Origin of the sequence: Sorangium sp. So ce426 (assembly GCF_051475585.1) — a bacterium.
GTDB lineage: Bacteria > Myxococcota_A > Polyangia > Polyangiales > Polyangiaceae > Sorangium > Sorangium cellulosum_B.
This window is the reverse complement of the sequence record NZ_CP150341.1, coordinates 8,841,947-8,899,617: the sequence shown is the minus strand read 5'-3', so window position 1 is coordinate 8,899,617 and position 57,671 is coordinate 8,841,947. Positions and strand designations below refer to the sequence as shown.

General features: G+C 70.4%; 43 protein-coding genes and 1 tRNA gene (1 of these 44 cut by a window edge). 17 read left to right on the top strand and 27 right to left on the bottom strand.

Features of this window, described 5'->3' with window-relative positions:
- The 5 genes from WMF44_RS33115 to WMF44_RS33095 all read right to left on the bottom strand — a co-directional run.
- Window positions 1-1,212, bottom strand: partial view of a DUF885 domain-containing protein gene (locus WMF44_RS33115; RefSeq protein WP_437294044.1) — the 5' portion only. Its footprint begins 648 nt before the window's first position; only the first 1,212 of its 1,860 coding nucleotides appear in the window; its start codon is at window positions 1,210-1,212; its stop codon lies beyond the left edge, outside the window.
- Window positions 1,213-1,270: 58 nt separating this feature from the next.
- Window positions 1,271-2,464, bottom strand: a complete 1,194-nt coding sequence (locus tag WMF44_RS33110) for a hypothetical protein (protein WP_437294043.1) — start codon at window positions 2,462-2,464, stop codon at window positions 1,271-1,273.
- Window positions 2,465-2,531: 67 nt separating this feature from the next.
- Entirely contained in the window at window positions 2,532-3,182 is a 651-nt protein-coding gene (locus tag WMF44_RS33105) for a DNA-3-methyladenine glycosylase (protein WP_437294042.1), read from the bottom strand.
- A gap of 14 nt (window positions 3,183-3,196) precedes the next feature.
- Entirely contained in the window at window positions 3,197-3,670 is a 474-nt protein-coding gene (locus tag WMF44_RS33100) for a peroxiredoxin (RefSeq protein ID WP_437294041.1), read from the bottom strand.
- Window positions 3,671-3,733: 63 nt separating this feature from the next.
- Window positions 3,734-5,218 (bottom strand): sigma-54-dependent transcriptional regulator, encoded by a 1,485-nt coding sequence (locus tag WMF44_RS33095; protein ID WP_437294040.1) that lies wholly within the window; start codon window positions 5,216-5,218, stop codon window positions 3,734-3,736.
- Window positions 5,219-5,547: 329 nt separating this feature from the next.
- Here WMF44_RS33095 and frr point away from each other — a divergent pair, with 329 nt between their 5' ends.
- Both frr and WMF44_RS33085 read left to right on the top strand, forming a co-directional pair.
- Window positions 5,548-6,105: a ribosome recycling factor gene (gene frr / locus WMF44_RS33090; protein WP_012238793.1), complete on the top strand. Its 558-nt coding sequence runs from the start codon at window positions 5,548-5,550 to the stop codon at window positions 6,103-6,105.
- A 638-nt stretch (window positions 6,106-6,743) separates the two neighbouring features.
- The gene (locus WMF44_RS33085; protein ID WP_437294039.1) at window positions 6,744-7,607 is read left to right on the top strand and encodes a Stp1/IreP family PP2C-type Ser/Thr phosphatase; all 864 of its coding nucleotides are present in this window, start codon (window positions 6,744-6,746) and stop codon (window positions 7,605-7,607) included.
- A gap of 73 nt (window positions 7,608-7,680) precedes the next feature.
- Here WMF44_RS33085 and WMF44_RS33080 read toward each other — a convergent pair whose 3' ends face one another.
- The 4 genes from WMF44_RS33080 to WMF44_RS33065 form a co-directional block, all read right to left on the bottom strand.
- On the bottom strand, window positions 7,681-8,241 hold the full coding sequence (locus WMF44_RS33080) for a hypothetical protein (protein WP_437294038.1): 561 nt from the start codon (window positions 8,239-8,241) through the stop codon (window positions 7,681-7,683).
- A 90-nt stretch (window positions 8,242-8,331) separates the two neighbouring features.
- The gene (locus tag WMF44_RS33075; protein WP_437294037.1) at window positions 8,332-9,522 is read right to left on the bottom strand and encodes a cystathionine gamma-synthase; all 1,191 of its coding nucleotides are present in this window, start codon (window positions 9,520-9,522) and stop codon (window positions 8,332-8,334) included.
- 62 nt (window positions 9,523-9,584) lie between these two features.
- Window positions 9,585-10,469 carry a protein kinase domain-containing protein gene (locus WMF44_RS33070; RefSeq protein WP_437294036.1) on the bottom strand — a complete coding sequence of 295 codons (885 nt, stop codon included), beginning with the start codon at window positions 10,467-10,469 and terminating at the stop codon, window positions 9,585-9,587.
- Window positions 10,470-10,488: 19 nt separating this feature from the next.
- The gene (locus WMF44_RS33065) at window positions 10,489-11,400 is read right to left on the bottom strand and encodes a hypothetical protein (protein ID WP_437294035.1); all 912 of its coding nucleotides are present in this window, start codon (window positions 11,398-11,400) and stop codon (window positions 10,489-10,491) included.
- 165 nt (window positions 11,401-11,565) lie between these two features.
- On the opposite strand from WMF44_RS33065, the gene WMF44_RS33060 reads away from it, so the two are divergent.
- A complete protein-coding gene (locus WMF44_RS33060; RefSeq protein WP_437294034.1) occupies window positions 11,566-12,231 on the top strand; it encodes a hypothetical protein in 666 nt (221 codons plus the stop codon).
- A 17-nt stretch (window positions 12,232-12,248) separates the two neighbouring features.
- Here WMF44_RS33060 and WMF44_RS33055 read toward each other — a convergent pair whose 3' ends face one another.
- Window positions 12,249-12,683, bottom strand: a complete 435-nt coding sequence (locus WMF44_RS33055) for a YqaA family protein (RefSeq protein ID WP_437294033.1) — start codon at window positions 12,681-12,683, stop codon at window positions 12,249-12,251.
- 155 nt (window positions 12,684-12,838) lie between these two features.
- Window positions 12,839-13,342 (bottom strand): response regulator, encoded by a 504-nt coding sequence (locus WMF44_RS33050; RefSeq protein ID WP_437294032.1) that lies wholly within the window; start codon window positions 13,340-13,342, stop codon window positions 12,839-12,841.
- A gap of 377 nt (window positions 13,343-13,719) precedes the next feature.
- Here WMF44_RS33050 and WMF44_RS33045 point away from each other — a divergent pair, with 377 nt between their 5' ends.
- On the top strand, window positions 13,720-14,001 hold the full coding sequence (locus WMF44_RS33045) for a hypothetical protein (protein ID WP_437294031.1): 282 nt from the start codon (window positions 13,720-13,722) through the stop codon (window positions 13,999-14,001).
- 87 nt (window positions 14,002-14,088) lie between these two features.
- Here the strand turns inward: WMF44_RS33045 and WMF44_RS33040 are convergent, their stop codons facing one another.
- Entirely contained in the window at window positions 14,089-15,474 is a 1,386-nt protein-coding gene (locus WMF44_RS33040) for a hypothetical protein (RefSeq protein ID WP_437294030.1), read from the bottom strand.
- Between the two features lie 323 nt (window positions 15,475-15,797).
- On the opposite strand from WMF44_RS33040, the gene WMF44_RS33035 reads away from it, so the two are divergent.
- Window positions 15,798-16,079 (top strand): hypothetical protein, encoded by a 282-nt coding sequence (locus WMF44_RS33035; RefSeq protein WP_437294029.1) that lies wholly within the window; start codon window positions 15,798-15,800, stop codon window positions 16,077-16,079.
- Window positions 16,080-16,177: 98 nt separating this feature from the next.
- Here WMF44_RS33035 and WMF44_RS33030 read toward each other — a convergent pair.
- Together WMF44_RS33030 and WMF44_RS33025 are read right to left on the bottom strand one after the other, a co-directional pair.
- A tRNA-His gene (locus WMF44_RS33030) sits at window positions 16,178-16,253 on the bottom strand.
- 230 nt (window positions 16,254-16,483) lie between these two features.
- A complete protein-coding gene (locus WMF44_RS33025) occupies window positions 16,484-17,584 on the bottom strand; it encodes a histone deacetylase family protein (RefSeq protein ID WP_437294028.1) in 1,101 nt (366 codons plus the stop codon).
- Window positions 17,585-17,707: 123 nt separating this feature from the next.
- Here WMF44_RS33025 and WMF44_RS33020 point away from each other — a divergent pair, with 123 nt between their 5' ends.
- Window positions 17,708-19,114 (top strand): MXAN_5187 C-terminal domain-containing protein, encoded by a 1,407-nt coding sequence (locus WMF44_RS33020; RefSeq protein WP_437294027.1) that lies wholly within the window; start codon window positions 17,708-17,710, stop codon window positions 19,112-19,114.
- Window positions 19,115-19,192: 78 nt separating this feature from the next.
- Here the strand turns inward: WMF44_RS33020 and WMF44_RS33015 are convergent, their stop codons facing one another.
- Complete coding sequence (locus WMF44_RS33015) at window positions 19,193-20,293, bottom strand: hypothetical protein (protein ID WP_437294026.1); 1,101 nt, start codon at window positions 20,291-20,293, stop codon at window positions 19,193-19,195.
- 129 nt (window positions 20,294-20,422) lie between these two features.
- Here WMF44_RS33015 and WMF44_RS33010 point away from each other — a divergent pair, with 129 nt between their 5' ends.
- The 4 genes from WMF44_RS33010 to WMF44_RS32995 all read left to right on the top strand — a co-directional run bounded on the left by WMF44_RS33010 (window position 20,423) and on the right by WMF44_RS32995 (window position 26,246).
- Window positions 20,423-21,406, top strand: coding sequence for a hypothetical protein (locus tag WMF44_RS33010; RefSeq protein ID WP_437294025.1), 984 nt, complete (start codon window positions 20,423-20,425; stop codon window positions 21,404-21,406).
- A gap of 121 nt (window positions 21,407-21,527) precedes the next feature.
- A complete protein-coding gene (locus WMF44_RS33005) occupies window positions 21,528-23,858 on the top strand; it encodes a transglycosylase SLT domain-containing protein (protein ID WP_437294024.1) in 2,331 nt (776 codons plus the stop codon).
- A gap of 122 nt (window positions 23,859-23,980) precedes the next feature.
- Window positions 23,981-25,303 (top strand): hypothetical protein, encoded by a 1,323-nt coding sequence (locus WMF44_RS33000; protein ID WP_437294023.1) that lies wholly within the window; start codon window positions 23,981-23,983, stop codon window positions 25,301-25,303.
- Between the two features lie 238 nt (window positions 25,304-25,541).
- The gene (locus tag WMF44_RS32995) at window positions 25,542-26,246 is read left to right on the top strand and encodes a DUF4230 domain-containing protein (RefSeq protein ID WP_437294022.1); all 705 of its coding nucleotides are present in this window, start codon (window positions 25,542-25,544) and stop codon (window positions 26,244-26,246) included.
- A gap of 1,220 nt (window positions 26,247-27,466) precedes the next feature.
- Here WMF44_RS32995 and WMF44_RS32990 read toward each other — a convergent pair.
- From WMF44_RS32990 to WMF44_RS32960, 7 genes are all read right to left on the bottom strand, one after another.
- A complete protein-coding gene (locus WMF44_RS32990) occupies window positions 27,467-31,216 on the bottom strand; it encodes an effector-associated domain EAD1-containing protein (RefSeq protein WP_437294021.1) in 3,750 nt (1,249 codons plus the stop codon).
- A gap of 65 nt (window positions 31,217-31,281) precedes the next feature.
- On the bottom strand, window positions 31,282-34,563 hold the full coding sequence (locus WMF44_RS32985; RefSeq protein WP_437294020.1) for a helicase HerA domain-containing protein: 3,282 nt from the start codon (window positions 34,561-34,563) through the stop codon (window positions 31,282-31,284).
- 49 nt (window positions 34,564-34,612) lie between these two features.
- Complete coding sequence (locus tag WMF44_RS32980; RefSeq protein ID WP_437294019.1) at window positions 34,613-35,671, bottom strand: hypothetical protein; 1,059 nt, start codon at window positions 35,669-35,671, stop codon at window positions 34,613-34,615.
- 222 nt (window positions 35,672-35,893) lie between these two features.
- Entirely contained in the window at window positions 35,894-36,916 is a 1,023-nt protein-coding gene (locus tag WMF44_RS32975) for a trypsin-like peptidase domain-containing protein (RefSeq protein ID WP_437294018.1), read from the bottom strand.
- Between the two features lie 42 nt (window positions 36,917-36,958).
- Complete coding sequence (locus WMF44_RS32970; RefSeq protein WP_437294017.1) at window positions 36,959-37,645, bottom strand: hypothetical protein; 687 nt, start codon at window positions 37,643-37,645, stop codon at window positions 36,959-36,961.
- A gap of 77 nt (window positions 37,646-37,722) precedes the next feature.
- A complete protein-coding gene (locus WMF44_RS32965) occupies window positions 37,723-40,983 on the bottom strand; it encodes a protein kinase domain-containing protein (protein WP_437294016.1) in 3,261 nt (1,086 codons plus the stop codon).
- Complete coding sequence (locus WMF44_RS32960; protein ID WP_437294015.1) at window positions 40,983-42,578, bottom strand: sigma-54 interaction domain-containing protein; 1,596 nt, start codon at window positions 42,576-42,578, stop codon at window positions 40,983-40,985. The genes WMF44_RS32965 and WMF44_RS32960 overlap by 1 nt, the downstream gene beginning before the upstream one ends.
- Before the next feature lie 641 nt (window positions 42,579-43,219).
- Between WMF44_RS32960 and WMF44_RS32955 the strand changes: the two genes are divergently transcribed.
- On the top strand, window positions 43,220-46,006 hold the full coding sequence (locus WMF44_RS32955) for an ATP-dependent helicase (protein WP_437294014.1): 2,787 nt from the start codon (window positions 43,220-43,222) through the stop codon (window positions 46,004-46,006).
- A gap of 141 nt (window positions 46,007-46,147) precedes the next feature.
- Window positions 46,148-46,420, top strand: a complete 273-nt coding sequence (locus WMF44_RS32950) for a DUF3892 domain-containing protein (protein WP_437301642.1) — start codon at window positions 46,148-46,150, stop codon at window positions 46,418-46,420.
- A 406-nt stretch (window positions 46,421-46,826) separates the two neighbouring features.
- Here the strand turns inward: WMF44_RS32950 and WMF44_RS32945 are convergent, their stop codons facing one another.
- The gene (locus tag WMF44_RS32945; protein ID WP_437294013.1) at window positions 46,827-47,072 is read right to left on the bottom strand and encodes a hypothetical protein; all 246 of its coding nucleotides are present in this window, start codon (window positions 47,070-47,072) and stop codon (window positions 46,827-46,829) included.
- A gap of 573 nt (window positions 47,073-47,645) precedes the next feature.
- Window positions 47,646-47,861 carry a hypothetical protein gene (locus tag WMF44_RS32940; protein ID WP_437294012.1) on the bottom strand — a complete coding sequence of 72 codons (216 nt, stop codon included), beginning with the start codon at window positions 47,859-47,861 and terminating at the stop codon, window positions 47,646-47,648.
- Between the two features lie 289 nt (window positions 47,862-48,150).
- On the opposite strand from WMF44_RS32940, the gene WMF44_RS32935 reads away from it, so the two are divergent.
- Entirely contained in the window at window positions 48,151-48,354 is a 204-nt protein-coding gene (locus WMF44_RS32935) for a hypothetical protein (RefSeq protein ID WP_437294011.1), read from the top strand.
- A gap of 557 nt (window positions 48,355-48,911) precedes the next feature.
- Entirely contained in the window at window positions 48,912-49,871 is a 960-nt protein-coding gene (locus WMF44_RS32930; protein ID WP_437294010.1) for an ATPase, read from the top strand.
- Between the two features lie 9 nt (window positions 49,872-49,880).
- Here the strand turns inward: WMF44_RS32930 and WMF44_RS32925 are convergent, their stop codons facing one another.
- Window positions 49,881-50,456 carry a sigma-70 family RNA polymerase sigma factor gene (locus WMF44_RS32925; RefSeq protein WP_437294009.1) on the bottom strand — a complete coding sequence of 192 codons (576 nt, stop codon included), beginning with the start codon at window positions 50,454-50,456 and terminating at the stop codon, window positions 49,881-49,883.
- A 120-nt stretch (window positions 50,457-50,576) separates the two neighbouring features.
- Window positions 50,577-51,644: an RNA polymerase sigma factor gene (locus WMF44_RS32920; RefSeq protein ID WP_437294008.1), complete on the bottom strand. Its 1,068-nt coding sequence runs from the start codon at window positions 51,642-51,644 to the stop codon at window positions 50,577-50,579.
- Between the two features lie 219 nt (window positions 51,645-51,863).
- Here WMF44_RS32920 and WMF44_RS32915 point away from each other — a divergent pair, with 219 nt between their 5' ends.
- Genes WMF44_RS32915 through WMF44_RS32905 form a run of 3 tightly spaced genes read left to right on the top strand, consistent with a single transcriptional unit; the run spans window position 51,864 to window position 56,228 of the window.
- Window positions 51,864-52,967 (top strand): hypothetical protein, encoded by a 1,104-nt coding sequence (locus tag WMF44_RS32915; RefSeq protein ID WP_437294007.1) that lies wholly within the window; start codon window positions 51,864-51,866, stop codon window positions 52,965-52,967.
- A gap of 20 nt (window positions 52,968-52,987) precedes the next feature.
- Window positions 52,988-54,634, top strand: coding sequence for a hypothetical protein (locus WMF44_RS32910; RefSeq protein WP_437301641.1), 1,647 nt, complete (start codon window positions 52,988-52,990; stop codon window positions 54,632-54,634).
- A gap of 37 nt (window positions 54,635-54,671) precedes the next feature.
- Window positions 54,672-56,228 (top strand): hypothetical protein, encoded by a 1,557-nt coding sequence (locus WMF44_RS32905; RefSeq protein WP_437294006.1) that lies wholly within the window; start codon window positions 54,672-54,674, stop codon window positions 56,226-56,228.
- A 524-nt stretch (window positions 56,229-56,752) separates the two neighbouring features.
- On the opposite strand, the gene WMF44_RS32900 is transcribed toward WMF44_RS32905, so the two are convergent.
- Window positions 56,753-56,899 carry a hypothetical protein gene (locus WMF44_RS32900; protein WP_437294005.1) on the bottom strand — a complete coding sequence of 49 codons (147 nt, stop codon included), beginning with the start codon at window positions 56,897-56,899 and terminating at the stop codon, window positions 56,753-56,755.
- Window positions 56,900-57,671 lie beyond the last annotated feature (772 nt).

The following is a 57,671-nucleotide window of genomic DNA, read 5'->3' as shown; positions in this document are numbered from 1 at the left end:
GTACTCGGGCATCTCGATCACCCGGCAGGGCTCGTCCGGGATGCGCACGAGGTCGCGCGCGCGGACGAAGTCGGTCGCCTCCGCGAGGAGCTTCTCGGACGCCTTCACGATGGTCGCGTTCGTCGGGTGATCGGCCGCGAGCGCGTCGAGCACCTTCCTGATCACGGCCATCTTCTCGTCCTGCGCCTCGACCCTCGGGAAGGGCTGCTTCCCGAAGAGCGCCGGCCAGAGCTCCCTCGAGGTCTCGAGCATCTCGGCGTGCGTCGCCGCAAGCAGGGCGCGGGCGCTCGCGACCACGCCGTCGATATCGATGGTCGCGTCGTCCAGCGTGAACCGGAGCTTCTTCTCGAAGCGCGCGCGGCCCAGCCGGAAGTCGCCGTTGCTCCTCGGGAGCAGGTCCTTCTCGAGGAACGCCTGGAAGCCCTCGAGCGCCGCCGCCGCCGCCCTCGCGGCCGCGTCGAGCTCGGCCTGCTGCGCCGGGGCCGACGCGAACAGCGCCGGGAGCTCGGACTTGCAGAGCGCGATGAGCCCCTTGTTCTGCGCGATCGCCGTCTCGGTGTGGATGCGCGGCGGCGCCGCCGTGAGGCGCTGCTCCGCGGCGCGCACGAGCGCGGGGATGCCCGAGAGGCGACCCCCGAGGCTCCGCAGGCGCTCCTCGAGCGGCGCGAAGCTCCTCGTGATCAGGGGATCGAGCCCGTCGCCGACGAGGCCCGTGTACACCATCGGGTTCCACGTCGCCTCGCGGAGCTCGTCGATCGCGAACAGCCAGGAGCGCAGCTGGTTCTCGATCATCGCCGCGTCGACGCGGCTCTGGACGCCGAGGCGCGCCGCGGGCAGCGCCCCGAGCTCGGCCAGCGCCGCCTCGATCGCGCGCCGGCGCGCGGCCTCGCCCTGCGCGGTGACGTCCGGCCACACGGCGTCGTACCGGTGGTCCCCCGCCTCGGTGGCGCGGACCGGCTCGTCGCGCAGGTACTCCTCGAGCACGCGCGCCGACAAGGCCGCGAGCGCCTGCTCGGCGCCGGCCTCCGCGCCGGCCTCCGCGCTGGATCGCGCGTCGGCCGGGCTCACCACGGCCGCCTTCGTGAGGGGTTGCGCGGGCGCGGCGCGCTCGGCCGGCCCGCACGCGCAGAGCAGCGCGACGAGCAGGGAGAGGTGGCCGCGGAGCGATCTGCGGGAGAAAGAGAGCTCATGGGAGAGAACATGGTGTCGCACCTGCGCCTCCTAGCGCCAGCTCGCCGAGAAGGGAACGCGCCGAGCGGGGACATCGGCCTCAGTGCGCGCTGCCGAGCGAGGCCTTCGCGAGGCGGGAGATGCCGTCCACGTCGCCGTGCACCGCGTCGAGCAGCGGGCCGAGCGCAAGGCGGAGCGGCTTCGAGTTCGGGTGCCGGAGGATGCGCGCCATGCTCTCGGCCGCCAGCTCGCTCAGATCCTGCTCCGCGTAGCGATCGACGTGGGCGCTCGACAGCGCGAGGCCCGGGAAGGCGGTGCGGCAGAGCGCGTCGATCAGCTCCCCCGCGACGCCCGCCGCGATGTTCGCGGCGCCCAGCGCGGCCCGGGCCTTCTGCGCGCTGATCGCGCACGACTCCGTGCGCAACTGGCTGATCACGGGCGAGCCGAGCACCGTGTGCCATCGGGAGAGCTCGGCGGCTCGGCTCGCCTCGAACTCACCCGGCGGCGCCTCGGAGACGGGCAGCAGCGCGGCCAGCTGATCGGCGGCGCCAGGATCGATCGCGACGCGGCGCACGATGATCAGATCGTGCGCCCGCAGGCATCCGAGGAGCAGCCGCGTGGACGCGTCGCGCAGGAGCGGCGCGAGCGCGGCCGCGATCACGGTGGGGGGCGAGCCGATGAGCCCCGGGCTCGACGCCCGCGCGGCGCCCGCTCCGGCGGCGCGGGCGCGCTGCGCGCCGGAGCTCGGCGGCGAGCGCACGCTGATGGGCGGCGGGATGCTCGACGGCGTGCTGCGACCGACGGTCGGCGGCGCGCCGGGAGCCTGCGCCAGGGCGCGGCTGCCGGCCGGCGGCACGCCGGTGGTCCGGCTCAGGCCGCCCGGAGAGGGCTTGTTCGATGGCGCGCGCGCGCCCGCGATCCGCGTGGGATCCTGGACGGGCGGCGTCGGTTCGCCGCGCCGCGACTGCGTGGTGCGCTCGGTCACGACGTGCAGCGCCGCGAGCTCGATCGCGCGGAGCCCCGGGAGGCCGCGCGGCGCGCGGGCCGCGATGGCCGCGGCGAGCTCCGCCTCCTTGCCGAGGAGCGCCTCGCGCTCCGCTGTCTCGCGCAGCAGGTCGCCGGCGATCTGCGCGCACCGCTCCGCGGCCCTGTCCGCGGCGCTCCGCGTCTGCGGCTCCTTGAAATAGAGCGTTAACTTTCCCCGCAGGGTCTCCCGATGCGTGCCCGCCGTGACAACCTGCGACGCGCTCTCGACGTTGGCAGGTTCACGCCCCCCGAAAGGCCAGAATCCCATGAGCCCATTGTCGCGCGATCCTGGGCCCGGGCGCGAGCGCTTCGAGCGCTCGCGCCCTCACGCCCGCTCAATGGCGAGGCGGAACGGAGACATAGCGATTGCCGCGTTCGTAGAATCGCCACGGCTTCTTCGCCCACGCACCTGCATAGTCGACGTTGATGCGAGGCGACCTGCCGATGGGCCCAGCAGCGCCGGGCAGCAGCGAGAGCTGCGCTCCGCAGACATCCATCCCGTACGCGGAGCGGTCGAGCCCCAGCGCCTTGCACAGCTTCCCCGGCCCGTTGGTGAGCTCGATCCGCCCAGGCGCGACGCCTCGCCGGCGGCTCATGAGCGGGAGGCCGATCATCGGCTCGATGGCGCGGATGAGGACAGCGTGCGGCTCTCCCTCCGAGGCCACGACGATGTTGAACGCCCAGTGCATGCCGTAGAGCTGGAACACATACGCATAACCCGCCGGGCCAAACATGACCTCCGTCCGTACGGTCCGTCGCCCGCCTGCGCTGTGCGCGGCGAGGTCTTCCGGGCCGCGGTACGCCTCGGTCTCGACGATGCGTCCGGCGGCGGTGCCCTCGGGCGTCGTGTGGACGAGCACCTTGCCGATGCACGCCCGCGCGACGACGAGCGCGGGGCGAGCGTAGAAGTCACGCGGTAGCGGCGCCGCTCCTTCGAGGAGCGCGGCGCCTTCGCTGGGCGCGCGGGGCTCGGGGGCGGGACGCACGGCGGGCTCCGCGCTCACCCCGCCGGGGGGCGCGCCGCCCGGAAGCGCTTGTCGATGAACGAGAGCACGTCGTCGCGGTGCTTCCTGGCCTGGAGCTCGTGGTGGAAGACCGCCGCGATCTCCAGGGCGGGCGTGACGACGTAGGTGATCCGCCGGGCGAGGCCGATGAGCGGCCAGAGGACGCCGTAGGCGCGGCACACGCTGCGATCGCGGTCGGCGATCATCGGGTAAGGGACCTTCTGCGCCTCGGCGAACCGGCACTGCGTCCTGTGGTCGTCGGTGCTGACGCCGACGATGCTGGCGCCCGCGAGCGCGATCTCGGCGTGGTTGTCGCGGAAGAGCTGGGCCTCGACGGTGCAGCTGGGCGTGAAGGCCTTCGGGAAGAAGTACACGACCGTGCAGAGCCCCCCCTGCGCCGACAGCACGAAGCGCTCGCCGTCGATGGCCAGCGTGTCGATCTCCGGCGCGCGCTCGCCGACCTTCAGCATGCCGACGCAATCTGCCGCAAGTCGCCCCCGTCGTCGACCGTCGTCGACCGTCTTCAACCTTCGTCACCCGTCGATTCCGAGCCGCTTCAGCCTGTAATAGAGGGTCGTGCGCTGCATGCCGAACTGCCGCGCGACCTCCGCCTTGTTCCCTCCGCAGCGTTCGAGGGCGGCGAGGAGCTCCCGCCGCTCGATGTCGTCGAGCTGGGAGCTCAGGTCGAGCCTTGGCCGCGCGCACGCCGGCGCGGCGGGCTCTCTTCCGGCCGGGTCCGCCTCCGGCTCCGCCGGCGCGGCGGACCTCGGCGCGCGCGCGGGCGGTTCGGCCGGCTGCGCGCGCGCCGTGAACGCGAGGTGCTCGGGCAGGATCACGTCGCCGCGCGACAGGATGGCGGCGCGCTCGACCACGTTCTCCAGCTCCCGCGTGTTCCCTGGCCACGTGTACGCCGCGAGCTTCGCGATCGCCTCCTCCGACAGCGCGGTGGCCGCGCGGGCGTTGCGCCGCGCGACCTTGCGCAGGAAGTGCTCGGCGAGCGCGCGGATGTCCTCGCGCCGCTCCCGGAGCGGGGGCAGCCGGAGCGGGAACACCGAGAGCCGGGAGACGAGCTCGGGCAGCACGCCCGCGCGCGCCCAGGCCTCGTCGATGCCGGGCGTGAGCGACAGCACGACGCGCACGTCGACGCGCGTGGTCTCCGTCGACCCGAGCCGCTCGACCTCGCCGTCGGTGAGCACGCGGAGCAGCCTCGCCTGGAGCGAGGGCGTGAGCGGCGCCGGCTCGTCGAGGTAGATCGTCCCCCGGTGGGCGAGCTCGAGCCGGCCTGCGCGCTCGGCGAACGCGCCGTCGAAGGCGCCTCGCCGCCAGCCGAACAGCTCGCGCTCGAGCGTGTCGCCCCGGAACGCGGCGCAGGTCACCTTGACGAACGGCCGCTCTTCCCGCGGGGAGCCCACGTGGATCGCCCGGGCGACGACCTCCTTCTCCGCCCCTTCCTCGCCCTCGATCAGCACGTGCGTCGCCGCCTTCGCCACCTCGCCGATCCGGGCGGCGACCTCGCGCATGGCCTCGCTCTCGCCGGCGATCTCGCCGAAATCGATCGGATCCCGCTGCTCGCGCTCGAGGTAGCCCGCGTACTGCGCGAGCTGCTCGCGCAGCCGCCGGTTCTCCCGGAGGGTGGCGACCCCGGCGATCGCCTGCCGGAGGATGACGGCGAGCTCCTTCGAGTTCCAGGGCTTCTGGACGTACCGGTCGACCGCGCCCGAGTTCACCGCGTCGATGAGCACCGTCATGTCCGCGTAGGCGGTGAGCAGCACGCCCGCCGCGTCGGGCCGCCGCTCCTTCGCCTGCTTGAGGAACTCGATACCGCTCATCCCCGGCATTCGCTGGTCCGCCACGATCACCGCAGGATCGAGGCGATCGAGGAGCGAGAGGGCCTCGGCGCCGCCCAGCGCATAATGGATCTTGAACGACTTCCTGAAGGCGAACCGGAACGCGTCGAGGTTGTCCTGCTCGTCGTCGACGACGAGGACGTCGAAGCTGTTCCAGTCCAGATCGCGCATCGGGTCGCCCTGCCTCCCAGAGTTACTACAGCTCGGCACGATCGCGACAGTGGAGGTGGCGCGCTCGGCGGCCTTCGCCGCGCTCCCGCCGCGCGCGCCTTCCGCCTTCCGCGTTCCGCGCCTCCCGCGCTGGCCGGGGGGACGGCGCGGCGGCGCTCGGGCGCGTGCGTGTCCGCCTGCGCCCAGGCGGAGGCGAGCGCTCTTCCGACCGCGACGCCGGCGAGGTCGGGCGGATCGATTTCTCCGCCGGCCCGGAAATACGCGGTAAGCTCCGCCCCCGCCCGCGAAGAGGGCGGGCTGGGCGAGCCCCACACGGAGGAAGCCGGATCATGCTCGAGGACGTCATCAAGGAGCTGCGCGAAGGGATCGAGAAGGCCATCGAAGCTCTCCGGCGAGACCTGGCGAAGGTGCGCACCGGGCGCGCGAACGCGGCCATGCTCGACGGCATCCGCGTCGACTACTACGGCGTGCCGACGCCGATCGTGCAGATGGCCACGGTGTCCGTCCCGGAGCCGCGCCTCATCAGCGTCAAGCCCTGGGAGAAGAACCAGGTGAAAGCGATCGAGAAGGCGATCCGGGAGAGCGATCTCGGCCTGAATCCCCAGGTGGACGCGGACCTCATCCGACTCCCGATCCCGCCGCTGACGGAGGAGCGGCGCAGGGAGATGGTGAAGCTGACGAAGAAGAACGGAGAGGACTGTAAAGTTGCCATCCGGAAGCACCGCCGGGACGCGAACGAGATGATCGACTCGCTCGAGAAGGACGGCGACGTCAGCGGCGACGAGGCCGATCGGGCCAAGAAGAAGGTCGACGACGTGGTGGCCGAGGGGACGAAGCTCGTCGACACGGTGATCGCCGGCAAGGAAAAGGACATCCTGGACGTGTGAGCGGGCCCTCGGCCGGGCGGGTGTCGGCGACCGGGCTTGGTCGACCGGAGCGCCGTGCGGCCGCCCCTCCCCGCGGCCCGCGATCGAACCGGGCCCTTTGAAGAGGGCGGCGCGGCGGCGTGCGCTGCGCGACATCGCCTGCCGCGCAGCGCCCCAGCCTGTCGTGACGCCGCGCGCGCCGAGCCCGGCCCGGCCTGGCGACGCTTCGCAGCCTCGTTGTCCTGCCCGCGCGCGACCCGCGGCTGCCGCGCGCGACCCCGGCTGCCGCCCGCGCCGGCGCCTGCGTCCGAGCACCTCGGGAGGCGTGCCCGGGACCAGCCCAGCTCACAATGAACCGTCCCGTGAAGCGAAGAAGTGAAAAAGAGGCTTGCGGTCCCCCCGGTCGGAGTCGGTAGGATCAGGAAGGTCGGCGGTTGGGCGTGCGCAGGCGCGACGTGAGAAGGCGTGAGAAGGCGTGAAAGGCGTGAGAAGACGCGCGAAGACTCTGAAGACGCTGAAGCTGAAGCTGAAGACCCCCATTAGGGCGCGAGAGGCCCTGCTTGACAGGTTTTCGCTAGCGTGAAATGGTTGGTGTTCGAAGCCGAAGGCCCGGAGCCGTCTCAAGGATTCCCGAGGTTATGCGAGCGATCGCTTCAGGAATGACGGACGTTGGTCTCCAACGCGACCACAACGAGGACAGCTACGCCGTCCTGTCGGAGTACGACCTGTTCATCGTCGCGGACGGCATGGGGGGCCACCGCGCGGGGGACGTAGCCAGCAAGCTGGCGACCGAGTCGATCGCGGATTTCTTCCGGTCCACGTCGCGGGAGGACGCCACCTGGCCATTCCACTTCGACACCAGCCTGTCGGAGGAGGAGAACCGGCTCCAGGCGGGCATCCGGGTCGCGAACCGCCAGATCTTCGAGCGCAGCATCCGGTCGCGCGACTGCGCCGGGATGGGCACGACGGTCGTGGGGGCGCTCTTCTCGAAGAAGAAGAACCGGATCTACGTCGGCCACGTCGGCGACAGCCGCGCGTACCGTGTCCGCAAGGGCTCGATCAGCCAGCTGACGCGCGATCACTCGCTGTTCAACGACTACATCATGGCGATGCCCGAGCTCACCGAGGAGCAGCGGGCCGAGCTTCCGCGCAACGTCATCACCCGCGCGCTCGGGATGCACGACAGCGTCTCCGTGGATCTGATCAGCGATGAGCCGCAGCCCGGCGACGTCTACCTGCTCTGCTCCGACGGCCTGAGCGGGATGCTCTCGGACGACCAGATCCTCCACATCGTGAGCTCGACCGAGGAGGTCCCGGAGATGTGCCGCCGCCTCATCGCCAAGGCGAACGAGAACGGCGGAGAGGACAACATCACGGCGCTCGTGATCCGGATCGACGAGCAGGACGACGTCGAGCTCCCGAACAGCGCGACGATCGGCCCGCCCGCCGACTCGCAGCAGGTCAGCATGGGCGATCGGTCGACGGTCCCGGCGGTGTCGGCCTCGCGCTCCGAGAAGAGCTGACGCGCGGGAAGAGCTGGCGCGCGGGGCGCCCCCCGCGCGCGCCCGCCTGTCAACAGCCAGCCGCCAGCGCCGCTCAGCCTCCGCAGCTGTCGAAGGCCAGGACGCCCAGCCTGAGCTGGCATGTCTCGCCTTCGTTCAGCATCGCCGGGCACTCGAAGCCGACCCAGATCTTGCCCGCGTCGACCCCCTGCTTGCCCTCGAACCAGAACTCACACGGGGCCGCCGTATCGGAGTAGAAGGTCTGGCCGCCCGTCCTCGCCGAGGAGAAGCTGATGCTGCCGGTGGCCGGCGCGTCGCGGGTCGCCGCGGGGGAGATGGCGTCGATCTTGACGTGGATCTCGGCCGCCTCGGCGGGGTTCTTGGCCACCGCCGAGACGGAGAAGGTGCCCGAGCCGGACACGGAGCAGTCGACCGAGGCGCTGTCCTCGCCGTCGGTGACCAGCCGGACCTTCTGGATATCGGTCACCTCGCCGAGGGTCGCAATATGCCCCGGCGCGGCGCAGTCGATGCCCGGGTCGGCGAAGTTCATCTTGTATGCGCCGCGCGGGGTCGGCGGCTCCGCGCCGCTGCAGCCGAGGCCGAGGAGGGGGAGGAGGCCGAGCACGGGCACGAAGCTGAGGCGAGCGAGACGCATGGAAAGCTCCGGTGGTAGGTGGCGGCCCCGAGGCCGCTCTTCGCTTCTATCGTACTCGGGGGTCCGCGATCAAACGGCGGCAGCGCGCGCTCACGTGCCCGCCGCGCGCGCCTGCGCGTCGTCCAGCGCCTGGGCGACGTCGTTCCAGAGGTCCTCGGTGGCCTCCAGGCCCACCGAGAGCCGGAGGAGGCCGTCGGCGATGCCGAGCGCCTCCCTTGCCGCCGCGGGCACGGAGGCGTGGGTCATGAGGGCGGGGTGCTCGGCGAGCGACTCGACGCCGCCGAGGCTCTCGGCGCAGGCGAAGATCGCGAGCCGCTCGAGGAACCTCGAGGCGACGGGGAGGCCGCCGCGCACGACGAACGAGATCATCGCCCCGGGCGCGCGCATCTGCCGCGCGGCGAGCGCGTGGCCGGCGTGCGTGGGGAGGCCGGGGTAGTGCACCGCCTGGACGGCGGGGTGCCCGGCGAGCCTCCCGGCGATGAGCGCGGCCGACGCGCACTGCTGGCGCACGCGCACGCCGAGCGTCTTGATCCCGCGGAGCACGAGGTAGCAGTCGAACGGGCTCGGGACGGCGCCGATCGCGTTCTGCAGGAACCCGACCCGCTCCGCGAGCGCGTCCTCGGACGTGACGAGCGCGCCGCTGACGACGTCCGAGTGCCCGTTCAGGTACTTCGTGCTCGAGTGCGCCACGACGTGAGCGCCGAGGTCGAGCGGCCGCTGGAGCACCGGCGTGGCGAAGGTGTTGTCGACGACGAGCAGCGCCCCGTGCGCGCGCGCGATCTCGGCGAGCCCCGCGATGTCGAAGATCTTGAGCATCGGGTTCGTCGGGGTCTCGATCCAGATCATCCGCGTGGCCGGGGTGAGGGCCTTGCGGACGACGTCGAGGTCGCTCATGTCGACCGAGGTCGAGGCGAGGCCCATCGGCCGCATGACCTTGTCGAAGAGCCGGAAGGTGCCGCCGTAGACGTCATCGCCCGAGAGCACGTGATCTCCCGGGCGGAGCGTGTGGAGCAGGGTGGCGGTCGCCGCGGAGCCGCTGCCGAAGGCGAAGCCGTGGCGCCCCCCCTCGAGCGCGGCGATGCACTCCTCGAGCGCCTTGCGGGTGGGGTTGCCGCTGCGGGAGTACTCGAACCCCTTGTGGTGGCCCGGCCGCTCCTGAGCGAAGGTGCTCGAGAGGACGATCGGCGTCATGACCGCGCCGCTCGTCGGATCCGGCGGCTGTCCGGCGTGGATCGCGAGCGTGTCGAGGCCGAGCTTGTCGTGACCTAGGTGGGGCTTCATGCGGGCGAGACTTATCTCATGGGCCGCTTGCGTCCACGGTTTTGGCGCGCAGGAGGGCCGGGTCAGCGCGCTGACCCGGCGCCGCCCTCGGCCCGCGCAGCGGCCGCGTCGAACGCGTCGAGCAGCGCCCGCGCCGTCCCGACGCGGCGCTCCGGATCGCGATCGAGCGCGCGAGCGAGCGCTCGGCGCTGCCCCGGCGAGAGCGCGTCCGTGACGGAGAGCGGGTCGAGGCAGAGGCCGGATTCGCTGATCTCGACGAGCGCCGCGGCCTGCTCGCGCGCGCGCGTCAGGCTCGCGCCGGTCGCGAAGGAGACGAGGGTCGCCGCCATGGAGTAGACGTCGCCGCGCTGGGTCGGCGGGGATTCGCCGCGGGCGATCTCGGGGGCGACGAAGGGAACCGTGCCCCGGTCGGCTGTCTCGAGGTCCGGATCCATGCCGCGGAACCGCGCGGCGCCGAGGTCGACGAGGCCGATGTCGCCGAGCGGGCCCAGCAGCACGTGATCAGGGCCGAGATCGCCGTGAACGAAGCGGACCGGGCCTCCGGCGTCCTCGATCTCCTGGAGCTCGGCGAGCGTCTCGATCGCGCTCCTGACGACGTGGGTGATGAGCGACGCGGGCGGCGGCCGGCCGAGGCCGCGCCATCCGTCGAGCACGTCGCGGAGGGAGGTGCCCTCGCGCCGGCTCTCGAGGAGGAATGGGCCGTGGCGATCGGCGCCGACGCGCGCGAGCGCGGGCAGGGCGGGGTGGCGAACGAAGGAGAGGACCTTTGCCTCGCGGACCATGGCGGCCCGCCCCGCGTGCTCGTGGAGGACGCCGGGGACGAGGCGCTTGCACACAAGCGTGGGGCCGGGCTGCGAGCCTCCGAGCCGCACCAGCGCGACGTCGAACGTGGCGCCGGCGCCGAGGTGCTCGATCAGCCGGGTGCCGTCGGGAGCGGGGTAGGGCATGCCGGCCGCCTGTGGCCTCTCACGCGTCCGCGCGCTGCGCGGCGCAGAGCTCGTCGCACGCGCGAAGCCACGCCTGCGCCTCCTCCGCGCCGGCGCCGCCGCGCAGGGCGAGCGGCCACCGCGCGTCGCGCCAGCGCGCCGCAAACTCGGCCCAGCGCGCCGGCGCCTCGCGGCGCCCGGCCAGGGCGGCGACCCTGTCATCGATGCTCTGGAACGGAAACACCGGCTTGCCGAGCCCGAACCGCGCCTGCACCCAGTGGACCACGCCGATGCGGAGCCCGTACCGGCAGCGGCGGCGCTCCTCGTCGACGCCCACCACCGGCGAGCTCCAGTCGAGGTGAATGTCGTCGAGCTCCGGCGGCCGCGGTTCGTGCTTGCCGACGCAGAGGTGGACCGCCTCGTGCTCCGGCCGGTGCACCTCGCGCCAGCTGTCCGCGTCGAGCGGCTCGCCGCCCCGGAAGAGCTCCGCCATGCTCGCCGCGAGCGAGCCGAGCAGCGCGCCCCGCTGGTGCTCGATCCCCCCGAGGATCGTGTCGCGCGCCACGCGGGGGCCGCCCGCTCCCGCGAAGTGGCGATCGAGGCGCTCGCGCATGGCCGCCGGCTCCACGTAGACCGCTTTGAATCCGGCGCTCCCGCCGCACCAGACGTTGCGCAGATACCTGATCTGCATCCACAGGCCGAGCGTCGGGTCGATGCCGCGGATACGCTCGAAGATGCGCACAACGACGTTGACGCACGTCGGGCCGAGCCGGGTGAGCGCCTCGCCGAGGTCGCGCGGCTCGGGGGCGCCCCAGAACGCGTTGTCCAGGTTGAGCTCCGCCCCGGGGCAGCGCGCGAGCCGGTCGGCGAGGCTCCTCTCCAGCGCCTCGCGCAGCGGGCCCGGGAGCCCATCCAGGTGCGGGCCGGCCCCGGCGTCGAGTGAACCGGTCATGCGGACATCCTATCACGCCTGCCCGCGCGGCTCCGAGCGCGGCCACGGCCGCCTGTGGGATGACGGCGCACCTGCACGGGAGGAGGGCGGCGGCCAACTTTTCTCCGCATCCTGCGGCACATCACTGCGTTCAGCGCGAACGTGATAGAAGTCGTGGGCACCGGCATGGATCCCAAGATCTTGGAGATGCTCTTCATCGCCGTCAGCAACGGCGTCGCCCTCTTCATCGGCGCTTACCTGGCGCGGAGATCGGCGGATCTCAGCGCGGAGCGGCGGGCCGAGCACGAGGAGAGAGCGGAGCTCCAGAGACAGCGGCGAGAAGCGCTCTTGGAGCGACTGGCGCTCCAGCGGCGCGCGCTCGACGACTACGCGCGGATGATCGTCCGGTGGTCGTCGGTGCCCCCGTCCGGAGCGCCGCGGACGAAGGAGGAGGACCTCGCGGCGGACCAGGAGTCCATCGCGATGTACGCGCAGATGGCCAACGCGTACGGGAGTCGCCAGTTCGCCGAGCAGGCCGCCGCGACGCTGCACGCCGTGCGCGCCGGCCGGGGCAACGTCCAGGTGTTCCCGTTCGCCGTGCAGATCGCCTCCGCCTGCTACCAGGAGATGATCCGGGCGATCTCCGAGCTCGAGAAGGAGATCGGCCTGCCGGCGCCGCGGTCGCCCGCGCGGCCGTTCCTCCCGGACGAGGAGCTCGCGAAGGAGGCGACTCGGCTGTTCTCCAGGAACGTCGTGGAGCAGCGCTCCGGGATCGATCTCGGCATGGTCGACCAGATCCTGGAGCGCGTCAGGGTGAACCCGTCGCCCGAGGAGACGGACAGCCCCAGGTAGCGCTCACGCCGCCGGCTTCACTGGCTCCATCCCGCCCGGATGAGCGCGTAGAAGAGGAGGAGCCGGGGCACCCGGAACAGCACCATGGTCAGGAAGTAGCGCAGCGGGATCCGGTACAGCCCGGACAGGTAGCAGAGCATCGAGAAGGGGATCGGCGAGATGCTCCCGATCGCGATCGCCCAGTAGCCGTAACGCTCGAAGAGCCGGTCTATCCTGGGTCGCGTCCGCTCGATGCGCGCCGCGAAGAGGCGGATCCGCGCGAGGCGGCCGGCGAGGCGGTAACCCGTGCAGCCGCCGACGAGCGAGGCGGTCGAGATGGCGATCAGGGGCGCGACCTGCGAGCCACCCGAGGTGATCGCGGTCAGCATGTAGAACTGCGGCGGGATCGGGAACGAGAACGCGTCGGCGAGGAAGGTGCCGACGAACATCCCGGCGAGGCCGAAGCGGTCCACGAACCCGCGGCCGAGCGCGTCGAGCTGCTCGCGGGCGAGGTGCGCCGCGAGCGCGATCCCCGCGAAGAGCGCGGACAGGCTGAGCGCCAGCTGGGCGAGCGTGCGCCACAGATCTCGCCGGTCGCCGCGCGGGCGCGGCTCGCCCTGCCGAGGCGTCAGACCGCCTCCAGCCGGCGGCGCTGCAGCCGCTCGATGATCCGCCTGCTGCGGAGGGTGCTTTGAAATATCCGCGTCGCCTTCTCGAGGGCGTCGAGGAGCTTTTGCTCCGCGCCGTGCTTGTCGACATAGGCGAAGGGCCGGTGCGCGTTGATGACCTCGAACGAGTCCTTCTCGTCGTGATGCGCCGAATAGAAGATCACGGGCACTTCCGGCTGCACCTTGCGGATCTGGTCGCAGACCCAGAATCCCTCCAGCCCTGACATCCGCACATCGACGATCACCGCGCACGTGTCCTCGGTGAAGGCGGCGACCCCGTCCACGGCCGAGGAGCACACGACGAGGCGATATCGCTTCGAGAGGAGGGCGCCGAGCGGCTGCCAGATGCTCCTGTCCCCGTCGACCAGGAGCACGAGAGGGAGCCGCGTGGACTCGGGCTTCTCGCGATCCGGCCGCTCGGCTGGATCGGCCTCGAGCAGGGTGTCGGATTCCTTGGAGGGCATTCGTCGTCGATCGTGGAGGGCGCGTCAGGGCGCGCGATGACGCAATGTACCACGCCCGGCGCATCGAGCCAGCGCGGGGGTGCGGCAGCGGGAACGGGGATGACGAGATGACGTCGGCGCGGGGCCGAGGTCTTCGCGTCATCTCCGTCATCTCGTCATCCCCGTTCCCGCTGCCGCCGCGCGGTGGGCGGCGGCCAGGGATTCGTCTATGCTCTGCGCGGAGGCGTGGCCTCGTGGTGAGGCGCGCTGGCCTTCTGCAAAGCGCTGCTACCGTGCCGGGTCGCGCGCTCGCCTTCTTCTCGTGCGCTGGCGCGGGGGTGCGGCAGCGGGTCGCTCGCCGGGGAGAGTCTCCGTTCCACAACCGAGGTGAGCTGCCCATGAAGAACGCAGAACTCCGATCGATCCCGCTCGTCATCGCCGCCGTCCTCGGCCTCTTCGCCGCGGTGGCCGCGGGGTGCAAAGACGAAGAGATCCTGAACGCATGCAGCGAGCTCTGCAAGCACCGCATCCTCTGCGCGGAGGAGAACGACGCTCCGCCGCCGAGCAAGACCAGCTGCGAGACCGCGTGCCTCGGCCTCGAGGGGAATGACCTCGTGGAGCGAACCGAGGAGTGCGTGAGCGAGGCGTCCTGTGATTACGTCGCGTGCGCGGACCCTTGAGCGCGGCGCCTCGCCTTCCCGCGCGCGGGAAGGGAAGGCGAGGGCGCCTCGCCTCCCGGACGGAGGGCGCGATGAGGCGCGGCGCGATCAGGGCGCCGCGTCGCACTCGGGCGCGTCGCGGAGCGGGCCCGAGGCGCGCGGTCCGTCGAAGCGCAGGAGCTCGAGATCGACGAGATCGAGGCGCTTGAGCGTCAGATCCAGCGGGCCGACCGACACGCCCGCCACCGCCTCTGCGTAGGCCCGCACGCCGCCGTCGACCCGCGCGTCGTACGCGCAGTAGGGCGGCGCGGTCTCCGCCGTGACGCGCGCGTACGCCTGGACTCCGACGTTCGGGCCGACGATGCCGTACAGGCGCGCCCGGAGCTCCGCGCCGGCGCTCACCTTGCCGGACGCCGTGATCGGGCCGGGCGCGCCGATGAAGGCCGAGCCCGAGGCCGAGCCGGAGGGCTCCCAGATCGTGCTCCACGTGCCGTTCCTGTAGTCGACCCCGGCCTCGATCTCGGCGGTTGCCTGCGCCACGGCCTCCACCTCGGCGGCCGTGAAGGACAGCCCCAGATCCGCCTTCGCCCTCGGCACGACGTCCGTCGTGACGACGACGGGGACGGGGCCCACCCAGAAGGTCAGCGCCGGCAGCGGCAGGCTCGGGACGCCCCCGGCGAGCTCCAGGAGATCGACCGAGCAGCTCCCCGTGACCGTTCCGGTGCCCTGGAGCCTGGCGCTCACGTCGAGCTGGCCCGACGCGACGAGGCGGAGCTGCTTCAGCTCCGGCACCGGGTTGAGCTTGCCCTTCGGGCCGATGTGGACCTCGAGGTCGAGCGCCGGCGAGAGCTCGGCCGTGACGTCGAGCGCCGCCGTCCCGTGCGCGGTGACCCCGCACGACGCCGGGAGCGAGCCCGAGGAGAGATCGAGGAGCTTCATGGAGGCGCCGGACGAGATCTTCAGGGCCTCCGCCGCGCTCGCGATCTGCTCGCCGTCCTCCACGCCGAGATCGCGGGCGCGCGCGACGTGATCGTCGATGGCGCGCGCGTACTCGCGCGCGTCGTAGTGGACGTGGAAATGGCCCTCGGTGATGAACTCCGTCAGAGGAGCGGGCGTCGTCGCGAGCGCCACCCGCGTCGCGTCGATCGTGCGTACGCTCACGACGCGGGCGAGGTAGCCGCCTCCCTGCGTGCCGCCGAGCACGTCGCCCGCGGCGAAGGGCGTCATGCTGCCGTCATGGGTGATGACGAGCTCGTGGTCCCCGAGCGCCGCGGCGACGAACCCCGGCTCCTTCTCGGGCACACGAGCGCGCTCGGAGAGCGTGAGCGGGCGGACGACATCGACGGCGCCGGGGACCGGCAACTCGGCAGGATCCGCGGCATCGCTCGAAGGATCCGCGGCGCACGCCGCGAGCTGAGGCGCGCTGATCGCGATGAACACGGCGGAGATGAGGCGCGCCGCCGACGCGCGGCTCCCGGGGAGAGTGGTCTTCATGCGCGCGGACGCTACGCGGGGATTGTGGCGAGTTGGTTACAAGAATGAGACTTGCTGTCTCCGGGAGAATGGGTAACGGCCCACCGCGGTGGATGGATATCCATGAATCGATGGCTCCGAGGCGCGAAGGGCGCTTGTCGAAGCGAGCGATTCGCGACGCCGCGCGAGCTCGTCCATGATGGGGTGTCCGAGCGCGCTCGTCCCTGCTCCTCACCGCCTTGCCTCGCCGCGCGCCCCCGGGCAGGCTTCGCCCTGGGCCAGCCCGCCGGGAAGCAGCGTCGCGCGACGTACGCCGACCTCGACGCCGTCCCGCGCCGAACAAGGTGGCGGAGCTCATCGGGGGCGTGCTCCACGTCATGCCCCGGCCGTCGCCGCGGCACGCGAACGCCGAGGGAGCCCTGCAAGGTGAGCTGTTCGGCCCATTCCACCGCGGTCGCGGCGGCCCGGGCGGGTGGTGGATCCTCCCCGAGCCCGAGCTGCACTTCCCCGACCCGGACGCGCCGGGCGAGATCGACGCGGCGGTCGTCCACCGCGACGCCGCGCGTGTCCGGGTCGCGCCCTTCGACGCCATCGAAATCGAGCTCGCCGTGCTCTGGGCAAGGTAGCCGGCAGCCCTCGCCAGCGGACCCAAGCCCCCCCGGCTTCGTCCACCCGTCCAGCCCTCGGGTCGCCGCTTTCGCCAACGATTTCGGGCTGTTCTACCTGGGGTGAGTAACGGGAATCGAACCCGCGACAACTGGAGCCACAATCCAGTGCTCTACCAACTGAGCTATACCCACCGTTCTTCGCGGCCCGTTGGGCTGCGAAGGCCTGGCAGAATACTCAGCTCCGCGCAGAGTGCAATCACGGAAACGCACAGCGTGTCGCTCTTCGATGATCCCCGCCCCGGCTTCCCGCCCTGACCCCCCTCTAAGGAGGCGCCGGCCTCCTCCAGGCAGAGGACCCGGCGGCCCCGTTCACGCCTCGGCCCCGGTTGGTTTCCCGGCGCGCGCGCCGCCGGTCGCCTCGCTCAGAGCGTCGTCCACCGGCGCAGCGCGGCCCGGCGCGCCCGGTCCAGGTCCGCGCGGTGGCGGGTCGAGATCGGCGCGCGCTGCGCGGGCGGCGCCGGCGGCACCGACCCTCCAGCCGGGTCGTCCGCTGCCTCGCAGCCGGACGCCGCGAGCAGCGCCGCCGTGAGCGAGCTCTCGAGCGCGGTCAGGTCGTAGCCGCCCTCCAGGAAGATGGCGAGCCGCCCCCCCGCCTTCGCGGTCGCCATCGCCGCGAGCCGGCGGCCCATCGCCGCGTACGCGGCGCGCGACAGCTTCATCGCCGCCATCGGATCGCGCTCGTGCGCGTCGAACCCCGCCGAGACAAGGATCAGCTCGGGCGCATACTCGTCGAGCACCGGAAGGAGGAGCTCGTCGAACGCGGCCTCGTAGACCGCGTCCGTCGCGCCGTCGGACAGCGGCACGTTCACCGTGTAGCCGGCGCCGTCGCCTCCGCCGAGCTCGCTGGCGGCGCCGGTGCCGGGGTAGAACGGCCACTGGTGCAGCGAGCAGAACAGCACCCGCGGATCGTCCCAGAAGATGTCCTGCGTGCCGTTGCCGTGGTGCACGTCGAAGTCGACCACCGCGACCCGCGAGAGCCCGCTGCTCAGCGCCGCCCGCGCCGCCACGGCGACGTTGTTCAGGAGACAGAAGCCCATGCCGGCGTCGCGCGTGGCGTGGTGGCCGGGCGGACGGAGCAGCGCGACCCCGAGCCGGCCAGGGCCGGCGAGCACCGCGTCGACGAGCGCCACCGCGGCGCCCGCGCCGCGCCGCGCCGCCTCGACCGAGCGCGGGACCACGTACGTGTCGGGGTCGAGCGCCGCATAGTGGCCGCTGAGCCGGCCGAGCGACTCCAGGTACCGCGGGGCGTGCACCCGGGCGAGCTCTTCGTCGGTGGCGTCGCGCGACGCCACGTGCTCGAGCGCGAGGCCGGCCGCGGCGCAGCGCTCGATGGCGCGGCGGGCGGCTTCGAGGCGCTCCGGGCGCTCCGGGTGCGCGCCTCGCGAGCGATGTTGCTCGAACAGCGCGTCGTCGACGACGTAGAGGCGCGGGGCTTCGGAGTGCGGCTGATTCAAGTGCACCATGAGCTGGGTGGAGAGTTGTAGCAGCGCCGCAGCGGATGGTAGCTTGCCCTGAGCCCCGGAAAGAAGGAGTGGAGACGCAGGATGCGCGGAAAGATCATCGCAGTCTTCGCCGTGATTGTCCTCATGGTCGGAGGGCTTTTTTACGCCCTCACGCGCGCCTCCCTCGCGGAGATCGGGCGCCCCGGCGAGGCGCCGCGCGCGCTCGCGGCCGCCATGGCGCAGCTCCAGGTGGACGGGCTCGTGCTGGAGCGGTGGCTCGACTCCCACGCGAGCGACCCGAAGCTGCGCGAGCCGTTCAACGCCGGCACCGCCCCGGCCCGCGCCGAGGCGGCCACCAGCGCCGCCAACGCCATCCGGGAGGCGGTCGTCGCCTCGCCCGAGCTGGCCAGGACCCCGCCCTCCCTCGTGGTCCTGGTGGACACCAAGGGCGTGGTGCTCGGACGGAACGCCTCCGCGCTCATGCGCGGAGACGACCTCGGCGCCGTCTACCCGTCGCTCAAGCTCGCCATCGAGCAGGGGGTGACCGGCTCGGACGTGTGGGTCAGCCGGGCGCGCAACGAGCAGCTGCTCGCGTCCTACGCGCCCATCCGCAGCGACGCCGGGCAGATCATCGGCGCCGTCGCGGTGGGCACCGCACTGAACGACGAGCGGCTGACCAACGCGAGCGAGCGCACGAGCGGGCGCGTCCTCGTCGTCGCGATGCAGTCGGGCGACGGGCTCGACGTGGTGGCGAAGTCGCGCGACGCCTCCCCGCAGCTGGTCGCGGCGCTCACGGCGTCGCCGGCGAAGGACGGCGCGTTGAAGGCGCTGCGCTCCGGTCAGACGGTCGACATCGGCGGGCTGTCCGGCGAGTACAGCGCCGTCGGGCACGCGCTCGACGGCTACGGCGACGGGCGGCGCGCGGTGCTGCTCAGCATCGCGCAGCTCCGGACGCCGGGGCTCGCGAGCGCGCTGCTCTGGCCGCTCCTCGGCGTCACCGCGCTCGGGCTCGTGCTCGTCGTGATCGCCGCGTATTTCCTGGACGCGTACATCTCGCAGCCGGTCTCCGAGATCGAGGACGGCCTGCTCGCGATCATGAACGGCCGGACCGACCTCCGGTTCCAGATCGAGCACGCCGAGCTCGGCGGGCTCGTGTTCCGCCTGAACTCGCTCCTGAACCAGCTGCTCGGGGTGCAGGAGGACGAGACCGACGCCGAGGGGCGCCCGTCGCGCGCGCCGACGTCGGCGTCCTTCCGGGACGCCCTCGAGGTCGACGAGCGGATGGCCGCGCTGTCCGCGGGCGAGATCCCGGCCGACGCCAAGGCGCTCCTCGAGGAGCCGGAGGACGCCTACTACGCGCGCATCTTCGCCGAGTACATCGCCGCGAAGAAGTCGCTCGGCGATCCGGTGGACCACATCACCCGCGACGCGTTCGTCGCCCGCCTCAAGGCGAGCGAGCAGGAGCTCGGGCGGAAGCACGGCAAGCCCATGCGCTACAAGATCGAGGTCCGCGGCAAGGAGGTCGTGCTCCTCGCCGTGCCGCTCGTCTGACGCGCGCGGCGCGAGAGCGCGCGAGCGGAGGGAGGCGCGGCGCCGCCCGCCGCTCGGCGGCACGCCGCGCCGCGTGTTTCAGTGCAGCACGGCGTCCGGGCCCTCGTGCAGCTCGACGCGCCCCGACGAGGGCTCGCGGCGGAGCGCGATCACGTCGGAGAGCTCGCAGCCCAGCGCGATCGCCGGCGAGGAGGTCGTGACGATCCACTGCACGTTGGGCAGCGCGGCGCGCAGGCGCGCGGCGAGCGATCGCTGGCGGTGCGCCGGCTGCTGCGCCTCGATGTCGTCGATCAGCACGACGCCCTCGGCGAGGCGCGGATCGCCGCCCGGGTGCGCGGACGCGAGCGCGCGGAGCGCGAGCGCGCCGAACGCGATGGTGTGCCGCGCGCTCCGCCCGAGATCGTCGAAGTCGACGCGCTGGCCGTCCGCGCGCTCGAAGATCGGCTCGAGCCGGAGCGGGTCGACGCCGGCGTACGTCACGCCGTGGCCGTCGAGCAGCGCCTCGAGCACCTCCTTGAGCGCGCGATCGAGCGCGCCGAGCCGCTCTGCCTGGGCGCCCGGCTGGCCGTCCGGCTGCGCGTCGGAGAGCGCCTCCGGCCGGCTCTTCCGGCCGTCGCGCGCGAGCGCCGCCGCGATCGGGACGAACGAGAGCACCTGCTTCGTCTCGCGGGTGAGGTCGGTGCGCGTCGCGTCGTCGAAGCTCGCGGCCGCGCGCACGTCGTAGCGGAGGATGCTGCGCTCGGGCGTCGTCAGCACGATCGCGCTGCGGGAGAACCAGCGCGCCCCCGAGAGCGCGACCAGGACGAAGCCCCCCTCGGCCGCGCGCCGCTCGAACAGCGACTGCTCCCTCCGCCGCAAGATCGCCGCGTCCTCGGGCTCGTCGAGGCGCGCGTTCGGGCTCGTGACCCGCAGCGGGTGCGCGCGCGCCGGGTCGTCCGTGCCGAGCATCCAGTCGGCGACGACGAGCGGCTGCGAGCCGTCGTCTCCGCGCGGCCTCGGCTGTGCGACCGCGTACCCGGGCCGGGTCGACGCGATCGCCGACAGGATCGAGGTCTTGCCCACGCCGTCGCCGCCGAAGAGGACCACGAGCCGGCGCGGCGCGCCGGCGGCGTCCTCGAGCGAGAGCGAGAGGTCCTCGAACGGGCCGAGATGGACGAGGCGGACGCGGGAGAGCAGCACGGCCCGCGAAGCTACCACCGCGCAGCGCGCGTGGAACGCCGCGATTGGCGTGGTGCGCGCGGGCGCTCCGGCGCACCCGGTGGCGCCTGGTGGCGCGGCGGCCTAGATTTGTCGTCCGGGGTCGTCACCGTGCTGCGCAAGCTGCCTCCGCCGGATTTCCGCTACGTGTGGCTCCACCCGGAGCCCGGCTCGACCAGCGCGCTCGCCGCGGCCGGGACCGCGGGGCTCGCGGGCGCCTCCGCGGCCGTCTGGAGCGCCGGGAGCCACGCGCTCTCGCTGGGGCTCATCGCGATGGGGAGCGCGCTCGGCTTGCTCGCGCTGGTCCGGGCCGATCACCGCCCCCCGATCCAGCGCGGCGCCCGCGAGGTGACGATGGCCATCGTGCCCTGGGGGATCGTCGTCGACCCGGACACGGAGCCGCGGGTGCTGCGGTGGCCCGCCGTCAAGCAGGTGAGCGTGGACGTGTCGCACACGATGCGCGGAGGGACGCCGGCCATCGTGTCGAGCCTCGTGACGGTGCACACCGAGCGCGAGGTGCTGGCGGGCCGCGCCGCGGGCGCGGTGGACCTGGAGCGGCTCCTCGCCAACCTCGAGGGGTATGCGCAGGAGGCGTCGCGGCCCGTCGCCGCCGACGTCGAGGGGCAGACGGCGCTCGGCGACGGCGTGACCAAGCCGATCGCCGCGGCGCTGCTGCAAGCGGCGGACGGCATCTGCGCGACGAGCCGCGGCGACGCGCAGCTCGCGCTGCCGGTGGGCGGCTACCGCACGGCGGCGGCGCGCGCGGCGGCGCCCGAGACGATCGCGGCGCTGCGCTCGGCGCTGTCGTGGAGCTACGACTGCCCCGCCGATCCGCGGCCGCTGGCGGCGATCCTCGCGGGCGCGTTCGGGGCGGTGGAGCTCGTACCCGAGCTCCTGCGGCTCGCGAGCTCGCCGCACCCGGTGGTCGCCGCGTTCGGCAAGGCCGCCGCGCTCCGTCTGGGTGCGCCGCCGAACCGCGCTGGGTCGCTCGACGAGGTCGCGGCCTTCCTGTTCGAGGAGGACGTGGAGATCGGGAAGCGGTGGATCGCGTCGGGCCCGACACTTTGTTTGCGACCTTGGGCCCAGGCTTGCTAGCTAAAGGGGTCGGCAGCGCGTGCGCTGCGGTTCGAGCGGCCTGCGCGCGGAGGCCGTCGTTCCGCGGGGCTCCGTCCTCAGGGCGCGCTGCCGGCGGGTCGTCCAACGCGCCGGGTCGGCTATGAAACGGGCTCCGTCGCCACCGAAGCCGTCTTCAGAGGGAGCGCGCCGCCGGCTGGCCGTCGCGTGGGTCCTCGGCCTCTCGCTCGCCGCGTGCGCGGAGCACCACGCGGCCGGGCCGCCCCCGTCGCAGAGCACCGCGCGCGCCGCGCCGGCCGCGGCGCCGCCCGCGGGTCTCGCCCTCGTGCCGCCCGCGGGTCTCGCCCTCGCGCTGCCCGCGCCGCCCATGGTGGACGGCGCCTGGGTCGAGTCGGTACGGCTCGAGCGCTGGGCCGAGGCGGCGGAGCGGCTCGACGCCCTGCCCATGGAGCAGCGCGCGCTGCCGCCGATGAAGTACGCGCGGGCGCGCGTCGCGTTCGAGCTCGGGGATCACGGCAAGGCGGTGGAGCTGCTGCATGGCCTGGAGCAGGGGCTGCCGCTCCTCTCCCGCGAGGTGGCGCGCTACCGGGCGGAGGCGGCGTTCGTGGTGGGGCCGTTCCTCGAGGCGGCGGCGTACTTCGAGCGCTCGGGCAGCGCGACCGGCCTCGCGCGCGCCGCGCTCGCCACCATGAAGGGCGGCGATCTCAAGCAGGCGCGCGCGCTCGCCGATCGGGCCGTGGCCGCGGCGCAGCGCGCGCGCAGGTCGCGCGACGAGGCCGCGGCGCGGATGGCGCGGGCGCGCGTCCAGCTCGGCGTGCGCGACGCCGCCGAGCGCCCGGGGGAGAAGGCGGCCGCGGCGGCGCTCGCGCAGGCCGACCTCCGGTGGATCGTGAAGAGCGCGCCGTCGTCGCCCGACGGGCGCGAGGCCGCGGCGCTCCTCGCCGCCTTGCCGGGGCAGCTCTCGAAGGAGGAGCGGCTCCAGAAGGTCGACGCCATGGTCGCCGGGGGCAGCGCGGCGGAGGCGATCGCCGAGCTCGACAAGATGTCGGGCGTGCCGGCGTCGGAGCTCCACCACCGCAGGGCCACGGCGCTCTACCGGGCGCGCGACTACGAGGCCGCGGCCGCGGCGTTCCTCAAGGTCGCCGCCGCGCCGTCGGCGCGCCAGGCCGAGCAGCTGCACCTCGCGGCGCGCTCGCTCTCGCGGCTCCGGCGCGAGGCGGAGGCGATCGAGCGGCACCTCGCCGTCGCGCGCAGGTTCCGGAAGACCCGCTGGGGGGAGCTCTCGAGCCTGCTCGCCGCGCGGCTCCTCATGCAGGTCGGGCGCTACGCGGAGGCCGTCGCGCAGTACGGCCGGTTCCTCGAGGCCTATCCGCGGAGCGATCGGCGCGGCGACGCGGCCTACGAGCGGGCGCTCGCGACGCTGTCGACGGGCGGCGCCGCGCGCGCGCGGCGGCCGCTGGAGCAGCTCGCGCGCGACGCGAGGCCGGCCGACGCGGCGCGGCTGCGCGAGCTCGCCGGGCTCGCGGCGCTGCGCGGCGGCGACCGTGACGGCGCGGTGCGGCTCTGGACGCAGGTGATGCGGGAGCAGCCGCTCTCGTGGGGCGCGCTGCTCTCGCGCTCGCGCCTCGCGGCGGTGGGCGCGCCCATGCCGCCGCTGCTCACCCCGGCGTCGCTCGGGGACGCCCGGGCGGTGGAGGTGAAGCTGCCGCCGGCCGCGGCGCTGCTCGCGTCGATGGGGCTCGACGGCGACGCGGAGAGCTACCTCGCCGAGAACGAGCGCGAGGTGACCGCGGCCTATGCGGGGCAGGAGAGCGAGGCGCTCTGCCGGATGTACGGCATGCTCTCGCCCGCGAAGCGCCGCTACCGCGTCGGCACGCAGGCGGTCTCCGCCGCGGCGCTCCAGCGCGCGCCCTCGCAGGCCGATCGCTGGACGTGGGAGTGCGTCTATCCGGAGCCGTACGCCGGCGAGGTGCGCGCGCTCGAGGCCCAGCACGGGCTGCCGAGGGGCCTCGTTCACGCGCTGATGCGCCAGGAGAGCGCGTTCGATCCTGTCGTGGTGAGCCCCGCGAGCGCGGTCGGGCTGATGCAGCTCATGCCGTCGACGGCCCAGAAGGCCGCGAGCGAGCTCTCGCTCGGCTTCGACCTCGGGCAGCTCAAGAGCGCGCCGCTCAACCTGCGCCTCGGCGGCTTCTACATCGGCAAGCTGCTCCGGACGTTCGAGGGCAGCCTGCCGCTCGCGACGGCGGCGTACAACGCCGGTCCGAAGGCCGTGTCGCACTGGCTCGGTGGGGGCATCGACCGGGACACCGACGTGTGGGTGGCGCGGATCCCCTACGAGGAGACGCGCACCTATGTGGGCCGCGTCCTCTCGAACCTGGCGCGGTATCAGTGGCTGGCCGGCGGGGATGCGGCCGTGGAGATGCTCCCGCTCACGCTCCCCGCGGACGCGCGCGCCCCGGCGGACGCGTACTGAGCGCGGTCGCCGGGGACGGCAGCGCAGGGGTTCCTCCTGCGCTGAAATTGCGCTGTGCGCTTGAACTCGCAGGCGGGTGCCATCACCGTGGTGGGGTGGCAGGGACCGCTGGAAGCGACGGCGTGTTCAAGCGGTGTGGGGTCCTCATCCAGCCCTACGCCGACGCGCGATCCATCGGCCGGCTGCTCTCGTCGGCGCTCGCGTGGCTGCTCGTCGTCTTCTCGGTCGCGTCGCTCGTGGAGCCGATCGCGGGCCCGATCGTGGCGGCCGTCATGGTGCCTTTCGCGCTGCTCGGGTCGTTGCTCGCGCTGCTCTGCCTGGCGTGCCTGCTCTACACGCCGATCGCCTGGCTCTGGGCGGCGGTGGGCTCGTCCGGCGCGGCGGTCGTCCGGGTGAGCAACGCGCTGTGGATCGAGCGCCCTGGCGATCGGCGCGCGTTCCCGCTCCTCTCGCTCACGCGCGCGCGGCTCTCGAGCTCCGGCGGCGAGGTCGCCTTGAAGACCGACGACGGCGATGTCATCCGGGTGCGCGTCGACGATCCGGGCGACGCGGAGCGGCTGCTCGGCGTGATCGCCGCCGGGCGGGCGCGGGGCACGTGGAGCGCGCGGCTCTACGACGACGCGCCGTCGCTGCCGCGGCGCCGCCTGTTCGTCGGGGTCGCGGCGCTCATGTCGCTGCTCTGCTGGTCGGTGCTCGATTTCGACGTGGCGCTCTCGCTCGGCGTCGTCACGGGCGCCTCGGCGTGGGTGCTGGCGGCGCTGCTCAGGGAGGGCTCTGCGCGCCGCGTGCTGGTGGCGGGCAGCGACGGGCTCTCGCTCCGGGACGACGCCGGCGAGCGCTTCATCTCCTTCGGCAGCATCGAGCGGGTCGAGGAGACGGCGCTCGGGGTGGAGCTCGCGCTCGCCGGGGGCGAGGAGCTCTCGCTCACCCTCGTGCCGCCGCAGCTGCTGCGCGATCCCAGCGAGACGGGGCTCAGCATGGTGCTCGCCGAGCGGCGCCGCGAGCACCTGCTCGCGCTGCTGCGGGAGCGGAGCGGGCGAGGCGCCCACGACGCGGGGCGCGCGGTGGCGCTGCTCGGGCGCCGCGGCCTGCCTGCGCCCGCCTGGCGGGCGGCGCTGCGCCGCCTCGTGGGCGAGGCCGGCGCCGACTACCGGACGGCGAAGCTCACGCGGGAGCAGGCGTTCACGGTGCTCGAGGACGGCGGCGCGCCGGCCGAGCTCCGCATCGGGGCCGCGCTCGCGCTCGCGGGCTCGCGCGACGGCCAGACCGAGGAGCGGCTGCGGATCGCGGCCGAGGGCTGCGCGAACCGGGACGTGCGGCTCGCCCTGGAGCATGCGGCCGAGGGCGACGTCGACGACTGGATGCTCGAGCAGGCGCTCTCGTCCTCGGAGGCGGAGCAGGCGGCGGCGCCGCCGCGGTCTGCGTCTGCGGCGCGCGCGGCGTGAGGTGGGTCGCGGCGGCATAGCCGCTGGCGCGCTGTGCGGGCGGGCGGAAGGGCGGGCGGGCAGGGGGCTGGCAGGCGGGCTGGCAGGCGGGCAGGGGGGCTGGTCGATTCTTCTCGCCCTCGGGCCTTCCAGTTCTGGGTACTCTCCGTGGAGGACGCGCGGCTCCTCGGGTCGGCGTCCAGCCGAGCCGCCGCGGGCGCCTGCTGCGCGCCCGTGGTCCTCCAAGGTAGACCCCCCGATGGAAGGCCCGCTCCAGGACCCCTACGCTTCGGCCGCAGTTCACGCGCCGCGCCCCCGCGCGCAGGCGGGCCGCGCCGCGCGGATCGCGCTGCTCGTCGTGGCGCTCTTCGCGTCGGTCGGGTTCGGCGCGCTCGTGGTGGCGCCGCGCCTCGGCGGTCCGGCGCCCGCGCCCTCGAGCGTCGTCGTCGCGCGGCCGTCTCCTGCGCTCCTCATCGCGATCCGCGACCTGTCGCGGCTCGAGACCACGGAGGTGCACGTCGAGAAGGTCGTGGATCTGGCCGACCGGCAGAACCGCCTGTTCGGTCTGGTGCAGGCCACCGACGCTCTTCTGCTCGTCGCGGTCGGCCACGTCACGATCGGCGTCGATCTCGCGCGGATCGGCGAGGGCGACATCGCGATGGATCCGGAGACCGGGGTCGCGCGGCTCACGCTGCCCGCGCCCGAGGTCTTCTCGACCCGGCTCGACGAGGACGAGACGTACGTCTACACGCGGTCGACCAGCCTGCTCGCGCGGCGCAACGAGCAGCTGGAGGGGCGGGCCCGGAAGGAGGCGACGGCGGCGATCGAGAAGGCCGCGCTCGAGGGGAACGTGATGGCGCGCGCGAAGGCGCAGGCCGAGCGGCAGATCACGGCGCTCGCGACGCAGCTCGGCGCGAAGCGGGTGGAGATCCGCTGGCGCGAGGTCGGCGGCGGCGGGGGCTGACGCGGGCGGGCGGACGGCTCGCGGCGTCACGCCGCGGGAGAGCCGTTTGCGCTTGTCGTGGTGGTGGTTGAGCGCGTGTCGCGGGCTTGGTCCGTGGCGCAGGCCTGGCGGAGGACGGGCCCCGCGGCGAAATGGCAGACGCGGTGGATTTAAAAGGCGCTCTGGGGCGGGGGAACGGGGGCGAAACGGCGAAATTGCCGGGGAAATCGGAGGGGGTGGCGACGGATCGACGCGGTTGGAGCGGGGTGTGACGATTCGGAGGGGGCGCGTGGCGATTCGATCGGGGGGGAGGGCGTTGGGGGGAAGGGGTGGGGGAGAGGGCGGTGTCGGTGAGGGCGACGCTGCTCGTGCAACTCGGGGAGGGGCTGGCGGCCGCTGTTGCGGCAGGCGATGTAGAGACGGCGCGCGTCGCGCACGAGGCGATCGGGCGGCTGCTCGGAGGGCCTACGCCACCGCAGGGCGAGCCGGGGGCCGATGTGCTCGACCTAGTCTCGGAGCGTGAGCGGAGGGGAAGGTGAGATCCGGCTCGGTCTTGAACGCGGGGGCGTCGCGAGCAGATGCCGTACCGCCTTACGAGGAGGGGTTCCTGATGAGGCGCCACGATTCCATACTCGATGTTCTTGTTCGCATGTGAGCGCTCGGAGCTCGCGGACTCAGCACGCATCGCGCCAACACGAGTAGCCTTTCGAGACGCCGAGCAGGCGTGGGCAGCCATCAGCGTCCTTGGCGACGGCGCCGTGGCTTTCGGGGGCGTGGACACCTGCAAGACCTGCTGCGCTGACCAACGAGGCGCACGCCCGAGCTGGCGATGCGCGAGGATGACCGGATGCTGCTCCTCGCCGCGTAATCCCTGCATGGGCGTCACGATATCGGCCTGCACCTCTCTGCCGCCGCGGCGGCATAGGTCGAAGCGCATGTCGCGCGAGCGCGGTGCTGTCGCTACCGTCAAGGCGAACCGTCGCGGCGCTGCGGATTTCCGGGCGGGGCCAGAGGGGGGCTCATGGGGGGAAGGTTGCGCCGCGCACGCCCGGAAGACATGCCGGCGGGCGCGGACCAGGACGGGCGAGCCGACGCGGCAGGAAGCCTTGGCCCGCCGCGCTCCGGACGGCGGCGGTGCGCCGCTCGTCAGCGCCGGCGCACGGTGCATCTGTCCCGTGATGGCTGCTCCGCCTCCGAGGCGTTGCTCAATAGCGCGACGATGTCCAATGCTCACAAAGTGCTCAGTCGAAGCCTAGCTTTTGCGCAGCCTCAGCGAGCCTCGAATTACTTGGGAAATTCCCCCGTGCGCACCGTACCACCCTGTCGAGGCACTCCAGGCGGTGCGCCTCGGTGAGTATGGATTCCCAGATATCCAAGGCAGCTCCTGTCAGCGCGACTCGCCGCACATCCAGGTCGGCCTCCGAGAGGAAGCGCCGGATCTCCTCCACTGTCGTGTAGAGGTCTGCAAGCACGTCCCGCAGGTTGGCGTGACGTGCCCTTGTCATGGACGCGTGCGCCGAGCTGGGTTTGGTGTCGATGAGCCGGGTCACCGTGGCTCGCTTGCCCTTGGGAGAGATGGTGCTGCGGCTCTGCACGCCGGTGGACACGGGCGCTGCGGCGCTGCGGCTGACAGGGGGCGTCTTCGGAGCCCGCTTCGCTGGTTCCTGACGCGCGCCTTCTTGGGGTGTCGCAGTGCCGGACGCCAGGATCCAAAGGTTTCCCTCCTCGTCTCCGGCGCAGATCCAGTCCTTCGTCATAGCTACGCACCGGAACAGGCGGACGCCGTGAAGGGTGCCAAGGAGCTTGCCTGTATTGAAGTCCCAGGTCTTGAGCGTCTCGTCCTTGGACGCCGAGATGACTCGCTTCCCATCCGGCGACAACGCACAGCCCAGGATCGGCCTGTCGTGCCGCTGCTGGCTGTGGCTCCGGCGACCACTGCCGAGGTCGTGCATCTCGAGCACACCGCTCTCCCCCGCGAGCACGACGCGCCGGCCATCCGGGGTCAGCGCGCCGCAGAGGAATCCGGCGCCGACCGGTAGCGGCCCCCATCGACACGTCGCGATATTCCAGAGCTTCGCCCCGCTTCCCCGTGACACCGAGAGGGCAAACGATCCGTCGGGCGTGGCCGCGAAACCCTCGACGGCATCACCGTGATGTCCGATGACGGCGCCATCCGCGCTGCGTGTCGGATCCCACAGGCACAGCGTGCCGTCGTGCGATGCAGAGAGGATCTGGCCGCGGAGCGTGAACGCGCAGCCGCTCACCCGATCCGTGTGAACCTTACGGATGGACACGAAGTCTCCCGTAGCGACGCGCCACACCACGAGCCGCCCGTCGCTCGCGCCGGCGGCCACGTGGAGGCGGTCCGCCGAGATGGCGCAGCACGCGGCGACCATGTCGCCGTCACGTTCGAGCGTGGCGCTGCACGCGCCGGTCGCCCGGTTCCATACCTTGATGGTCCGGTCCGCCGATGCCGAGACAGCGGCCACGCCGTCGGGCGTCAAGCCACAGGCGGTGACCGGCGCGGCGTGTCCCTCCTCGAGGGTCCTGATTGTCGGCACGCCGAGCTCCCACAGCTTCAGGGATCGATCGGATGACGCGGAGACGATGCGCCGGCCGTCCGGTGTCGCGACGCAGGCCGACACAGCATCCGAGTGCGCCCTCACGCAGAGGACGCGGCGCGATGTCACGAGGTCCAAGACCACGAGGTCGCCGTTCTTGAGGCCGCAGACGAGGTGAACGCCGTCATGTGTGACAGTGCATGCGTCGATGCGCCCCTCGCCGAGGGCGAAGCTATGGACGAGCTCTCCCGAGGAGAGCTCCCATCGCGTGAGCGATCCGTCTTCCGACGCTGCAACGATCTGACTTCCGTCCGCCGTGAGCGCGATGGAGGTGATCCAACGCTGCTCCTCCACGTCGCGCGAATCAGGTGGCTCGGCGCGACGAAGTACGAAGAGGCATTCGCCGGACGCGAGATCCCAGACGCGCACCGACTCGTCTCGCGACGCGGAGACGACACGCTTGTTGTCCAGTGTCACCAGGCATGCGGTCACGTAATCAGTGTGCCCCAGGAGCGTCACGGTGGGCTTGCGCGACCTGCTATCCAGGACGCGGATGCTGCCGTCGTCGGAGCCGATGACGATGTGTTGTCCGTTGGGGGACACCGCGCACGCCGTCGACCAGCGGCCCTCGTTGTCCAGCTCGAAAGCGCAGACGCGAGCGGCGAGATCCCATATCCTCACCTTCGCGTCGACCGACGTGGTGATGGCTGAACGCCCGTCGGGGGTCGCGGCGCACGCGGTGAGCTGGTCGGTGTGGCCAGCCAGCACCGCGACGCAGTCGCCCGACTCGACCGCCCAGAGCCGCAGCGTTCGATCGGCCGACGCGGAGAGGAGATGGCTTCCGTCCGGCGTCGCGACGCAGGCGACCACCGCCTTGTCGTGCCCCGGCAAGGTGCGCAGGAGTGTCGCCCCGAGGCGCACCGGGTGCAGCAGCCGGAGCGGGGGCGGGCCGGCGCGGAAACGGAGCACACGCTCGATCTGCTCGGCCGGCCAACCCGTGCAGCGCAGGCGGTTGTAGAGCAGCAAGGGCAACGACGCGGGGTCAACGGTCAGCCGGTTCGCCTCTGCCCTGATGGCCGCGAGGACGGCGGACAGCTCCACGGACACGTCGCCTTCCGAGGGGCAGATCGTGGCCGCGAGATCTTGCTCGATCGCGGCGACGCCGAGCGCACGGCATTTCGTCTTCAGGTAGTCGACGTCGGCGCAGAGCGTCTGCGCCTGGTGGATGTCGCCCGCTTCGAGCCAGTGCGCCACGGTGTGGCGGAGCGCGTAGCTGTGCCCTACCTTGTTGTTCTCGTCGCGTAGCCAGGTGGCGAGCCTCGCAGCGATCTGCCGGTGGTGCTCGCGCAGCTTCGGCGTGCCGAGCTGACTGGCTACGAACTCGCGAAAGGAATCGTGATACAGCCGGTATGCGGATTCCTCCTCGTGCCAGTGCGCGAGCTCCTTGAGCAGGAAGGGGCGGGTCGCGCGCAAGAATGCCTCGACATCGCTCGTCGCCGACCACCCGAGCAGCTCGCTGAAGAGGTACGCCGGGAGTGCCTCTCGAGCGACGCAGGCGACGCTGAGCCCCTCGATCACGAGCGCGCAGCGCGCAGGGGCGAGCTGGTGAAGTTCGGACCATATCTGCTCGAGGAAGCTGTCGAGCCCTTCGGGGATGTTCCTGGCCACGCGTCGCTCGGGCGGCTGGTTCTCCAGCCATTCCCTGAGCATGACCGCGTGCAGCAGGTTCCCTCCCGCGCGCTGCACAGCCGCGTCGATGAAGGCGCGATCGAGCGGAGGCGCGAACCGCGCGCCGTGGTGCTCCCAGAAGACACGGCATGCGTCCTTGTTCGAGGGAGACCACTTGGGGTCGTCGAGGTTCAGCCGGTGCAGTCCGCCGAGTCGCTCTGTCCAGTGCAACCCGTGATGGCTTGGCCGGGACGCGCACAGGAGCACGACCCCCGCCGGCAGCACGTTCGGAAAGAAGCGGTGCAGGTAGCCCTGTCCAAGCGCGTCGGTCGCGACCTCGTCGAGCCCGTCGATTACCAGGATAAGCCGTCGGTTCTCGGGGCAGAGCACGTCCTTCGAGACCCTCTTGAGCAGCTCGCCGAGGCGCCGCTCCAGGGGCACGTCCATCCCGTCCACCCCCGGGAAGATCTCCTCGATCTGGGCGCACAGGTTCTGCACCACCGCTTCGGGTCGGTCCCAGCCTTCGTTCCCGCGCCGGATGATGTGGTGCGGGGCTGTCGGCCCGGGGAGCGTCTTCTTGAGGATGTGGGCAAGGATAGCGCTCTTGCCGATACCCGGGCTCCCGAGCAGGAGCACGCACCCGCGGCGCAGTGCCTGCTCTCCGATGAGCCACGCGCGGAGCTCCGCGAGCACGGCTTCGCGCGCCAGGAGCTGTCCGTGCCGGGACAGCTCGTCCTCGAAGTCGATGATCGCGCCGCTCACCCCTTCACCTCTTCATCGCGTCGAAGGATCGCGTCCACGAGGCGCCACGCGCACGGCCCGTTGTCTCAGCGCGAAAGGGGCCCTCTGCGCCGCGCCGCGAGCGTCAAGATCTCGTTCTCTGGCACCTGCTCGGTGCGAAGGAGCGCCTGGTGGGCCTTGAAGCCTGTCGCTTGCCCGTTCTGGAGCAGGTAGAACTCGCCCACGCCTTGGGAGGCGATCCGATCCGCGACGTTCACACGAGCGTCGCTGAACAGCGGCTTCATCTTGTCGAGCGCGACGGGCTGGGTGACTCGACCGACGAACCAGCTCCGGATGTTGTCCCGGCCCTTGTAGTCGAGGTCCCCAGGGCTCTGCGTCGCGAGCAAGAGCCCGAGCCCGCCGGAGCGCGCGCGGCGGAGCAGGTTCTCCATGGGTGCCTTCGTCGCAGGCTGCGATTGCGCCGGGAGATACACGTCGGCCTCGTCGAAGAGCACCACCGCCTGGAGGCGCGTTGACGGCGTGCGGGTCACCCAGCGGGTGAGCGACAGGAGCAGCTGCGAGACCCAGAAGAGGATCTTCGCGTTGTCCCCCAGGAACTTGGTGTTGATGATGCTGAGGCGCGTCCGCCCCGGCTGGGCGTGAGCGCCGAGACCGAGGAGCAGCTCGGCGTCGAGCTTCTCGCTGGTCGAGGACAGGAGATCCGACGCGCTGAGCTTGAGCGTCTCGAGATCCTGCACCAGATCCTTGAAGAGCTTGGTGTCGAGTCTCCCCAACGCGTTGACGAGCAGCGGATCGGCGTCGGCGATGAACGTGATGAGTGCCTCCAGCGTGAGCTTGTCCGGATCGCCGTGCGCGGCCAGGAGCTGGAGGGCCTGGACGAGGATCGCCCGGAGCGATTTGTCCTTCCGCGCGTGCTTGTAGCCGAGCATGTCGCCGAGCGCCTGGGCGGCGTATCCGGCCGCCTGGTCGCGGTCGAAGTCCTTGAGCTCGGAGAGCCCCTTGGGCACGAGGGAAATGGCGAGCTGCCTGCCTTCCGGGTGGCCAGGCGTGAAGAGCGCGATGTCGAGCCGGGCGCGCAGCGCTCGCCGGCGCTCGTCCAGCGCGGGCTCCTCGTGCTGCTGCTCCCAGGGCGCCGCGCGCCCGTAGGCGCAGAGGTCCCCCTTGCGGTCGATCAGGATGGTGGGGATGCCGCGGAGCAAGAGCTGCTCGACCACGTTGAGCGCTAGCGTCGTCTTGCCGCTGCCCGTGCTGCCGAGGAAGGCCGCGTGAGCGCTCAGCACGTCCATGTCGAGCGCGAGCGGCTGCGACAGGAGCTCCCCCGTCGTGCCGACGACGATCGCCCCGGCGTCGCGCGGGGGCGCCTGCTCCTGCGGGCCGCGAGGCGCGGCGCCATTCTTCGTGGCCCGGGGCGCGTCGGGCTCTGGTACACGTGGCTCAGGCTCCGCCGCGCGAGACTTCTCGGGCGGATGTCGCGCGACGCCGGGCGTCGCCGTGGCGGAGCGAGCAGGAGGCGTCGCCTCCGTGGCGAAGCGGTGGAGGCGATCGAGATCGAGGACGTGAATGAGCGGCAAGAGCCGGGAGAGGTGATTCTCCTGCCGGAGCCAGTCCATGAAGTGCGGCCGCTGCTGGTTCGCCTCGCGAAAGGCACGGAACGCCACGATCTTGCGCCAGTCGCTGTCCTCGACGACCGCCTTGCGAGCGCCCTTCTCGAGGATCGCCGCGAGCGTCTTCGCCACGGCCGTCTTCGGATTGCTCGGGAACTCCCCGCTCCGGATCAGAACGAGAGGACGCTTCTCGGCCTGCTTCGCCACCGTCTCTATCTGGGCGCCGAGCCCGCCGCCCTGAGGCGCCTTGTTGCACAGCGCGACGAGGATCTCCTCGCCGAGGCGGAGCTTCCCATCCGAGGTCGGGACCATGATGCGAACCTCGATGTTCCCGTTCTTGACATGCGTCTCGAAGCGGTGACCGCTCTCGAGCTCGTCGGCGCAAGTCTGGATCGCCCAGGCGAAGAGCTCCGCGAGCTTGGCGTCCTCGGGCGGCTCCGCCTGCCGCTGGGCCAGGTGGTCGTTCCACTCCTGCTCGAGCCTCGTCTTCGCCGCCTCGACGGCGCGCTCGTCGGGGCTGGGCGTATCGAGACCGGTCGGAACTGGCGGCGGTTCCACGATCCGGCCGGCGTCGATGCAGCTCTCCCGGAAGCGCCAACACCAGTCGAGTACGTCGCGTGTACGCTTCCGGTCGAGCCGCTGCACGACGGCGCGTGGGACGGGGTAAAGCGCGTCGTCAGGGGAGGTGAACCCGGAGGACGGCGTGATGCCGGACGTCTCGTAGAGATAGCCGAGCCGCTGCTGGATGATCTTCTCGACCTCCTCGGCGCTGCGCTCGCTCACGAGCCGGACAGGAGGAGGAGCGTTCTCTATGCGGTCGAGCGTCGAGCGGGTGAGGCGGGGGCGGAGCTTGGCGTAATAGTCCTCGAGGCAGGAGATCACGACGATGGACGAGGGCACCTGATCGGCGACGGCGCAGAGCGCAGACATGACGCGCCGAAATGCTCCCTCTGCGTCGCTGAGCTGGTACATGTCCTCGAACTGATCAACACAGATGATCAGCGAACGCGAGTCGAGCGACCACATCAATCTACCGAGCTGCTCGACGAGCCTCGGGGCATCTTCCTCAGCGTTTCTCGATGCCATGCCGCCAAGGAACTTGCGGTCGCGGGTCGCGAGCTCCTCGCAGCGAAGGTACTTGACCACGCGCTTCTTAAGCGTGGGATCGTTGCGTTGCAAGTAGAGCAGGGCCCGCACAAGGTCCAGATCGAGGTCGGCGTAGCGCGGCTGCGCAATGAATCGATCTGCCGCGTGCTCCACGAGTTCGCTTACGGCGTCATTCTCAAGATCTGCTTTCTCGCACAGTGAATCAATGGTCGCCTGGTCTCCGCACCGGTTTGCGATTGCATCGGATAGTTTTAGTAGGCCTGAGTCCGTCCCTTTGGGCTCGTAATAAGGTTGATCAAGAGAATCGATTAAATTGCTGAGCAGGTAACGACTGTAATTGGACGTGGCCGTCGTCATCTGCATGTAACCGACGAAGCCGAATCCGTTAATGTGCGCATGGTTACGGAACGACCGGACGAGGTGTGTTTTTCCGCTGCCCGACTCGCCAAGTAGAAGCAAGATGCGCCCAGAGTCGAGTCCAGGTGGGGTCGTGGCCTGCGAGAGGAGGCGCTGGAATTGCTCGCGAGCCTTCGTGTGAACAGACTCTACATCGAATGGATTCTCTCGCCAGATCTGATGACGGTGCTCCACCGAGTGGAACACTTCCCTCTTGGCGCTCGATAGGAACACGGGAAGCCGAGGATCGCTCGCCATCATGATCTCAACCATCCTCTCCGTAGCTGTGCGCCGATGCCATTGGCCAGATTTAGCCCTCGATCCTCACGAAATGGAACGTGGAGCCGTCGTGTAGTGTTTCCGACATGTCAGCGTCATTCGCCGTCATTGCCTCAACCAGGTCTGCTCGGCTGAGTGACAGCAATCCACGAAGATGAGCGTTTGCAAGCCTCTCCTTGAATGCTTGGAGATTTTGCGAGACGGCACCCTCGTCAGCAAGCTTCCTAAAGACATGAGATATGAACACCTTGTTGTCGCCGAATCGGCCGGTCTTCGATTCGCGGGCCGCTGCGAGAACCCGTGCAGCGAAGGCGTCTTCGTTGTCCTCGACGGGTTCAGCGGTGGCAGCGGGGGGGCTCGGGACCTCTGTGCCGGCGGTGCTCATCTCCGAGGCGGCATCCGTCCCCTCGATCCAGCGGCGCAGCGTGGCCGTCCGGAGCTCGTTGATCTTCGCCCGACGCGCCCCGACCTTCTTGGCCGCGAGCTGTGCGAGCGCCGTGTCGGATTTCTGTGGCTTCTGCGGACCTGTTGTTCCCAGCGCTCGGCTCAAGACCAGCTCTCGAATTGCCTTCAAGGTGAGCGGTGCTCGGGTTTGGACGCCGAGCGCCTGCCATACCAGCGCGTCCGCGATCCGGGGCAGCGTCGGATCTCCATCGATATCGATCCGGTCATAACGAGTGAGGATCGCCGCGCTCACCTGCTCGATGCTGCTTTTGTCGCTCTTCCCCTGCTTCGCTGCTGGGGGTGGGAGACCGAGCGCACACGCAAACAGGTACTTGGCCTTGACCGTCTCCCAGGTGATCTTCTCGGGGAGCGACTTCACTCTCAGCACGGCGAGGCCCTCGCGCCGGCCCCCGTCGGTGAGCACGATCGAGGCCTTCTTGACGCGCCTGATGAGCGCCATTCCCTCGAGGGTGGTGAGCTCGCTCTCCAGCGCTCGGCGCCGCTCGGCGTCGCTCCACCGCTGCTCGAGCAGTGGCACTAGCGCCTTGTCAACCCCGGATCGGGTACCTCCATCGGACCGCGTGAGCAGCCAGACCAGGATCAGCGCTCCAAGCCGGGACGGGGATCCAGTAGAGGAGGTGCTCATCGCTGTTCCTTCGTCGTCTCACACAGGCGCGGAGCGAACACATGGACGTCTGTTCTGAAGCGACGATCGTGCGCAGTCATGGTCTCCTCTCCGATCTCGACTGACGGCCTTATATCACGAAGGGACGCCGCCTCTGGAAGAAAACTTCGCGACCCGCTGCCTCGTCACCCGCCCTCTGCTCGATGAGCACTGCCGCGTGCGCTGTGGACGGTCCGGCGCCCATCAGACCTCCGCCACCCCCTCTGCCCGAAGCGCCCGGATCACGGTGTTGATGTGGATCCCTTCATTTCGGTAATAAATCTGGTGAGTTTCCGCTCCGGGCTCGGACATCCAGCCGCCGCTGTGATGGACGGCCACCACGCGCCACTGCTTGTCGAACACCGGGGAACCCGACGAGCCGGGGAGCGTGTCGGTGAGGTACTGGACCCGGCCGCTCCCCACGAAGACGACCGCGTTGTGGAAGAACGAGACCTGCTTCGGCCCGCCGCCGGGGTGCTGGATGATGTTGACGCGATGGCCGGCCGCGATCTCGATCTCGGCGAGCTCGATGCAGCCCCACCTCTCAGCGGGATTGCCGTCGATGGCGACCGCGGTCCAGTCGTCCTCTTCGGAGGTCCTGAAGAACGTGTCTGGCGCGAAGCGGTAGCGGTCGACGCTAGCGTCGAGCCCGGCAGTCGTCTTCTGGAAGTTGAACTCCAGCACGGCGAGCTTGGCCTCGGACGCGTCATGGAGCACGTGGTGGTTCGTGATGAAGAGCCCGCCTTTGATCAAGAAGCCCGACCCGGTCGCCCGGGTCGGGAGCACCACGCGCGCCACGGCTCGGGCCTGTTGGGCGCCGATCTCAAGGAAGCTCACGTCGACCAGCGTGCTCTCGGAGCCCATGAGCTGCTCGAGCGACGCAGGGGTCGCGGGGCCTCGCCACAGGACATCGCTGCGGATGTCGGCTCCTCGGACGGCAGGGATGCTCCCCCGATCTTTGGCGAGGCGGAGGAGTTCGTTCTTCGGGTACTCGCGGAGCGCGAAGTCGACGATGTCGAGCACCTGATCCTGGTTCTTCGCGTAGTCGAGGATGTTGAACCAGTTGACGACCGCCGCGTCGCTGAACCGGATCCGTCCCCGATTCAGTCCCGCGGCGCCCACGACGCGATACGCATCCTCCCGCGTTGGATACAGATCCGCGAGCACGTCGCCTAGGTTCACGATGGAGGGACCATCCCAGGCTGCTTTTCCCTGTCTGCCGATCATCGAGCGCCCTCTAGCCAAAGCACCCCTGCCTGTCAATCCGTGTCACGCCCTCGGCAGCTTGCCGTTCTCGCTGGTCACGACCCAGTAGATGCACTGGTCGAAGCAGGAGTTCACGTGTGCCGCCCACTGAGCGTAGTTCCACCCGTCCCTGACTGGCTCGAGATCGAATCCGATCTGGATGTCGTACGAGCGCGCCACGCCCCAGTGCTCCGCCTGCTTCGTGACCAGGATAGCGCCCACCTCTTTTCCGTTCTGGAAGACGCGGTACGAGCCTCCGTCGAGGATCGTTCCGTCGCTCCGGCCGATGGCCGGGGGCGCGTCGGGCGAGGGCGGCGGGAGTGTCACTGCCCTGGCGATGACGTACCTGGCCACGTTCTTCTTCGCCATGTCGCGCAAGAATCCCTTGAGGGACGTGTGCACGACGCCGCTGTCCGGGCCGATGCGCTTCACCCGGATCGACCTTGACGCGTCGTAGGGCTCGTCCTTTAAGAAGACCCAGTGCTCCGTCGTGTGGATGTACATGGCCTCATGGAGCACCAGCTTGCCGCCCAACGGATTGATGAATTCATAGTCCACATAGATGTTTGCGAGGGGGTAGCCGCCGGCCATGTGATGGGTGATGTACTCACCGATGTCGATCTGCTCGTGGGGATCGAGCGACCTCCGCACCGGCGACGTGTAGGGGTACATCCTCATCGAGGGGGTTCCGAACGCTCTGTCGAATGACATGACTCCTCCAGGGGGTATGGTGAACAAATGAACACGCGACGTCTCGGATGCTCGACGGGCAGCAATGTACAGCGTGATCACGCACCGCCCGTCAGCGATGGATTGAAAGCAGCGAGAGCTTCATTGGTCGCGAGCACATCCATGCGGACGCGGCGGCGCTCGAGCGGTACGCCCTCGGCGAACATCTCGGCGGCAGCCTTCCAGGTCGGGCTGGCGCGTCCGACGCACGCGAGCAGCCCGAGCGCCTGGAGTGCAACGCGCGGCATGGAGCACGCCTGCGCCTCGGAGGCGAGCGCCTCGATCTCGCCCACGAGCGGGGTATCACCGCAGACGAGCGCCAGGCACCTGGCGAGGAGCGCGCCGACGCGCCACCCTGTGCTTTCCCAGAGGCGGTGTGCGCGGGACGCGAGCTTCGCCGCGAGCGCGTGCCGACCCGCACGCCAGGCGACCGCAGCCTCGGTGAGGCAGGAGATCGCCTCGACCTCTCGGATACCGATGCCGGCCAGTACGTCGCAGAGGTCGACGTCAGGGTCGAGCGCCTTCCCCGCGCGGTACTCGATCGCACGCAATGTCCAGGCAGCCCGTGCCTCAAAGTACGCATGGCGGCACTGGTCCGCGAGTGAGCGCGCCTCTTCGGCCCAGGCGGCGGCCTCGTCCAGGCGGAACGCCTCCATCAGCGCTGCAGCGCCGTTGAGCCTGGCGTTGATCCGATCCGTCATCCACGTCTTTGACGAGATGGCCATGGCCTGGAAGGCGGCGGCTTCGTCGAAGCGCTCTTGCCGGTACCGCAGCCGGCCATACCAGCCCGCGAGGCTGGCCTTGATCTCCGGGTCGCCAGATTTCGCAGCCCAGCACGCCACATCCGCTAAGACGGCCTCTTCCTGCTTCATCGAGCACCGCCGCGCCGCGACGATCCGGACGGCCTGACGGTGCCGCTCCAAGCGGAGCTCGTCGAACGGCTCGACGAGCTCTGCCATCTTAAACGCGCGCTCCCCGCCCGCGCCGCGCGCGAGCGAGGCCCGAACGAGATCCTGGAGGTGAAGCACCTCGCGCTCGGCCGGCCGCACGCGACACAGCTCGTACAGCACTCGGTCCATGGCGCCGGGCGTGCGCTCGGAGAGGGCGACCTCGACCCAGCACCTGAGCAGCTCGAGCTCGACGGCAAGGTCGCTCTCCCCGGCGCTCGCGAGGTGCCTGCGTACGCCGAGCAACGCGTCTCCGAGCACGGTCGTAGCCAGGTTGAGGCGCCCCTCGCGCGCGAAGCGTTCGGCGAGCATCCGCCCTTCGCGCGCGATCTCGACCCGATCGGAGACGCGTGAGCTGTCCGCTGCCATGAGGAGATGGAAGAGGCGACCGACGGAGCCGCGCTCCAGGGCGTGCGCCATGGCACGATGGGCGGCCCGGCGTTGCTCCCAGGTCCACACGCGATTGAAGCTCACCGCGGCGCGGGGTTGGATCCGGCCGTCGTCCAGCGCCCGCACGGCGCCGCGGGCTCTGAGCTCGGTGATGTGTGCCTCGAGCTGCCATCGCGGTAGGCCGCTCGCGACCACCAGTCGATCGACATCGACGTGCGGCCAGGCGAGCGTCACCCATGCGAGCGTCTCGTCGATGTGCTGCGGGAGGGCGCCGGTCGCGCTGCGCGGAGGATGGCATGGCGGCACCCCTCCCGAGTCTGCGGTCCGGCCTAGGCCCACTTCGAGCAGCCCGAGCGCGTCGCGATCGACCGCGAGCCGGGCTCCGTCCGAGCGGGCAATCCCGGTGTGCAGCCATGCATTCACCTCCTCGGCCACATGCTTTGCGAGCCCGCCAGTGCGCTCCCAGAGCGCGTGTGCGGCGTCGGTGGGCAAGTGGAAGATGCGATCTGGTCCCGAGAAGAGCGACTTCAATGCAGCCTCGTCCAGCGGGGTGAGGCTCACGACGTCAGGAGCAGCAGGCGTATGCGCGGGACCTGCGTGTGCGAACGCGCGGACGACGGCGCCGAACGGGCGGCAGCGTTCGAGCGCCGAGGACGACCAGTCATCGACCCGGGTCACCTCGTCAACCAGGACGACCGCGCCGGTCGCGAGGAGCGCTTTCAGCCCGGCATCCACCGACGATACGGCCTCGTCGAGCGTCTGCGAGCTGCGGACGGCGGGCGCCCCGATGAGCGGCTCCAGACACGCGAAAGGCCGCTGATCCGGCGTGACCCAGAGAACCCGGCGCCCCTCGCGTTCCAGCATTTCAGCTGCTTCGTGAAGGCACCGGGTGAGCCCAGCGCCCGCCGGCCCGTGGAGGTCAACCGAGCGCCCTGCCCGTACGGCGTCGGCGAGCGCACGTACCGGTGCGTCGCCTCCGAGCCGGGGCAAAACCCAGCCGGTGCGCGGGATGAGCCGCTGTCCGCGGAGCGCTGCGAGGACGTCACTGGCCGACGCCGGGCGGTCGGCGGGCGCGTGCGCGATCAGCCTGTCGACGACCTCTGCTACCGCCTCAGGAACCGCCGGTGCAACATCTTTCAAGGGGAGCGCGCGGCGGGGCCGCCGCGTGCGAGCGAGCTCGAAGACGCTGGCGGCCGAGTAGGGCGGGCGTCCCGCGAGCGCCTCGTAGACCATGATGCCGATCGCATGGATGTCGGTCCGCGCCGTGACCGGCTCTTTGAAGGCCTGCTCTGGAGAGAGATAGGGCAGGGTGCCCTCGATCGCGTCCGTACGGGTCGAGAGGCCGCTGGATGCAGGTGCGACCGACAGGCCGAAGTCGAGCACGGTCACGCGCCCGGACGCGCTCACGAGCACGTTGCCTGGTTTTAGATCCTGGTGGACAACGCCGGTCGCGTGAATGCGCCCCACGATCTCGAGCAGGGCCTCTGTCGCTCCGGCGATGGACGCCCAGTCGCACGGCAGCGGCGCGCCAGGAAACGGCGCACCTTCAACCTGCTCCATCACCAGGAACACCTGCCCTTGATCGGCGCCCTCATCGATCAGCTGCACGACACCTTGCAAGCGCAGGTGGCGCAGGACCAGGATCTCCCGTCGCGCAGGGGTCTGGTCGAGGTAGACGCCCTCGCCGAGCAGCTTCACGGCGACCCTCCTGCCGACGAGTAGATCGTCGGCGGACCAGACCTCGCCGTGGCCGCCGCCCCCGAGGCGCGTGTGCAGGCGATAGCGTTCCACAAGCACACGGCCGCGGATGTCCTCTGCGCTATTCGGCAGATGCGGCTTGTCGCGCCCGTCGCCCGGAGGCGGTGGCAGCCGCGGGAGCGAGAGCGACTCCTGCGGGAGCGTGACGCGGCACGCCGGGCAGACCGGATCGAACTCCGAGCACCACCTGCCGCACGCCGGGCACTGGATGGATGACGAGGTCATTACGAGTGCTTGATCCCATGCTTGGTGAGGAGCTTGTGGAGCTGGCCGCGGTGGATGCCCGACGTCCGCGCGGCCGCAGCAGCGTTGCCCTGGTGCCGCTCCATGAGGCCCTTCAGGAAGGCGATGTCTACCTTCTGCTGCGCCGCTGCGCGCGCGGCTTTGTGCTCGGCTCCGGTGAACTCGCGGAAGTCGGAGTCGGGTGCCTTGGTCGCGGCGGGCCTCATGTCTTCCGGGAGCACGTCGACGTCGAGCTCCGGGCCCGTGGCCATGACGCAGGCCGCCTTGACAGCATAGGCCAGCTCACGCACGTTGCCGGGGTACGCGTGCATCGCGAGCACGCGCTCCGCGCTAGCGGTCCAGCGTGGCCGCTCGCCGTCGCGCTTCCAGTGCGCGCCGAGGAAGTGGGCGACGAGCAGCGGGATGTCCCCGGTGCGAGCCCGCAACGGCGGTATCTCGAGCTGGATCATCTTGAGGCGATGGTAGAGATCCTGCCGGAAGTGCCCGTCGCGCACGAGCGCCGGCAGGTCCTTGTGCGTCGCCGCGATGACCCGCACGTCGATCTTATCGGTCCGGTCCGAGCCGACACGCTGGATCTCGCCATAATCGAGGAAGCGGAGCAACTTGACCTGCACCTCAGGCATGATGTCGGCGACCTCGTCGAGAAACAGCGTGCCGCCATTGGCACTCGCAAGCCGACCGAGGCGCTCGCGGGTCGCGCCGGTAAACGCGCCCGCCACGTGGCCGAACAGCTCAGACTCGAGTAGCTGGCCCGAGAGCGCCATCGTGTGCAGCGTGACGAGCGGCTTCGAGCGGCGCTCGCTGTTCACGTGGAGCGCCTGCGCGATGAGCTCCTTCCCTGTCCCCGTCTCGCCGTGGATGAGCACCGCCGCGTCCGAGCTGGCGACCTGGGCGACCTTGCGGAGCAGCGCGATCATGCCGGGGTGCTGTGTGATGATCCCCTTGAAATCGTAACGGGCGAACAGGTCGTGCTCGAGGCTCTGGCTCCGACGCCGCAGCGCGTCCCGCTCGATGGCGCGACGCAGGAAGAGTCCGGCCATTTCCGTGAACTCGCGGATGAGCCAGCGCGCATCTTCCGGGAACCCGGCGTCGCTCCGTCGTTCCAGGTACACGGCGCCCTCGCTGCCGTCGGCGTGCCGGAGCGGCGCGACGAGCACGGAGGTGCGCCCGAGCAGCCGGATGCTCTCGTGCTCTGCGAACCTCTGGTCGTGGCTCAGGTCCGCAGAGTAGATGATTTCCCCTGTCCTGATGGCCTGCTTGACGAGGCTCTGGCTGAAGCGGCGCTCCTCGGTGGACAGGTTGCGCCGATCGAACTGGACGTCAAACCTCTGCACGTATGAGTCGCCCGCTCGCACGACGATGAAGCCGCGCTCCGCCCCGGTCGCCTCAAGGACACGCCGCAGGATGACCTCGGGTGTATTGGCGTCGCTCTCGGAGAGGAGCCCCTTCGCGATCTCGAACAGCCATACGTAATTGTTCATGCCGGTTTCACTTGGACCGGTAGATCCCGCCGGCCCGCCCTGGCTATAGACGAACTCGACCGGCGGCGGAAGCGGCGGTAGGACGATGGGCTTCATGATCGTATCGTTCCATGCTCCAGCGGGCTCAGGCGCTGCCCCCCATGGTTCACGCGAGGCGGGATGTCCGCGCGTGCGCGCAGCGCGGCTTCCACCGGAAAAGCCGCCAAGGCCACTTCGCATCCTGGAGTGCTCGTTATCATCTCCGGACGTCTCTCCTGGAATCCTCCCGGAGCGGAGGCGCCGGTTGGACCGGATCAGCGCCTGCGTGGGCCGCGCCGCATGAGCGTCGTCGCCCGGGGGAGGTGCCCCGCGCCGCCCACACGCCGGCGGCTTTCGCAACCTACGTGCCGCGCGTATCGGCGTAAGAAAGCGCCAGAACCACGAGGTCAGATCCAGCGCTCGTCGCCCGCGCGCGACACCCAGCGAGGCGTGCGCCGGGGATTCCCGGGTGATCGATGGACGCTGGTCCGCGACACCCGTCGCTCACGGGTGACGGCGCCACCTCGCGACGCCTGTCGCGCGGGGGCGACGCCGAGCCAACCGCGCCGAGCCCGGTGATCCGCGCTCGGCGCAGCCACCGGGCGTCGCTCGCGAGAGACAGCTGCCGCTCGCCTGCGGCCCGTGATCGCAGAGCAATCCCGGTCCTCGCACCACATGACCGCGCGGCACGGCGTCTGCAATGAGCGCGGGCCACGGACATGAAGTTCACCCCCAGCCAGCTCGAAGCCATCCTGCACCCTGAGGGCAACCTTCAGCTCATCGCCTGCGCCGGCTCCGGGAAGACAGAGGTCGTCGCCCGACGTATCGCCACCCTCCTTCGTCCCGGTCCGTGCGGTGGCCTGAAGCCGCGGAACATCGTCGCGTTCACCTTCACGGAGAAGGCCGCTGCCGAGTTGAAGGAGCGCATCGTCACCCGCTGCCGCGAGGAGCTCGGTGACATCCCCGGGTTCGCGGAGATGTACGTGGGGACGATCCATGCCTTTTGCCTCGATCTGCTCAAGAACGAGGTCCCCAGATACTTCAAGTTCGACGTCCTCAACGAGGTTCAGCAGAGGCTGTTCGTCGATCGGCACAGCAGGAAGAGCGGCCTCACCGCCTCGACCAGCCTGAAGGGGGAAACGCTGAAGCGTTATGTGGACACGAGCCGCTACTGCGATGCGCTGTCCATCCTCCGCGAGTCCGCGATCGATCCGAAGGCCCTCGCGGGCTGCTCAGTCTTCGCTGCGCTGGGAGCCTACCGGAACCTGCTCGAGGAGCGATCGCACTTCGACTACTCCGAGATCCTCGCCGCCGCGGCCGACGCCCTCCAGAACGACCATGGCATGCGCAAGCGGCTATCCAAGCGCATCCGGCACGTCGTCATCGACGAGTATCAGGACGTGAACCCTGTGCAGGAGCGCATCGTGTCCTGCTTGCACGGGCTCGGCGCCAAGATCTGCGTCGTCGGCGACGACGATCAGACAATCTACCAGTGGCGTGGGAGTGATGTCTCCAACATTCTCACGTTCCAGGAGCGCTACCCTGGCGTCCACATGGTCCGGCTCGAGGACAATTTCAGGTCGACGCGCGGGATTGTCGAGACAGCGCGCGCCCTCATCGAGAAGAACGGCCTGCGGCTCGAGAAGGCGATGAAGCCGACCGGTGCTCAGGAGTACGAGGCTGGAGATATCGCGGCGCTCGCGTTCGACACCCCGGAGGACGAGGCCCGCTACATCGCTGAGACCGCGATCTCCATCCGTGGCGTCGCCATCCGTGACGGCGACGTCGAGCGCGGTATCTCGTGGTCCGACATGGCTGTGCTGCTCCGCAGCGTGCGAAGAAACGGCGCCCCTATCACCCAGGCCTTCGACGCCGCCGGGATTCCCTATGTGATCGCCGGCATGGGCAACCTGTTCGACACCGCGGAGGCAGAGGCCGCTCGTCAGCTGTTCTACTTCATGGCGGGCCGGCCGGAGGTGGACGTCGGGTCGCTCGAGGCGGCGTGGTCGCGAGCTCGCACCGGCGCGACACGGGCCGACCTTCTCGCCGCCATCCAAGCCGCGGCCAGCGTGCGCGAGGAGATGCGGAAGGATGGGGGCAAGCGGTTCGCCTTCTACTCGATCCAGCGCCGCTTCCTCAGCTTCCTCGAGGACGCCGGCATCCGGGAGGAGCGGGTACCGGACGGACGAGGAGAGATCGTGTTTTACAACCTCGGGAAGTTCAGCCAGGTGATCTCGGATTTCGAGGCGATTCACTACCATTCCGAGCCGGTGGAGAAGCACCATGCGTTCGCAAGCTTCCTCCAATATCAGGCGGAGCACGTGTATCCTGAAGGCTGGCAAGACAATGCCTACGCGAACCCCGATGCGATCCGGATCATGACCGTCCACCAGGCCAAGGGTATGCAATGGCCGATGGTGTTCGTTCCCGCGCTCGTCAGAAACCGCTTCCCGTCGAAGAAGCAGGGCGGCCCCAGCGTCTGGCACCTGATTCCCGCGGCAGGGATCGAGAGACAGGCGCGCTTCGAGGGCACGGTGGAGGACGAGCGGAGGCTGTTCTACGTCGCCGTGACGCGTAGCCAGACGTTTTTGCATCTGACCTGGGCGCCCGTGCCGGGCAACCGGCTCTACCAGAAGGCGTCGGAGCTCTGGGAAGACGTGCTGGTCTCGAAGTGGGTGAAGCGTCGCAGACCCGACTATGCAGCACGTGAGCGCCTCCCTCCGACACCGCGGAAGGGCGTGACGAACGTGGCTCTTTCGTTCTCGGAGCTCAAGTACTTCTTCGAGTGTCCCTACCAGTTCAAGCTGCGCATCCTCTATGGGTTCAACGCGCCGCTCCATGAGGCGCTGGGTTATGGCAAATCGCTGCATGACATCCTCGCCGAGGTTCATGCCCGGGCGATCCGCGGCGATATAGCGACTGCGGCCGAGGTGCCCAGGCTGGTGGATACGCACCTATGCACGCCCTACGCGTACCCCGATCTGAGGGAGAAACTCAAGAGTTCGGCCGAGCGTGTAATCCACGACTACCTCGAGGACAACCGCGATCGCTTCGATAAGATCGAGTTCTCGGAGAAGTCGATCGAGATCAACCTGGGTGATGGCGTTTCCATCGTCGGTCGGATCGATCTGGTGCGCCGCGTCGACACCGGCGAGACGACGATCGTCGATCTCAAGTCCAGCGATCGTGCCCAGCCTGAGGAGATCATCGAGAAGCAGCTCCACATCTACGCGCTTGGGTACCAGGAACTAACCGGTCGGAGCGCTGACTTCGTCGAGGTTTACAACCTCGACGAGCGGAAGCAGAAGCCGCGCGCCGTAGACGATTCCTTCATCGACGAGGTGAAGACTGGTCTGCTCGGTGCGGCGGACGCTCTCCGTAAGGGGAGCTTGCAAGCCAAGCCCGCTGCGGTGAAATGCAGGAGCTGCGACTACCTGCGGCTGTGCACAGAGGGGGGGAGCGCGACCGCGGTCGCGCCGAAGAGGGGCCTGAAGCCGCGAAGTTAATGGATGCTTCAATTTAGAACCATGGCGGCGGTGCAGCTCTGGTGACGAAGCCGTCTGAGGGTCGCGCTGTACTGTAATTCTCTTGGCTCGTATTCATTTTCTCAAGGAGAGGACAAATTGGGAGCGAATTACGTAACGAAGGTGCGTAAGCAGACGGTTGCGAACAAGGATGGAATATCCCATGAACACATCGTCGGTGTCGTGACGAATCTCGGTAGGTTCTACACGAACAAGGAGGTGGTTGACAGTATCAACGCCGGTCACGATTGGTACACGGAGGTGGACAAGGAGCCCAGAGCGAAGATTAAGAAGGCCGGGTCATGCTCTAGATCGGGCTGCCTCCATAGTCCGTATCTCACCACGAACCCCGACCACACGACGAGGAACAACCTCGAAAATCTACCCCGAGGCTGAAGGAATCCGTCCGCCTCGGGGTGCCAGTTATCAGGCGAGGAGCCTCCCGAACTGCAGCACGAGCCAGGAGCTTGTGCATGAATCCGCGACGCACACTCGGCATCCCAGCCAGATCCTGCTAGCGCGACCTACCGCGCATCATGATTGTCCGGCGGGCGACGTTAGACCTTGGCCTGCTGGTCGAGCGCGTGGCGGGCGGCGAGCAGCGCACCGTCGCGACCCTTGTGGCGGTCGTTGGGCGGATGAGGCGAGCGGCAACCAGCATCGACTCCTCGGTCTCGACCGACCAGCCGACGTGCTTGCGGCTGTAGACGTCCACCACCAGGTACAGGAAGTAGTACTCTCTGGGCCGAGCGTGGCCAGCGCGCAGAGCGGAACGCGGCGCGCCGGGAGTTTGGCCACGACGTCAGCGCGACGCGCGACGACGTGCAGCGCGCGTTGGAGGCGATCGCGTGCGGCTCGACGGGCTGGCCGCTGCTCGCTCCCAGCGCTGCTGCGCCGCGATGGCGTCTTCAGCGGCTCGGACGCCCTCAACGAAGAACTCCGCGTCCGTTGGATTGTTCAGGTCGAGGCCGAACCGAAGCAGCAGCGCGCGGTCGCGCGGTGGCACCATGCGGACGATCTCAGCGGCAAGGCGACGCGTGGACGGCATGGGAGGACAGTAGCAGCCCGGAGCAGGGTCGAGGCGCATCCGCGAACGCCATGGCGTTGCGGCCCTGGACCTGCTCGGCCGAGCGCGTCGTGGGAGCAGCGACAGTGTCATGGAGATGGTCGCCGGTTTCCATGGCGAAAGAAGCGCAGCGTTTGAACCGTTGCGTTCATCACGTTCGCCGGGATTCCGAGGGGTGTGAAGCCGGATTGCGGATCGCACGTCCTCGAAGTCAGGCTCAAGCGGCCGCACCGCGAATCCCTGCGCCGCGACGAGTCGCCCCGACCAGCCCATCGCCACGGGCCGCCGTCGTCGCATCGCTCGCCAGTACCCTGAGCCGCGCCCTCGCCCTCGGGGATGAGGTCGCGGAGCTCGTCCGCGGTCCTCGGCAGAGGATCGGCTGGGGTCGTCGCCGATTGCGTCGGAAGCGAGCGCGTGAAGCGGGCGGGGCAGGAGGGGCCGAGGCGAGCACCACGGCGTCCACGTCCAGTTCGGCCTCGACGACCTCCTCGACGGTGAGCACGTCGCGCGCGAGCTCGTCGGGTCGTGCCCCGGAGGGGTTCGAGGCCTGCGCACCTACTTCTCGTCCCTGAGCCCGCGTGCGCGCCGCTCGCGGGCACGACCTTCGGCCAGCCAGCACTGGCCGAAGACGTACAGGTAGACGGGCAGGCCGGCGCGGAGCCAGCCGAGGGGCGGAAAGGTCCCCTCAGGAACCGGCGCGTCGAGCCACGCCGCGGCGACGATCGCCACGCCGGAGGCCAGGATGCCGATGGTCCTCAGCTCTTTGCTCATGGCTCAAATGAGGCTGCAGAGGATTCGCAGGGTGCCGAGCGCCGCACCTGAGTCGTTGGAGCAGCGCTGCGAATCCCGCGGATCCCTTGCCCTGGGGCACACCGCGCAGGCTGCGGCGAACTCGTGCCGAGCGGCTTGGACGATCTGCGGGATCGCGCTCTCGTGTCCTGACTCAGCTCCACGTAGAAGCTCCGCGGCGGCGCCTCGACGCTACCATCGGGGTCCGTCAGTGCCTCGGTCGGTCGCCTCGTCCGCTGTGCCGCAGGCCGGCGCTCCGACGAGCGCCGCCATGGTCAGGCCGATCCTGGTGTGCATGTGCCACCTCCACGAGACGCGATCCGTCGCTCGCGGACTTGCGCTGCGAGGGGGCATGCCAGCGCGCGTCACATGGCGGGCTGCAGCCGGGGCCGTCGACCGGCCAGCCGCGCCGCTCGAGCGCCGCCCGCTGGCGCGCCTCGGCCCGCTCGATCCGGTGCAGTTCGAGCAGGCGTAATCGCCGCTCGTACACTGCTGCGCGGTCCCGGCCGCCCTCCTGCGCGGCCCCGGCGGTCCTGCTGCGCAGCCCCGGCCGCCCTCCTGCGCGGCCTCGGCGACCTCCTGCGCAGCCCCGGCGGTCCTGCTGCGCGGTCCCGGCCGCCCTCCTGCGCAGCCCCCGCGACCCTCCTGCGCATCCATTTTGGTGTCCTATCGTACGATCGCATGGCTCCTGCGCAGCCCCCGCGACCCTTCTGCGCATCCATTTGGGTGTCCTATCGTACGATCACCTGGCTCCTGCGCAGCCCCGGCGCCCTCCTGCGCGCCCAGTTGGTTGCCCTGCGTTGTCATGGCTCGATGCCTGCGCGTGGCCGTCGCCGCTGCTGCGCAGCCTCGGCGTCCGTTTGCGCGGCGCCTCTGTCTCCTTGCGACCTTGCGCCCTTGCGCCCTTGCGACGAAAGCGTCGGTATCGTGCTCTCCTGTGACCCGAAGCCTCGGCGGCGCCGATTCCCTCATTGAGCGACCGCGCCTCTGCTCGGAGGGGCGCTGACCTCGACAAGGAGACATCTCATCGCCATGACAACGAAGGCACCCACCACCGCTTCATCCAGGACCAAGAACGCCCAGAGCACGCGCGCTTCGAGCGACGCCGGAGGCGCGCACCGCTCGTCGGGCGGTGCGCCCGAGTTCACGCTGAGCGCCGAGCGAGAGGCCGAGCTGCTCCGAGAAGCCGAGTCGCTCGGCGATAACACCTCACTCTTTCCAGGCAAGCTCGCTCGACGCGTCATCTGGGCGAGCCGCATTCAGCTCGCCGCCGAGCGCGACGCGGCGGATCTCGTGCGCACGCCGTTCCCCGACGACGAGCCCCAGCTCACGCGAGAGGAGATCCGCGGGCTTCGTGAGAAGATCGAGCTCCTGCGCGTCGTGCAATCGCGCTGGCAAGCGGCGCAGCAGCGCCAGGAGCGGGCCGTCGCGGCCTTTCAGAAGCCGGCCGCCGAGGCCGCCCAGATCAAGCAGTCGCTCCTCCGCTTCTTCGATCTCCGCTTCAAGAAGAGCCCCGAAGGTCAAAAGCGGCTCATGGCGATCCGGGCGGGCAGCGGCGACGCGGATCTGGTCCAGGACGCCTCCGATCTCCTCTTGCTCTGCTCCGAGCACGCGGAGGCCGTTCAAAAGGCGCCTCGCGGCGAGGCCGCCGCGGCGGATCGCCTCCGCGAGCTCTCGCCGGTGCTCGCGCGCATGCTCGCCGACAAGACGCTCTCTCTCGAGGCGGTGCGCTCGCGCAAGCTCCGCGACGCCGCGTACACCCTCGTCGTGAACGCCGAGCGGAGGCTGCGCGCCGCCGCGGAGTACTGGTACGCGGGCACCGACAGGATGAAGGACTATGCGCCGTTCCCCGTCTCGCGCGGCGCCTACGGCGGAGGAGAAGAGGAGGGAGAGGACGGCGGCGAGCCGGAGGAGGCCGATCCGGAAGACGGCGAGTCGGAGGAGAGCGAGTCGGGAGACGACGAGCCGGGCGATGAGGGGCAATCGCCCTGAGCTCGCGCATCACGATCGCCAGCGCCCTCGGCCGCGCCGTCGTCCTCGGGGATCACGTTGCGGCTCGTGTCGTGCGCGAGGCGATCGGCAGTCGCGCAGCGCACCGAGGGCCTTGGTGCGTCGCTTGTAGAGCGTAGAGAGAGGTAGCCCCGCGTCTTCTGCCACCTGGGCCATCGGGATGCCATCCAGATCGTGTGCCACGAGAACAGAGCGCAGCTGCGGATCAAGCTCGTTCACCGCGTCGATGGTGCCCGTTCTGATGCTGTGGGATTCCATCGCAGCAAAGGCATCCGGTGCTGGATCGGGCACATCGATCAAATCGACGAGCTCCTCCCTGCGGTGCTGCATACGTTCGCGATAGTGCGCGGCGACGTGCACGGTGATCGCGTTCAACCAGCGTTCAGGCCTGCCGCGCTTCGGATCGAACCTGGGCCAGCTCTCCCAGGCGTTGAGCCAGACTTGGCCTGCGACGTCGGTACGATGGCACAGGGGGACCCCCAGCCTCCGCAGCCAGCGCAGCACGGCACGTAGGACCGCCGGGCAAAACAGGCGCGCGTACGCGGCGGCGCGCTCGTCTTCATTCATCGCGTTTCGTCTCCTGGACGTGAACGTCCTTGTCTGGACGCAGGGCAGATCTCGGCCTTGTGCTGTCCGACGACATCACTTGCGTCACCGCCTGCTGGTTGTCGGAGGGACGCCGAGGACTCAGCGAACTTGCGTCAGGAGCGCTTCACGCTCCGCGGCGAGCTGTCCTTGCGGGAACTCCCGTGCATGTGTCTCAAGCAAGCGGCGCGCCTCTGCCTCTGCGATCGCGTTATGGTCCTCGACGGCCCTTCGGGCCTCGTCGATGAGGCTCTGCTCGCGCTCGCTGACGGCTGGGACCACGGCGCGGACGGGGAGCGAGCTACGACGAACCGGCGTGCCTGAGGGAGCAGGCACTCGTGCGTCGCGGTCCTGCGCCGGCTGCGCGATCTCCTGGGTGGTCGGCGCGGTCGGCGCGGCGGCCGCGCGCATGGGAAGTTGGACCGGCGGCTGCGCGAGCTCCTCCACCGCCGGTGCGGGCGCAGGAGCACGCACCACCGCTGCCCGCAGCCACGACTCCGGGCTGAACGAGTCCGGCGACGTCGCGACGACGGCGCCGGTCAGCACGACGACCGTTCCCTGCACCAGGAGCTTGATCCTCAGGCGGCCTAGCTTGCTCAACCACCCCTCGCGGCCCCGCAGATCGACGGCGATCGGGACGCATGCAGCGTCGTCCCATCCGCGCGAGCGTTGCCGCGCCTTCCGGCGTTTCACCGCCGCGTCGAGGTCCTCGAGCGCTCGGAGGAAGTGTGTACTCACCGTCTTCGGGTTGAGCCCGAGCTCGGAGGCGATCTCGATGAGCGGCACCTCCTCGAGCGCGTGCTTGATCAAGACGTCGCGGTACTTGGGGTCGACCTGGTTGATCAGGTCGTGAAGGAGCGCCTCCCGCTGCTGCCTGCGGAGCATCTCTTCCGGGGTCGGGCAGTCCGCCTGAGGCTCGTGATCGTCGAACGAGGTCAGGACCTCCCCCCGACGGCGTGCGTTCCGCACGTGGTTCCGCGCCTGGTTCCGGACGATGGTGGCACCGTAGGCGGCCCGAGCCTCCCCGAGCTCGATCCGCTGGTTCGCTTCCAGCTCCCGCAACAAGGCATCCTGCGCGAGGTCCTCCGCGTGTCGCGCAGGGACACCGAGACGCCGCGCGAGGCGCCGGAAGAACTCGAAGCCGGGAGGGGTGCTGCCTGGCTCGCCCATGACCGGTAAAACACCTGAGCCGTCCGGAGGGCTTCAAGAAAATGCAGGTCGGCTCCAGCGTCAGTCGGATAGAGTGTGACATGTAGGCGCGAGGCCTGCGACAGCACAGGCAGCGATGGTCGCATTCCCCGAACGGGCGGGATTTTCTCATCGGAACGTTCAGGTCATGCCATTTTCCGTGCTGTTGACGCGCCACGACTGGCGTGAGTACCGTCGCGCATGCGTTTTGTCGCGCAAACGCTCTGGATATCCTTGATGCTTGGCGTCGTTGTCGGCACTGCGCATCCGGTCCATGCGGAGGACCGGAATTCGGCCCCCGCACGAGGCGACGATTCGATCGTAAAGGACCATCTTCGCCGCGCCCGGCGAGCTCGGGCATCGGGAAAGTGGACCGAGGCACACGCCGCGTACAAGGCGGCCTTCGAGGCGATCGACTCGACATCTGTTACAGAGCGAGAATCCGCTGAGGTCGCTGGAGAGCTGGGCCTTTGCGAGCTCAAGTTGCGCAAGTTTCGTGACGCAGCGGAGCACCTGGCTTGGAGCCTCGAGCGGCGCAAGGCGCTCTCTCCTGAGCAGCAAAAAGGATTCGCGGACGGACTGGCCAAGGCCGTTCGGTTCGTCGCGACGCTCTATCTGTCGGTGGATCCGCCGGATGCCGAGGTGCTCATCGACGGCAAGCCCATCGGCCGACCCAGGCGGACCTACAGACTGTTCTTCGAGCCTGGCAAGCACATGGTGCGGGCCCGAGCACCGGGCCGCGAGGAAGGCTCCCAGACGCTGGACGCGCAGCCAGCGACCGAGCCGACCATGACGATCCAGTTGCCACGCGCGGCCGAGAGCAGCGCCAAGGACAACGCGCCTGCGGTGCCCAAGGCCGTGAGCGCATCGCCCCCTGCGCGCCCGCAAGCTCCCGGGCAGCCAGCGTCGTGGCCGACGACACTGCGCATCGCGGGGATCGCCGTCACGACGGCCACCCTGTCGGCGGGCAGCCTGCTCATGATCCGGGCCACGAATCTCGACGGCGATCTGAGCGAACGGCGCGACGGGCTCAACGGCGGTACGGCGGCGAGCGGGTCCAGGTGCTGGCAAGCGGCGGACCGCCCGGCGTGCGCTGACCTGCTCCGCCTTCGAGACGAGCGCAACCTGTCCGCGGGCATGGGCACGGCCCTGCTCATCGCCGGCGGTGTGATCGGGGCAGCGACCGCCGCGTCCTTCTTCACGGACTTCTCCTTCCTGGGGCCCACGCCGGCTCAGGATCGGATCCATGCCTCGCCCGTGGCGAGCGGGCGAGAGATCGGCGTGATGATCGAGGGGCCGTGGTGAGGACATCGGGGGCCGAGACGATGCGCTCGAAGGAAGGCCGGCGCGTGGCGCGGGTTGCCGTCGCGCTCGCGATCTGCGTGTGCGGCGCGAGCACGCTGGCAGGGTGTCCGTACTCCGACCCTTGCTGGGAGGTGGAGGCGTGCGAACCCGATCCGGTGCCTCCGCCCGGTCCGTGCGAGGGAGAGCCCAGCACGGCGCCGGCGCTGGATGAATGCGGGGTGTTCGTCAGCCCGCTGTCGGGTGACGACAGGCACCCTGGCACGAAGGACGCGCCGGTGAAGACCTTGCAACACGCGATCGGGCTCGCCGCGCACGGTCGAGGCCACGGCGAGGCGCCGACCCGGCGCGTGTACGCGTGCGGCGGGGAGTTCGAGGAGAAGATCACGCTGCCTTCGGGGGTCGACCTCTGGGGCGGGCGCCTGTGTGACGGCGGGTATTGGTCGTACGAGGGATCATTCGGGGGGCCCGAGCACCCGACGATCATCGCTCCGCCGGGGGGGATCCCGCTGCGGGTCCTCGGGGCGGAGGGTACGGCGCTCGCGGGGGACGATACGACGTCGGTGATCGCTGGCGTGCGCGTTGTGGCGGCGGACGCCTCCGCGCCGGATGGCAAGTCGTCGATCGCGGTGATCTTGAGCACGGGGGCCAGGGCGATCGTGCAGGACAGCGTGATCGTCGCGGGCGACGGCAAGGACGGGGAGCCGGGAGAGGACGCGGACGCCGAGCGGGCGCCATACGGCCTGATGGGAAACGACGGCGTGGACGCCTGCACCACGGACTCCCCGACGGGCGCCCTTGCGGTGGTCACCGTGTGCGGCGACGGCATCGAGTCGACGGGTGGCTACGGCGGTGACGGCGGACTCGACGTCGGCGGCGATGGCGCACCGGGAGAGCCGGCGCCCGCGGAGGATTCCGAGCGCGACGGCCATGCAGGGCTCGGCGCAGATGTCACGAGATGCAGCGAAGGGGGCGACGGCGCAGACGGCGTCGACGCCGGTCGCGCGGATGGCGCCTTCGGTCCAGGCTTCCTCAGCGACGATGGATGGATCGGTGTCCCGGGCAAGGACGGGAAGAAGGGCGGCGTCGGCCAGGGAGGCGGTGGCGGTGGCGGCAGCAAGTCGCGTGGGGACATGGTCGCGTGTCCGGCAGGCCTGCCCCAGGGGGGCGCCGCCGGCGGCGCTGGCGGGAGCGGCGGCTGTGGCGGTCGGGGAGGCTATGGCGGCGGCTATGGCGGCGCGAGCATCGGGATCGTCGCGCTGGAGGGCACGGACCTGACCGTCGCCAACACCGACGTGCTCACTGGCAAGGGCGGCCAGGGCGGGGTCGGCGGAACGGGCCAGCCGGGCGGTGCGGGGCGCCCCGGCGGTGACGGGGGGAAAGGTTTCGCGACGAACACCGGTCAGACGTGGGCAGCCTGCCCCGGTGGCGGAGGAGGCAACGGCGGTCGCGGCGGCGATGCCGGCGGCGGGCTGGGCGGCGCATCCGTCGGCATCGCCTACGTGGTGCCCAACCTCGCCATTCGACCCGGGACCACCATTGTTCCCGGGGCGCCCGGTGCCGGTGGTCTCGCAGGGAACGCCGGTCCGGAGGACGAGGTGGGCAAAGGGGAACGCGGCCCACAAGGTCAACTGGTCGCCTTTCCCGCGGCAGGCGAGCTGATCCATTGAATCGCGCCGCGCGACACGAGACCAGTGAGGGATGCTCATGAACCTGAATTCCGCGATCCTCCTCGTCGTTGCGCTGCCGCTCGCCTCCGTCGGCTGCGGGACCGCACCGGGGGTAGACGACCCGAACGGTACGCCGCCGTGCGACGGCCTCTCGACGTGTGGAGGCGATCCGATCCCCGAGTCCGTCTGCCTGGAGCACCTTGCGAACGGCAAGGCGGTCGATGGCTGCGGCGTGTTCGTCCACAATCCGTTCTTCGGCGGCGACGACGCGAACCCCGGCACGAAGGACAGGCCGGTTCGTTCCATCCAGCGCGGCATCGAGCTTGCGCGCACCGAACGCGGTCGCGTGTTCGCCAACAACGATGGCTTCGACGAGTCCGTCACGCTGCCCTCCGGGGTGGATATCTACGGAGGCTTCGACACGTTCGAATGGGAACGCGTGAAGGAGATTCAAACCCTGTCGCAGAGCATGAGCAAGCTCATTCCCCCCTCGGTCGGGCAGATCGCGCTGATCGTCGAGCCGGCCCGCGACGGCGACACGGGGGCAGCGGACGGGGTCTCGGTCATCGATCACATGTTCATCGGCAGCCAAATGCATATCGGGATGATCGTTCGGTCGGGCGCCGCGGTGGAGATCGTCGGAAGCTGGATCGAAAGCGATTACGGAAGGGGGGGCCACGATGGGGAGAACTGGCCGGGCCGGGCAGCGTCGGGGCCGGACGGGCAGTATGGGGGAGACGCGTGCTCCGCAGCGACGGTCCCGGGTGGGGCTCGGGCGGTGAACTCCTGCGAGGGAGGGATCCCGAGCGTCGGTGGCAAGGGGGGCGACGGCCTCGCCGACGGCGCCGGAGATGGGGAGGACGGCGAGCCCGTACCCGAGCCGAACCCACAGCACCAGGGGCTTGGAGGACGTGGCGACCGGTCAGACGGTGGCTGCAACAGCGGCACCACCGGGAAAAGCGGCATGTGGGGCGCCGCCGGCGCAGCGGGAAAGGGGCGCGGGCGGATCGATGAGACCGGATGGCACGGCGACTGGGCCGGCGACGGCGCCCGGGGGATGCCGGGTCAAGGCGGTGGCGGGGGCGGCGGGCGTCGCGGTGGGCTCGCGGTGTGCGGCGTGGCCACCCAGGGCGGCGCCGGCGGCGGCTCCGGAGGCGCGGGCGGTTGCGGGGGGCGGGGCGGCCGAGCAGGCGGGAACGCCCAGCCGAGCATCGGCATCCTGGCGCTCCACGCGAAGGTGACGGTGCGCGACAGCATCATCACCACCCGCGACGGGGGCCAAGGCGGCGACGGCGGGGAGCCGGAGGAAGGCGGCAAAGCCGGCCGAGGTGCTCCAGGAGGCGCCTTGGGGGACGGCATGTGGTCCTGTCAGGGGGGCAGCGGCGGTCTCGGAGGCCCTGGCGGCTACGGCGGCCCCGGGCGCGGTGGGGACTCGATCGGCATCGCCTACCTCGACGAGGACCAGCTCACGCTGGAGGGGGTCACCTTCGAGATCGGGCTGCCGGGCCCAGGCGGCACGAGCTGGGAATGGACCGGCGATATGATCACGGGGGAGGACGGTGTCGCCGTCGAGACGTTGCGTTTCCCTGAATAGGATCACGAGACATCGCGTGAACCCCGTAAACGATGTGAGCCGCACACCCCTCGGGCGATCCGCCATAGCGTGACCGCGGTAACTGCCGCCGCTGGCAACCGATTCAGCGATGCCTGTCATCGGCGCGCTCCAGCCGACCGCGGCGACGGCACTGCCGACCGGAAGGAGTGAGCGCTGCCTTTGCGGATGCACACCCCGAGTTGCGCGACGTCGCGCGCGAGCAAAGCCCTTCGCATGGCGACGTGAACATGGCAGGGGTGCGAGGGCGCCGACGGTGGCGCGCCTGGAGCTCTACGACGGCGCCCGCGGGCGTGATACAAGCCGCGCGGAGCTCCAGGAGCACGACTCCAGGCCGCGGCGCCGAGATCTCGCTCGCGGAGCTCGCCGGCGAGGGCCCCGACCTCGACCAGGTGAATCGCGAGGGCCCCGACTCGCCGGCGTCCAGCTCGACCCGCGGCTGCTCCCCCGCCTGGCGCCGCCCCAAGTGAGCAACGCCCCCCTACGGGTGCAGGCGGCCTACCGCGTCAGCGACGGCGCCGGAGGCCGAGGACGAGCGCGGCGCCCATGCCGACGAGCACGAGCAGGGCCACGGCGACCCACACCCAATCCCGGGGATCCGAGCTGAAGGAGACGGCCACCGCGCCGCACCCGGGAGAACACGCTCTTTTCATCAGGCACCCATCCTCTCATCAACCGCCGCCTCCCGTCCGTCGGAAGGTGCGGACCTCGCCGTGGTGTTCCTTGACGCCGCGGCCCCGCTATCTGCTCCGGCGGCATGTACACCGCGCAGACGACGGGCGCCGAGCTAGCCGACGTGCGCCTCGATCTCCACGGCCGCGCCGCCGCGGCGAAGGGCCATATAGCGCTCGCGCCCGCCCTCCTCGTCGCCAGCCGTCGCTGGCGTCCGATTCGACCTCCGCGCCCCGCCGTGGGGGCTGCGCCGCGCTCACGCTCGAGAACTCCCGTCCCGGGCGTCACAACGCGCCGACCAGGCTCACTGCTCAAGGCCGTGCCGACGTGCGCCTCGACCTCCGATGGTCCGCACCGAGCTCGGCCGCGACGATGTGCAACCCGCTGCGCTCAGCTCGAGCTCGGCTTCGGATCGGGGCGAGGATTGACAAGCCGTAGCCGCAGGGACGCAATCCATGCCCTGAATCACAGTTGACGCCGCCCCTCCGCACACGCATCTGAAAAAACCTGGAGGATGAAGATGCGCCACAGGCTAAAATTGAAGGCGATCCCTGTTCTAATTCCTCTCGGTCTCACGGTGTGGGCGTGCAACTACGACGTGGGCGAGTGCTATCTCAGGGGGACAGAAGGCACAGGGGCCGGAGAACCATACCCACCGGGGTCAGCAGCTGCGGGGGACCGGTTCGGGAACGGTGACGACGTGGGGAGCGGCGCCACTGAGCAGATGGCAGGGTGCACGCCCGACAAGACATG

What these genes read in the sequence shown, in the direction of transcription:
- WMF44_RS32985 (WP_437294020.1), bottom strand. Translation starts at nt 34,563, where the DNA reads ATGATGGCGAGCGATCCTCGGCTTCCCGTGTTCCTATCGAGCGCCAAG.
- WMF44_RS33065 (WP_437294035.1), bottom strand. Translation starts at nt 11,400, where the DNA reads ATGACCGGTTCACTCGACGCCGGGGCCGGCCCGCACCTGGATGGGCTC.
- WMF44_RS33095 (WP_437294040.1), bottom strand. Translation starts at nt 5,218, where the DNA reads ATGCGCGATCTGGACTGGAACAGCTTCGACGTCCTCGTCGTCGACGAC.
- WMF44_RS33075 (WP_437294037.1), bottom strand. Translation starts at nt 9,522, where the DNA reads ATGAAGCCCCACCTAGGTCACGACAAGCTCGGCCTCGACACGCTCGCG.
- WMF44_RS33025 (WP_437294028.1), bottom strand. Translation starts at nt 17,584, where the DNA reads ATGGTGCACTTGAATCAGCCGCACTCCGAAGCCCCGCGCCTCTACGTC.
- WMF44_RS32905 (WP_437294006.1), top strand. Translation starts at nt 54,672, where the DNA reads ATGAACCTGAATTCCGCGATCCTCCTCGTCGTTGCGCTGCCGCTCGCC.
- frr (WP_012238793.1), top strand. Translation starts at nt 5,548, where the DNA reads ATGCTCGAGGACGTCATCAAGGAGCTGCGCGAAGGGATCGAGAAGGCC.
- WMF44_RS33040 (WP_437294030.1), bottom strand. Translation starts at nt 15,474, where the DNA reads ATGAAGACCACTCTCCCCGGGAGCCGCGCGTCGGCGGCGCGCCTCATC.
- WMF44_RS32915 (WP_437294007.1), top strand. Translation starts at nt 51,864, where the DNA reads ATGCGTTTTGTCGCGCAAACGCTCTGGATATCCTTGATGCTTGGCGTC.
- WMF44_RS33045 (WP_437294031.1), top strand. Translation starts at nt 13,720, where the DNA reads ATGAAGAACGCAGAACTCCGATCGATCCCGCTCGTCATCGCCGCCGTC.
- WMF44_RS32980 (WP_437294019.1), bottom strand. Translation starts at nt 35,671, where the DNA reads ATGAGCACCTCCTCTACTGGATCCCCGTCCCGGCTTGGAGCGCTGATC.
- WMF44_RS32995 (WP_437294022.1), top strand. Translation starts at nt 25,542, where the DNA reads ATGGAAGGCCCGCTCCAGGACCCCTACGCTTCGGCCGCAGTTCACGCG.
- WMF44_RS33100 (WP_437294041.1), bottom strand. Translation starts at nt 3,670, where the DNA reads ATGCTGAAGGTCGGCGAGCGCGCGCCGGAGATCGACACGCTGGCCATC.
- WMF44_RS32920 (WP_437294008.1), bottom strand. Translation starts at nt 51,644, where the DNA reads ATGGGCGAGCCAGGCAGCACCCCTCCCGGCTTCGAGTTCTTCCGGCGC.
- WMF44_RS32910 (WP_437301641.1), top strand. Translation starts at nt 52,988, where the DNA reads ATGCGCTCGAAGGAAGGCCGGCGCGTGGCGCGGGTTGCCGTCGCGCTC.
- WMF44_RS33085 (WP_437294039.1), top strand. Translation starts at nt 6,744, where the DNA reads ATGACGGACGTTGGTCTCCAACGCGACCACAACGAGGACAGCTACGCC.
- WMF44_RS33070 (WP_437294036.1), bottom strand. Translation starts at nt 10,469, where the DNA reads ATGCCCTACCCCGCTCCCGACGGCACCCGGCTGATCGAGCACCTCGGC.
- WMF44_RS32965 (WP_437294016.1), bottom strand. Translation starts at nt 40,983, where the DNA reads ATGACCTCGTCATCCATCCAGTGCCCGGCGTGCGGCAGGTGGTGCTCG.
- WMF44_RS33020 (WP_437294027.1), top strand. Translation starts at nt 17,708, where the DNA reads ATGGTCGGAGGGCTTTTTTACGCCCTCACGCGCGCCTCCCTCGCGGAG.
- WMF44_RS33005 (WP_437294024.1), top strand. Translation starts at nt 21,528, where the DNA reads ATGAAACGGGCTCCGTCGCCACCGAAGCCGTCTTCAGAGGGAGCGCGC.
- WMF44_RS32970 (WP_437294017.1), bottom strand. Translation starts at nt 37,645, where the DNA reads ATGTCATTCGACAGAGCGTTCGGAACCCCCTCGATGAGGATGTACCCC.
- WMF44_RS33060 (WP_437294034.1), top strand. Translation starts at nt 11,566, where the DNA reads ATGGATCCCAAGATCTTGGAGATGCTCTTCATCGCCGTCAGCAACGGC.
- WMF44_RS32955 (WP_437294014.1), top strand. Translation starts at nt 43,220, where the DNA reads ATGAAGTTCACCCCCAGCCAGCTCGAAGCCATCCTGCACCCTGAGGGC.
- WMF44_RS33110 (WP_437294043.1), bottom strand. Translation starts at nt 2,464, where the DNA reads ATGGGATTCTGGCCTTTCGGGGGGCGTGAACCTGCCAACGTCGAGAGC.
- WMF44_RS32940 (WP_437294012.1), bottom strand. Translation starts at nt 47,861, where the DNA reads ATGAGCAAAGAGCTGAGGACCATCGGCATCCTGGCCTCCGGCGTGGCG.
- WMF44_RS32935 (WP_437294011.1), top strand. Translation starts at nt 48,151, where the DNA reads ATGGTCAGGCCGATCCTGGTGTGCATGTGCCACCTCCACGAGACGCGA.
- WMF44_RS32900 (WP_437294005.1), bottom strand. Translation starts at nt 56,899, where the DNA reads ATGAAAAGAGCGTGTTCTCCCGGGTGCGGCGCGGTGGCCGTCTCCTTC.
- WMF44_RS32930 (WP_437294010.1), top strand. Translation starts at nt 48,912, where the DNA reads ATGACAACGAAGGCACCCACCACCGCTTCATCCAGGACCAAGAACGCC.
- WMF44_RS32925 (WP_437294009.1), bottom strand. Translation starts at nt 50,456, where the DNA reads ATGAATGAAGACGAGCGCGCCGCCGCGTACGCGCGCCTGTTTTGCCCG.
- WMF44_RS32960 (WP_437294015.1), bottom strand. Translation starts at nt 42,578, where the DNA reads ATGAAGCCCATCGTCCTACCGCCGCTTCCGCCGCCGGTCGAGTTCGTC.
- WMF44_RS33050 (WP_437294032.1), bottom strand. Translation starts at nt 13,342, where the DNA reads ATGCCCTCCAAGGAATCCGACACCCTGCTCGAGGCCGATCCAGCCGAG.
- WMF44_RS33080 (WP_437294038.1), bottom strand. Translation starts at nt 8,241, where the DNA reads ATGCGTCTCGCTCGCCTCAGCTTCGTGCCCGTGCTCGGCCTCCTCCCC.
- WMF44_RS32975 (WP_437294018.1), bottom strand. Translation starts at nt 36,916, where the DNA reads ATGATCGGCAGACAGGGAAAAGCAGCCTGGGATGGTCCCTCCATCGTG.
- WMF44_RS32945 (WP_437294013.1), bottom strand. Translation starts at nt 47,072, where the DNA reads ATGCCGTCCACGCGTCGCCTTGCCGCTGAGATCGTCCGCATGGTGCCA.